We start from the raw sequence: 56,971 nt of genomic DNA on the forward strand, positions 1-56,971 counted from the left end.
ACCGCAGCTTTCACCAGGTTTTCCCCTTTGCGGTAATTCTCCTCAGCAAATTCGACGATCAGAATGGCGTTCTTCGCCGACAGGCCGATGATGGTGAGCAGCGCCACCTGGAAATAGACATCGTTTTCCAGTCCACGCAGCGTAACCCCCAGCAGCGCACCAAAGACCCCGAGCGGCACCACCATCATTACCGAGAACGGTACTGACCAGCTTTCATACAACGCCGCCAGACACAGGAACACCACAATCAGCGAAATGGCGTACAGCGACATCGCCTGGTTGCCGGACAGGCGTTCCTGGTAGGACAGCCCGCTCCAGGCATAGGTGGTGCCTGCTGGCAGTTTACTTGCCAGTTTTTCCATCGCCGTCATGGCATCCCCCGAACTTTTACCCGAGGCGGATGAACCCTGGATCTCATAGGACGACAGACCGTTGTAGCGCGACAGGACATCCGGGCCATAGGTCCAGTGCGAAGAGGAGAACGACGAGAATGGCACCATCGTGGTGTCACCGTCGTTGTCGGTGCCGGCCACAAACCATTTATTGATATCTTCCGGTTTGCTGCGGAAATCCTCGTCACCCTGCATGTAGACCTTTTTCACCCTGCCACGATCGGTGAAGTCATTGACATAAGTCCCGCCAATCGCCGCACTGAGGGTACTGTTGATATTGCTGACCGACAGACCCAGCGACTGGGCTTTTTCATCGTCGATATCCACCTGCAACTGCGGCAGATCCGGCAAGGTATTGGCACGCACGCTACTCAGCACCGGATCCTGATTGGCGGAGGCGATTAACTGGTTACGCAGCTTGAGTAACTCGTCGCGACTGGTGTTGCCGCGCGCCTGTAACTCGAAGGTAAAGCCGTTCGACTGGCCCAGACCGGAAATCGACGGTGGTGACAGCACAAACACCTGCGCATCGCGGATGCCGGACAGATTCATCATGGCGCGACCGGCAATCGCGTCAGCGGTGTTTTCCGTCCCTTTACGATCGCTCCAGTTTTTCAATGAGATAAAGCCAATCCCCGCATTCTGCCCGCTACCGGCAAAGCTGAAGCCGTTCACCAGCATGCTGACGTTGACGTTATCCTTCTCTTTGGTGGCGAAGTATTGCTGGATCTGGCGGCGTACTTCGCTGGTGCGGTTTTCAGTGGCACCCGGTGCCAGCGTGTACTGCACCATGATGTAACCCTGGTCTTCGGTCGGCAGGAAGCCGGTGGGCAGACGCAGATACATAAAGGCACAGCCAATCAGTAGCACCGCATACAGCAGCAAATAACGCACCGAGCTGTGGATCACATGCCCGACTTTCTCGTGATAACGCGCCTGAATTTTTTCGTAGCTGCGGTTGAACCAGCCAAAGAAACCTTTCTGGCCGCTTTCATGATCGTGCGGTTTCAGTAAGGTGGCGCACAGCGCTGGCGTCAGCGTCAATGCCACCACCACCGACAGCACCATTGAGGAGACGATGGTGATGGAGAACTGACGGTAAATCACCCCGGTGGAACCGCTGAAGAAGGTCATCGGCAGGAAGACCGCTGACAGCACCAGTGCGATACCAATCAGCGCCCCGGTGATTTCCTTCATCGATTTCTCGGTGGCTTCACGCGGCGGCAGTCGTTCTTCGCGCATCACACGCTCAACGTTTTCCACCACCACGATGGCGTCATCCACCAAGAGTCCGATGGCGAGCACCACACCAAACATCGTCAGGGTGTTGATCGAGTAGTTAAATACCGCCAGCACCCCAAAGGTACCCAGCAGCACCACCGGCACGGCAATTGCCGGGATCAAGGTAGTGCGGATGTTTTGCAGGAACACAAACATCACGATCACCACGAGGATGATGGCTTCCACCAGCGTTTTGACCACTTCCTCGATGGAGATTTTAACGAAGTCGGTACTGTCGAGCGGATAGGCGATGTCATAACCACTCGGCAGGCTGGAGCGGAACTCATTCACGGTATTTTTCACGTTCTCCGCCGTGGAGAGCGCATTGGCTCCCGACGCCAGTTGAATCGCGATACCCGATGCCGGATGGCCGTTAGCCAGCACGTTGGCGCTGTAGTCGTCATCGCCCATTTCCACGCGCGCGACATCACTAAGATGCACCACTGAACCGTCGGTCTGGCTTTTTAACACGATATTGCGGAACTGTTCCGGCGTTTGCAGACGGGAACGGGAACGCACGGTGGCGACCAGTTGTTGCTCTTTGCTCGCCGGTTGTGCGCCGATCTGCCCCGAAGACACCTGGGTGTTTTGCGCTTCCAGCGCGGTTTCCACATCCGAAGGCATCAGTGAATAGGACGCCAGTTTGGCCGGATCGAGCCAGATACGCATCGCGTATTCTGCACCGAACACCTGCACGCTCCCCACGCCCGGCAGACGCGCCAGCGTATCTTCCATGTTACTGACGAGGTAGTCGGCAACGTCCGAAGAGGTGGCTTTGTTGTTTTTGTCGTACAACGCCATGATCAACAGGAAGTCACTCTGTGCCTTCTCGACCGTCACACCCTGTTGGGTCACGGCGTCCGGCAAACGGCTTTCCGCCTGCTGCACTTTATTCTGCACCTGGACCTGGGCGATATCAGGATCGGTGCCCTGCTCAAAGGTAACGGTGATTTTGACCTGGCCGGTTGAAGCGGTACTGGTGGAGGAGAAGTAGAGCAAACCATCCAGACCGGTCAACTGCTGCTCAATCACCTGAGTCACGCTACTTTCCAGCGTTTCTGCGGATGCACCGGTGTAGGTGGCCTGGATACTGATTTGCGGCGGTGCCACATCAGGATATTGCGCAATCGGCAGGTTTTTGATGCTGAGGATACCGAACATCATGATGCAGATGGCGATCACCCAGGCAAAAACAGGCCGTCGGATAAAGAACTGAGCCAACATAATCAGTTCCCTCCGCTGGTGTTCGCGCTGGCATCAGTCGGGGTGGTGGTGCCCGTTTCGACCGCTTTCACGGTCTGCCCCGGTTGTACTTTACCGGTGCCTTCAACGATCAATTTGTCGCCGCTTTGCAAACCGCTGTCGATCAGCCATTTGTTGCCAATCACGCGATCGGTCACCACTTCACGGCTGGCAACTTTGTTGTCTTTATCCACCACCAGCGCGGTGGCGTTGCCTTTCGCATCACGGGTGATGCCCTGCTGCGGCGCCAGCAGCGCATCATTTTTCACCCCGTTGCTGACGGTGGCGCGTACGTACATGCCAGGCAACAACTGGTGGTCCGGGTTAGGGAAAATGGCGCGCAACGTGACGGTACCGGTTGATTCATCCACCGAAACTTCCGTCAGCTCCAGTTTACCGGTGTGATCATAGGTTGAACCGTCTTCCAGTTGCACGCTCACCGGGACTTCATCACTGTTCTGATGCAAAGACGCCTGCTGGCGTTTCAACTTCAGCAACTGCACGCTGGACTGGGTGAGATCGACATAGATCGGATCCAACGCACGAATGGTCGCCAGCGCCGTGGTTTGCTCGGACGTCACCAGCGCGCCCGGCGTGACGGATGAAATACCAATGCGGCCACTGATGGGCGCTTTGATTTGCGTGTAATTGAGATTGATGCGTGCACTCTCAACCGCCGCTTTGTATTGCGTTACCGAGGCGAGATTTTGCTGGTAGGTGGCCTCGGCATCGTCAGCATCCTGACGGGAAACGCCGTTTTCCTTGACCAGTGCCGCATAGCGTTCAGCTTTCAGTTTGCTGCTTTTGACCACGGCGACGGCGTTTTTCAATTGTCCGACCGCTTCATCATAACTGGCCTGATAACTGGCGGGGTCGATCTGATAGAGAACCTGACCGGCTTTAACCTCATCACCTTCCGTAAACAGACGCTTCTGGATAATGCCGCCCACCTGGGGACGCACATCCGATGTCATCGTACCGGTAACCCGTCCAGTCAGTTGACTGGTTAAGGTAACCGGTTCTGTTTGCAACGTTTTCACGCCAACTTCCGTGACCATTGTCCCGGGTTTGTTCTCTGCACTCTGGTCACAGGCGACAATCAAAAATGCCAGACCTGCAATAACATACCGCTGAAAAACCATCATGGTAATCCTATAGTGAACGTTCATTCTCGGCGGGGAGTTTAACAAACAGGCAGCGGGGCGTATGTAAGCAAAGCGAAAAAGCGGGAATTTTATAACCACACGAGCTGTGCAGGATTTATGCGGTTGGGGTTGTTGAATAGTTATCATGCTCTACATTGATATACATCATCGAAAATAGTTCGCCCTCCCCTCAATGATTAATGGTCCAGTTTATTGTGAATAATACGCGCTTATTGGCGAGCGCTATTTTATGACCTGATGACAAATGAGAGAAAATTATGCTGGTAATAGCCATTATTCAACACACGCCAGTTTGGGTGTGGATTCTGTTTATTTATCTTCTGTCACGCGGTATCAAAGCCCTTAAAACGCGTGAGGTTCCGGTGGGTAAATTATTCCTGATTCCCGTGTTGTTCCTGCTGTGGGCGATTCATGGCGTGTTTACAGAAACCCACTGGACGCTGGCTGCACTGGGGGCGATGCTCGCGGGCCTGTTATCAGGTGGCCTGCTGGGGGCAATGCTCGGACGCCGGAATCGACCCACCACGCAAAGTAGTCAGCCAGGGACGATAATTCGTCCCGGCTCGGTGCTACCACTTATTTTTATGGTGGTGACATTTATTGCCAAATACGTGCTTTCGGTATCCGTGATTTTACAACCGGCGCTGATTGATTCGTTAACCTTTAATTTAGCGCATGGTTTAATTAGCGGATTAACAGCCGGCGTATTCTGGGGAAATATGCTGGTCGCGTTTATTCCGTGGTATCGATCACGCATAAAGCCGGCTTAGCATGTTCCGTAGCGGCGCGATTGATCGCGCGACTTTGATTTTGACGTTGCGGTTAAAATGCGCGATAAATCGCGCCGCTACAGGGATATTTATTACGCGAAACGCTGCAACGCCAGCAACGGGCTGGTCAACGGGCGTTGTTCCTCCGTGAAGTCCTGCGCCGCCACCGCCATCGAAACCTGGGCCAGCGCCACATGGTCAGCGCCTTGCTGACGGGCCTGATTGACGGCGTCTTTAATCAATCGACGATAGCCCTGTTGATCCCCTGCTTTGAAGGTCGCCCAGGCATTGGGGATCAGGCGCACTTCCGGTGGCAATCCTGCCAGCGTTGATGGACAGAACAGCGCGGTGGTTGCCGCCAGCGTGGATTCTGCGGCACAGAGCACCAGCGATTTACCGCCGCGACGATGGACTTCATCAGCCAGCATGCGATCGGTACGATAAACCTGACAGTCATTTGCTGCATTGTGAAAACCATCCGCGACCGGCCCCAACGTCGAACAGGTGATCAGAATGGCATCAAACCACGGCGTCAGGCTGTCCAGCAGCGCCGTGATCTGCGCCTGTTGCTGGCTGGTCATGCCGCCACTCAATTCAGCTTCCGCCAACAGATGTGGCATCACCAGATGGCTTATGGTGGTCGGTGCGATACCCAGGCTGGCGGCAGCCTGATCAAAGATGGCGATATTACTGGCGGCGGTGTGTAAGCAGGCAATGGTCATAGGAAATCCTTTTGGCGTAATCAGCGATGTCGCTCACTATCCTGCTTAGCTGCGTTGCATTAGTCACGAAATTTCATCAGAATTATTTCACATTGCCATCAGTAGGTTATCGCTGACACGCGTAGCATCATGGACCTGAACCTTATTGCCTTTATTATCGCCATCCTGCCGGTCGCTTTGTCACCGGGGGCCAGTTTCACCCTGGCGATCAACAACACCCTGTCGGCAGGCAGTCGTGGTCTGGCGGCAATCATTGTTGGTACTGCGTTAGGCATTTATACCCACGCGCTGCTGATTGGTTCCGGTATCAGCGCCCTGCTACTGCATTCTCCCCGCGTTTTTACCCTGCTGAGTTTCGCCGGTAGCCTTTATCTGTTCTGGCTGGGGGTACAATTGATCAAACGAGGCCGCAATGTCGCCTCACCCTACCTATCCGCACGCCCGCGCCAGACGACGATGAAAGAAGCCTGGCTGGCAAATGTGCTGAATCCCAAAGCGGTGATGCTCTACCTCACCGTGGTGTCACAGTTTGCCGGTAAACAAAGCGCATTCGCGCATTTTTTGCTGCTGGCGACCGTGCATATCCTGATTATGAGCCTGTGGCTGGTGCTGGTGTGCTTCGCCCTGCTGACCTCGGCCAAACTGATCAACATTCAGAAAATGGGTTTCTTTATTAACGTCATCGGCGGCGCGGTGCTGGTGATTTTCGCCATGCACAACTTTGCGCAGTTGCTGCTAAAACTGATGGGAATTTCGTAGCGGCGCGATTTATCGCGCATTTTGACCGCAATATCAAAATCAAAGGCGCGCGATAAATCGCGTCGCTACGGGTAAAAATGCCCCGTCCGTGTTGCGACAAGGCATATTTTTCAGCTTACTTCAGGCGGAATGCCACCACGCTGTCACCTTGTTTGGTGCCAAGTGAACCGTGACCGCCCGCCGCAATCACCACATACTGCTTACCATCTTTACCCATAAAGGTGGAGGGTGTGGCTTGTGCGCCAGCACTCAACTCGGTCTGCCACAGCAGTTCGCCGGTGGTGCTGTCGTACGCACGGAAGAAGTTATCTGCCGTAGCGCCGTGGAACACCAGATCGCCCGCCGTCACCAGCGGACCACCATGTGCCACCATCCCCATCGGGAAACCAAGCGGGAAACGCCCCGGCAGGAAGCTGGTGTTAAGGTTTTTGGTGGTACCGACGCGACGTAACCATTCGGTTTTGCCGGTCTTCAGATCCACACCCACCATCCGGCCCCACGGTGGCGCGATGCACGGAATGCCGAGATCGGAAGCCAACTGCTGGATATGGATAGCGTAATCACCGTGGAAGTTTTCATTCCAGTATGGCTGACCATCTTTGGTGAACATGCGTTCGGTGGCCGTCTGCGGGGTACGCTTAATCAGGGTATATTTGTAAGCCAGACGCACCGGTGCCGCAATCAGTAGCTGACGCTGTGGATCGACCGCCACCGAACCCCAGTTGAACACTCCAATATTGCCAGGGAAGATCAGCGAGCCCTTCTCCGTCGCCGGAGTCCACGGATTGCCATCGTAACGCAGGGTGCGGAAGTCGATACGGCATGACATCTGGTCAAACGGCGTAATGCCCCACATCGATTTTTCCGTCAACGGCTGCGGAATAAAGTTCAGGCTGGAGACCGGTTGTGTGGCGGCAAATTTCTCACCCGCTACGCCACCCTCGGTGGAGACCTTCACCTGATTCACCGGATAGACCGGCTGGCCGGTGAGGCGGTTCAGCACAAACAGGTTGCCGGTTTTGGTCGGCAGAATGACGACCGGCTGACGATTCCCCTGATAATCGATATCCACCAGCGACGGCTGTGACGGATTATCACGGTCCCACAAGTCGTGGTTAGAACTCTGATAACGCCATTTGAAGGCACCGGTGTGCAGATCCAGCGCCACCAGCGCATCGCGGAACTTCTCCGTGTTGCTGTTCGCATCACGTTCGATACCCACTTCATCCGGCGAGGCGTTGCCAAACGGCACATAGACCAGGCCATTTTTCAGATCGGCGCTCAGCGTGCCCCAGGCAACCGGAGTATCCTGCGGATAGGTTTTATCCGCCGCGACCGGCTGGGTGTTATCCGGGTTAGCCGGGTCGAAGTTCCACACCAGACGGCCAGTCAGCACATCATAGGCACGGATCACACCCGACGGGTTGCCGCTGTTGAAGCCGTTGTCCATCACCGAACCGCCAACAATCACCAGATTGCCTGCCACCAGTGGTGCGGCGGTTTGCATCAGCGCATGTGGACGGACTTCGCCCATGTTGCTGTGCAGATCCACCACACCGTTGTTGCCAAAGTCAGCGCAGAGTTTGCCGGTGTCCGCATCCAGCGCAATCAGCTGCGCATCGGTGGTGGCATTGAAAATGCGCTTACGGCAGATAGCCGGATTGGCAGCTGAGCTCTCCGTCGCCACTGGCGTCTGCTGGTAATAACTGACGCCACGGCAGGTCTGATGCTGCTGCAAATACGAGCGATCTTTGGCTGGCGTATATTTCCACTTCACCGCACCGGTTTCCGGGTCGAGCGCATGGACTTCATTGTGCGGCGTACAGAAATAAAACATGCCGTTGGCTTTCAGCGGCGTTGCTTCAAAGGTGTATTCACTGGCGTCATCACCCTGACGCAGATCGCCAGTGTGATAAGTCCAGGCCACTTCAAGGTTTTTGACGTTATCTTTGGTGATCTGATTCAGTCCCGAGAAACGCAGACCATCCGGTGTGCCACCGTAGGCGGTCCAGTCGTCTTTCGCGCCCTGCTCGCCAGCCTGCACGCGTTCATTACTGATGGTGCCTGCCTGCGGCAGGGGATCGTAGAAGCACAGCCCGATCACCAGCACAATCATTACGCTCACCGTACCACCCAGCAGCGGATGAAAACGGCGTTGCCCCTGATACAGCGGTTTCACCACCCACGGCATTGCCAGCCACAGGCCGATAACCCCAAATACATCACCACGGGGAATCCATTGCCACTTATCAAAGCCCACTTCCCAGATAATCCACACCAGCGTAATCCACATCAGCACCGCATACAGCGCCAGGGCACTACGTTGTTGTTTAAACAATAAAATGGCGGTAATCAGTAACCCAACCGCCATCAGTGCATAGAATGCACTTCCTCCCAGCATCAACAACTTACCGCCCATGTAGAGCAGCGCGATGCCCAGTATCGCCAGTACGATACTGGTGAGTTTGTTAACCATGCTTATCCCTCAAGCTTTGCAAAAGCACTTAAATTTTCTTAAAAGAAACCTACAGATGTTCAACATAATTTTAACTAACGTTAAGAAAATGCTAAACCGCATGTCCAAACGTATCATAAGGAATGTTTATCAATTTAGCGCAGCTGATTTGAGACTGCCGTAGAGCACATCAATCCGTGATTGAAATCACGTTTCATTATTGATGGGGAGAATTAATCATTAGTGAGGATAAATAGCATCTTTTGTTCATGAGATGAGCAGTAAATCACCATAACAGGTTAACCGTATGATTAATCGCCTAACCAAAATCGTAGCGGCGCGATTTATCGCGCAGTTTTCAGGATTATTTAAACACGCGCGATAAATCGCGCCGCTACGGGACCGTACATAATTGTGCATTAAATGAATTACTTTAATTGGTTAGTTTTTCTCTGGTGCGATTATTCCCATAACGACTTCCCTCGCTCATATCTATCTCGACAATTTCATTCAGTTTTTAATTAATTCGGCATTTTCACATTATTTAATAATGATAAGTCATTGCACAGGGTGGTTATTTTGAGAGTTTTCTCAGCCTAAAAATATCAGGGGGGTGTGATATAAGTCACGCGACCGTTCTGGAGTAAGTCTGCTTATAACAAGAAGGTTAACGATGATCAGTGCCAATTCACTTTATCGCAAATTACGTTTCCCCTTTAAGCTCACCCATGCTGCGTTAAAATATCCCCGAGCCAGTGCCCGCGTCAGACAATATAAAGTGTTGTCACCGGAGCAGACCATTGACTTGCTACTGAACAACGATCACCTCTCAATCAGCCGCTACGGTGACGGTGAACTGGAGATGACCTTGTTTAAAAACATTGGTTTTCAGGCATTTGATGAGCGGCTTTCAATCCGTTTAAAAGAGATTTTGCGCCGGGGTGTGAATCATAATCCCAGTTGTTTATTGTGTTTGCCGGACGCCTTTCGCAGCACGCGACATATGCGTTTTGGCTCTGCCTTGTTCTGGTTTTTCCATAAAGCGTTTTGTTTTTTACGCTATGAGCCATTATTAAGTAAGAAATATTGTTACGGTAATACTTCGGTGACGCGGCCTTATCACGATTATAAAGACAAGACATCATCTGCGGTGATCTTTGCCAAGTTCCAGCAATTATTCAAAGACAAAAAGATTTTAATTGTGGAAGGCAGTGGCACACGTTTGGGAATGGGTAATGATTTGTTAGCTGGCGCGGGTGAAATCAAGCGTATAACCACCCTTAACCGTAACGCCTTTTCGGTTTACAACGAGTTATATAGTGCCGTACTGGCTCATGGTCGCTATTTTGACATGGTCCTGATTTCACTTGGCCCCACCGCCACGGTGCTGGCGTACGATCTCAGCCAGCAGGGTATTCGTTGCATCGACAGTGGACATATTGATATCGAATACGAGTGGATGCGCAGCGCCGCACGCGACAAAGTGCAAGTGGCCGGCAAGAACGTTAATGAAGTCGGCGTATTATTAAGTGATGAGGTGATCGATCCCGATGAACACTATCGCAGCCAGATTCTGCAACATGTCGGAATGACACCGGAAGCGGTGCCAACCGCTGCATCGCTACGTCAGCCGATAGTGTAAACGCCCCTCAGCCTGGACGTTGCGACGAATATCGCCGGGACAACGTCTGTTTATCTCAAGCAATCTCAAAAAATGGTTTTTTTGAGATTGCTTGAGATAACGCCTGATGTACATGCCGTAGCGGCGCGATTTATCGCGCATCTCTATAACCGCGCGATAAATCGCGCCGCTACGACATACTGTGGATATCAGATACGCTACCGGTGCTGATGACGCTGGCAAAATGCCACGATATCACCGGACTGAAAATCACCGAGATGTGCCATCAGTTTCTCCAGCGGCCAGTGCCACCAGGCAATCGCCTGCAACTGTGCGGCGATCGCCGGGGTAAAGCGCATACGGATCGGTCTGGCCGGGACGCCACCGACAATGGTGTAAGGCGCGACATCTTTGCTCACCACCGCCCCGGCGGCCAGCACCGCGCCATCGCCTACCGTCACACCTGGCAGTACGATCACCCCATGACCGATCCACACGTCGTGCCCAATGATCACCCGGTCAGCACGGCGTTCGGCAAAAAACGTGCTGTCACGCTGCGCATGGCTGTCGTAGTACTCAGGACAATAGGTAAATCGATGCTGCGAAGCACGATCCATTGGATGATTCGGCGCACCAATGCGCACCTGATTAGCGATAGCGGTAAAGCGACCTATCTGGCTGTCTGCGATGCAGCAGTGCTCACCGACATAAGAAAAGTCGCCTAATTCGCTGTATTCGAGATAGCTGTGGGCGAGGATTTCACACTGCTGACCAATGTGAGTCTCGCGCATACGCACGCTGGGATCGATGACGGTGTGTTGCAGTTTAGCCGGTTGCACAGCAGCGAGTGCCATAGCGAAAACTCCGTGGTGGTCAGATGTCTGGATAACTGAGCTGCGCCAGGGCAGCGACGAGACATCAACCTAACCGGGCAAGATGACAGCCAGATGGCAACAGTACCATCCGGCGTAACCTTTATGGCCGGGCGGCAGTGCCGTCCGGTAAACGTGCATTGGTCCACTCCGGCAGACCACCGGAAACCGGGTATTTCGCCGCCAGTTTCTCGTCAATATCCACCCCTAATCCCGGACGTTCACTCAGGTAGGCGTAACCACGGTCAATTTCCGGGCAACCGGGGAACACCGCCTGAAGCGCTTCATTGACCGGCGTATATTCCTGAATCCCCAGGTTGGTAATGCTCATATCGATATGCAGGTTGGCCGCCACACCAACCGGTGAGATATCACCCGGACCATGCCAGGCGGTACGTACGCCGTACAATTCCGCCAGCGTGGCCAGTTTCTTCGCCGGGGTGATGCCACCAATGGTGCTGACATGGCAGCGGATATAATCGATCAACTGCTGCTGGATCAGCGGTTTCCATTCGTTGATCTGGGTAAAGAGTTCCCCCATCGCTATCGGGGTGCTGCTCTGCGCACGCAGTTTGTTTAACCAGTCGATGTTCTCTGGCGCAACCGGGTCTTCAAGGAAAAACAGTTGATACGGCTCCAGTGATTTTGCCATCTGAATCGCGGCGATTGGCGTGATGCGCTCGTGCACGTCGTGGATAAATTCCACCCCAAATCCCAGCTTGTTACGCAGGTGATCGAACAAGCGCGGCACGGCTCGCGCATAGGCGTCAGGGTCAAAATAGATGCCGTGGGTCTGGCTGCGCGGCGATACTTTAGGCTGGATATTTTTCGCCCGCGCCAGCTTTCCGGCAATCAGACGCAAATCATCGGTGCCAGCGCCGCCATACATCCCCACCTGACAACGGACATACTGGTAGCCTTCCTCCATCCGTGCCCGGATATTGTCCTCGACTTCAACTTCATCCGCCCCATCGCAGTGCCGGTAAAGCGCAATGCCATCCCGGCATTTGCCGCCTAACAGTTGATACACCGGCAGATTGGCGAGTTTGCCTTTGATATCCCACAACGCCATGTCCATACCGGAGAGCGCATTGTTCATTACCGGGCCATTGCGCCAGTAGCCGCTGACAGCGGCCGACTGCCACAGGTCTTCGATACGCGCCGGATCTTTGCCGATTAAAAAGGGTTTGATGTAATTTTCAATCGCGGCCGCTACCGCATAAATACGCTGGGTAAAGGTGGCGCAGCCCAGGCCGTACAGTCCCGGTTCGCTGGTTTCGATCTTTACCACCACCAGATCAATCCCCCCAGGGGCGGTAAGGATGGTTTTGACGTCGGTAATTTTCAGTTCACTCATGAAATCCTCGCTTATCCTGTATGATGTCCTACATGTTATGCGTCAAAAAAAGCCCCTGATCTGATACCCGACGTAGCGGCGCGATAAATCGCGCCGCTACGGAGCATAGGGGCTTTTCGTTAACAATTGTGGCGCACGTCCTCGATGGCATGGACGTTGTGGGTCATGGCGCTGTTCAGCGTCTCGGTTGCCAGGGCCGCATCGCGATTTTTCAGCGCCATAAACACCTTGATATGCGCTTCCACGCTTTCAAGGGTGATGCCCAATACCCGGTTCAACTCCTCAAGGTAATGCACGTAGATCCCTTTCAGGGATTCCATAACGTGAATAAACACCTTGTTGTGCGAGGCTTTGACGATTGCCAGATGAAAATCATAATCCGCCAGCGAATACTTTTTGTAGTCGTCACGACTCACCAGCATGCGGTTCAGCGCCTTTTCCAGCGCCTGAACATCTTCATCCGTGGCGTTTTGCACCGCCAGCTCCATGCAACGGAATTCGACCGTCTGGCGAAACACCCGCATATCATCGAACTCTTCCTGCGACAGATGCAGGATTGGCGCGTTGTCACTAAAGGCGTCGTAGCGGGCCAGGTCGCGGGTGACATAGGTCCCCTTTCCCTGGTGTGTCACCACCACGCCCAGATCACGCAGCTTCTGCACCGCACTGCGCACGCTGACGCGGCTCACCTGGAAGGTGGCGGTTAACTCCGCCTCCGAAGGCAGCTTGCAACCTGATTCCCAGACGCCGTTCTGAATGTTTTGTTTCATCTGTTCGTAGATAACATCGACGACATTATGCTTTTGGACGCTTTCCAGGCTCACCGGTTATTCTCACTTGTCCTACATGTCTGAGGTTTTAACGCTTCACACTCCGCCTGACAAGGGAAAAATGATCACCCTGTCCGACAACTGCCATCAGAATAGAATGATTACTCTATTAAATTCATTGATTTAAGACAGAAACCTTCAATGTACCCCGCGCAGAGCGCTGCGCAAAACTGTGAGCTGACCGGCAATTACTGCGCCTGGTAATTGCTGTCAATATCGGCTTCACGTACAACGTCCCCATGCAACTTGTTAGTCATGTTACATCGAGGGATAAATTGCTATGCAAAACTTATTTAACCTTAGCGGCAAAACCGCGCTGATTACCGGTTCAACGCGGGGACTTGGTCTGGCTTATGCGCAGGGACTGGCTCAGGCTGGCGCTCGCGTGATCCTGAACGGCACCCGTGAAGAACATATGCAGCAGGCACTGGCAAGCCTCAAAGCCCAGGGCTGCGATGCACACGGGTTCCTGTTCAATGTGGCGGATGAAGCCGAAATCGAAGCGGTGTTCGCCCGGCTGGACGCCGAGCAGATCGCGGTAGATATCGTGATCAATAACGCTGGGATCCAGTTTCGCAAACCGATGCTGGAACTGGCGCTGGCTGACTGGCAGCGCGTGCTGGACGTCAATCTGACCAGCGCCTTTCTGGTGGCACGCGCGGCGGCCCGTCGTATGGTGGCACGTAACAGCGGCGGCAAAATCATCAATATCGGCTCGCTGACCAGTGAGGCTGCCCGCGCCACGGTGGCCCCCTACACCGCCGCCAAAGGCGGCATCAAACTGCTGACCAAATCGATGGCGGCCGAATGGGCGCCGTTTAATATCCAGACCAATGGCATCGGGCCGGGCTACATCCTGACCGATATGAACGCAGCGTTAGTCGATAAAGCAGAGTTCAATCAATGGGTGTGCAACAGCAACCCCTCCGGCCGCTGGGGTAAACCTGAAGAACTGATTGGCACCGCAGTTTATCTGGCTTCTGACGCCTCAAATTACGTCAACGGTCAGATGATCTATGTCGATGGCGGCTGGCTGGCCACCTTATAAATCCCTCGTCACTTCACCGATAAAAAACCATTCACGGTAAAGGCTGAATATGAAACCGACTCGTACCCGACTTTCTGTTCTGGCGATGCTGTTTGTTGTCACGGCAATTAACTATATGGACCGGGCCAACCTGTCCGTTGCTGGCTCTCACATCCAGGGAGAGTTCTTCCTCTCGGCAACCCAACTGGGGCTGCTGTTTTCGATGTTTACCTGGTTCTACGCCATGAGCCAGATCCCGGTCGGCTATCTGCTTGACCGTATTGGTTCACGCTGGCTGTACGGCAGCGCCATTGTACTGTGGAGCTTCTTTACCCTGTTGATGGGGCTGGCATCGCATCACTTTTTCACTACCGCCACCGCCTCATTTATGATGCTGCTGGTGTGTCGTGCGCTGATCGGCGTGGCGGAAGCGCCCTCCTTCCCCTCCAACACCAAGATCATCGCCACCTGGTTTCCCGACCATGAACGCGCTCGCGCCACGGCCACCTACTCCAGTGCGCAATATATTGGCCTGGCTCTGCTGACACCGGCGCTGTCATTTATTGTCAGCCAGTGGGGATGGGAGATGTCGTTTTACATCTCCGGCTTGATTGGCATCGTGTTCGGCGTCTACTGGTTGATTGCCTATCGCGACCCGCAGCACAGTTCCCGCGTCAACAGCGCGGAACTGGCGGTGATTCGCCAGGGGGGTGGCTACGGCTCCAGCAACCAGCAGAATCAAAACCCCGGTGTCAACTGGCCGTCCGTGCGTTACATCCTGCGCCAGCGTATTACCTGGGGGCTGTTTATTGCGCAGTTCGCGGCCTCCTCAACCCTCTACTTTTTCCTGACGTGGTTTATCGTCTACCTCGAGAAGGGATTGCATCTGTCGATTGATAAAGCCGGAATTGGTGCGATGTTCCCCTATCTGATGGCGATGGCGGGCGTACTGTGCGGCGGCACCCTGAGCGATATGCTGCTGAAACGCGGTCATAGCCGCACCTTCGCCCGTAAGCTGCCAGTCATGACGGGGATGTTGCTGACCTGCTCGATTGCGCTGGTGAATTTTTTCCAGGATAGCCCGGTGATTGCCATCGCCATCTTATCCATCGCCTTCTTTGCCAACGCCTTCTCCAACCTCGGCTGGGTGGTGTGCAGTGACGTGATCCCGCGCCATCTGATCGGCACCATAGGTGGCTTCCTGAATATTTTCGGCAATCTGTCCGGCATCGTCAGCCCGATCATTATCGGGGTGATTTTGCAGCGTACACAGAATTTCCAGTACGCGATGTGGTACATCGCCGCCGTCGCGCTGTGCGGATTCCTCGCTTATTTGTTACTGGTCGGAAAAATTGAGGTGCTGACGCCACCCAGCGAGGAACAGCCGGAAAATGCCAACTCACGTTTTGATACGCCCACTGATTTACAGAGAGAAGCATAATGCAAAAGAAAACCGTTAACGCCGTGGTGGTGAGCGCCGCCCATGATGTGCGCTGTGAATCCCGCGAGATTGAGTGGCAAGAACATCAGGTGCTGGTGCGCGTTGAGCGTGGAGGCATTTGCGGCTCCGATATTCATTATTACCAGCATGGCCGCGCAGGGATGTCGGTATTGAAAGCGCCGATGGTGTTGGGCCATGAGTTTGTCGGCATCGTCGATCAAGCTCCGGCACAGAGTGGTTTACAGCCAGGGCAACGGGTGGCAATCAATCCGTCGCAACCGTGCCAGCAATGCGCGTTTTGTCTGGAGGGCAAACAAAATCTCTGCCGTTCCATGCGCTTTATGGGAAGCGCCCAGTTTTATCCCCACGTTAACGGCGGCTTTGCCGAGTACGTTGCCGTTAACCCGGTGCAGTGCGTGCCTTTTGCCGCCACATCTGATCCGAAGATCATCGCCTTTGCCGAGCCGCTGGCGGTGTGTATCCATGCAGTGCGTCAGGCAGGCGATTTAACCGGTAAACGCGTGCTGGTGACCGGAGCCGGGCCGATTGGTTGTCTGGTGATTGCCGCCGCGCTGGCCTCGGGTGCCACCGAAGTGATGGCGACTGATATCAGCGAACGTTGCCGTGATCTGGCGCAGCAAATGGGTGCCAGTCTGACGGCTGACCCACGCGACGGAGATGTCACGCAAGGCTGGTCGGAAAATGGCGGTGCGTTTGATGTCTGCTTTGAAGCCTCCGGCGCATCCGCTGCCGTGGCCTCTGCCGTCAGTTTCACCCGCCCCGGCGGCATTATCGTGCAGTTGGGGATGGGGGCGCCCGAAGTGAACTATCCCGTTGGCCCGCTGCTGGTCAAAGAAGTGCAGCTGCGCGGCTCTTTCCGCTTTACCAGTGAGTTCACTACCGCGGTGCGCTGGCTGGAATCCGGCAAGATCAACCCCCTGCCGCTGCTTTCCGCTGAGATTGCGATGACCGAGGCGGTCAGTGCGCTGGAACTGGCCGCCGATAAAGAACGCGCAGCCAAAGTGCAACTGGTGTTCTAACCTGACGTAGCGGCGCGATTTATCGCGCAGGTTTTTCCAGAATCGTGCACAGAACTGCGCGATAAATCGCGCCGCTACGGATCAACCGTTTCTTTGTTTCAGCAGTTGCTGTCCGGCGTTCTTCTCCAGTCGCCAGACATTGACCAGTGAACAGGCTACCAGCAGCGATATGCCGATAAAGGCCACATTCACATCCATCTGGCCCGGAACGTTGCTGTCGCGCCATCCCATTGATATCCGCATCAGCAGCGCCGAAATCGCGATACCCGCACTCATGCTGAACTGGAAAAAGATACTGAAGATCACCGAGGCATCCGCCATCTTCTCCTGCGGCACGTCGGCAAAGCCGAGGCTGTTGTAGCAACTGAATTGCAGCGAACGCGTCAACCCACCAATAAACAGGATGGTAGCGATAGCAAAATAACTCAGGGATGGACTGAGTAGCACACAGCTCAGCACCGCCAGCAGACTGATCAAGCCATTCCACAGCAAAATGCGGCGAAAACCGAAGCGGTTCATCAGCCAGGTGGTGGCCGGTTTCATCGCCAGATTACCGGCAAAAACCCATAACACCATCGAACCGGCCTGCACCGCGCTCCAGCCGAAACTGAGCTGAAACAGCAGCGGCAACAGGAAGGGAATGGCGTTAATCGACGCCCTGAAATACGACCCGGCAATTGCCGTACTGCGGAAAGTGGGAATGGCAAGCGTCCCAAACGGCAACAGCGGAGCCGGATGACGCAGGCTATGGCGATAGCTCAGTACCGCGCTGGCGATCCCCACCACCAGCAACAACAATCCGCTGGTCAGTTCGCTGTGTCCCAGCAGTTCCAGCCCGCTGACCAGCGTCACACAGGCCAGGGCGGTATAGACAAACCCCAGACCATCGAATGGCCGCAGCGCGTGGTTGCGGCTTTGCGGCACCAGCCACCAGGTGGCAACCAGCGCCAGGATACCTAACGGAATATTCAACCAGAAGATCCACGACCAGTGTCCGTAAGTCACGATCAAACCGCCCAGCGGCGGCCCCAGCACCGGCGCAATCAGTCCCGGCCAGGTGATTACCGCGATGGTTTTCACCATCTGCTTTTTCGCCGTCACCCCCAGCACCACCATGCGTCCAACCGGCACCATCAGCGCACCGCCGATGCCCTGCAACACCCGGCTAAAGGTGAACAGTGGCAGGTTGTCGCTGACGCCACACAACACCGATGCGAGGGTAAACAACAGAATCGCGGCGGCGAACAGGTTGCGCGCGCCAAAGCGTCCGGCCAGCCAACCGCTGATTGGGATAAAGATCGCCACCGCTAATAAATAGGCACTGATACCGACATTCAGCGCCACTGGCCCGACGGCAAACTCACGCGCCATTTGTGGGATGGCGGTGACGATCACCGTGGCATCAAGGTTTTCCATAAAGAAAGTCAGCGCCACCAGCAGCGCCAACCAGAGCGTGCTGCCAGCCGGGGCGGTGGGTTGTGACGAAGGATGAGGCATTCCTTTGGCGTCCTGTTCAGGTGAGAAAAAACGGGCAGAATTCCACACCTTAACATGTTGCGGCGCGATTTATCGCGCCCCGGCTTAAAACACACGCGATAAATCGCGCCGTTACGAGCCCAACCACCGCAGTGCGACATCCAACAGCACCTGCGCACCGGCGCTGACGTGCTCCGGTTCCGCCCACTCCTCTGGCGCATGGCTGATGCCCGCGCGGCAGGGAATAAAAATCATCGCCGACGGGCAGATCGTCGCCAGATAACGCGCATCATGCCCGGCCGCAGAGAGCAGCGAAAGCGCCGAGTAGCCGTGTGCAGCCGCCGCCTCGCTGATCATCTGCTGCAAACGCGCATCAAAGCGATTGGGTGCCGCCTCGCTCAGTCGTTCCATCGCGACCTCGCAAGGCGCGGCCAACTCACTCATCAGTCGTTCCGTCAGCATCCTGAGTTGCGTTAACCGCTGGTCGTCCGGGTGACGCAGATCGATGCGAAACGTCAGCCTGTCCGGGATGACGGAAGGTGCATTGGGCTGCATCTCCAGCCGACCAATGGTAAACATCACCTGCGGGTCGGCCTCACCCACGTCTTGATAGAACTGCTGCGCCATGTGGGTAAAACAGCGCAACACGTCACGTCGCGCCGTCATCGGCACCGTCCCGGCATGACCTCGCTCGCCCCGCAGCGTAACCTGCCAGGTCACTTTCCCCTGAATCCCTGTCACCACGCCGAGAGTCGCGCGCGCCTGCTCCAGTTGCGTCGCCTGCTCAATATGCGCTTCGAGATAGGCCGCGGGAGGATGCACGCAAGAATAACGCGGCAGCGGCACGGCCTGACGCAGGTGATCCAGCGCCTGCCCTACGGCGATCCCCTGAGCATCGGTGACCGCACGGATGGCGGCCAGCTCGCGCGCACCCGCAAAAAAGGCGGACCCCATCATGCCTGGCGCAAACCGGGAACCTTCTTCATTCATCCAGGATACCGCTACCACATCACAAACGGGCTGGATGCCGCCTGCGCGCAGCACCGTCAATACCTCCAGCGCCGCCAGCACCCCGTACACGCCGTCGAATCGCCCGCCGGTGGGTTGGCTATCGAGATGACTCCCCAGCAACAACGGCGCAGCCTGCCGATCGCTACCGGGTAAAATGACAAACAGATTGCCAGCCTCATCACTGCACATCTCCAGATCGCTGGATTGCGCCCAATGCCGCATCAACCGCCAGCTGTCTGCTTCCTGCTCGCTCAACGCCTGGCGGTTAACGCCATCGCCAGGAATGGCACCGATTTGTGCCATCGCCATCAGCCGCTGCCACAGCCGTTCCGCATTAATCTGCATACATGCTCCTTGTCAGTCGGTACGCATAATCTGCGCCGGATTGGCGCGCGGATCGCGTACTCCCCAGTTACCGCTCTCCACCTGAGCAAAGAATTCCGCCAGCAGTTGATTAAACAACTGTGGCTCCTCCAGGTTCAGCGTATGGCCGGTTTTCGGCAGGATCGCCAGTCCGGCGGCAGGCAGGTGTTTTTTCAGGTACAACCCGGGTTGCAGGCAGTGATCGTCTTCATCCCCCACCATGATCAATACCGGCAGATGCAGCGCTTCAATCTGCGCCTCCAGCTGATAAAACGCCGGTCGCCGCGCCTGCACGCCGCGCATGGTGAGTGAGGCACCCAACGAGTCATGCTCTGCCAGGCGATCAGCAAAACGTTGCCAGCCCAGGGGGTCTTTGTTCTGGAACTGAACCCGGCTGGCCCCCAGGGCATAGGTTGGCGCGAACGCTTTCGCCCCCTGACGGGCAAAGTTCTCACCAACCTGCAATGAAACCTGGCGAAAATAGGCTTCGGTTTCCGGTTCACAACCGTAGCCCGCGCCAGCGATGGTCAGCGACAGCGCGCGCTCAGGCGCATTCAGACCAAAATGCAGCGCGGCGAACCCGCCCATCGACAGGCCAACGATATGCGCCTGCGCGATGCCGAGGCCATCCAGCACCGCCAGCGCATCGTCCACCGCGCGCTGTTGTGAATAGGCCTCCAGCGCCTGCGGCACCGATGAGGGTGGATAACCGCGTGCAGCGTAGGTGATGCATTGGTAGCGGCGGCTAAAAGCGTGGATCTGCGGCTGCCAGCTATCGTAATTGCCACCAAATTCGTGAATAAACAGAATCGGTGTCCCCGTGCCGTGGCATTCGACCCACAGCTGAACCTCATCATTGGTGGTGATATACATGGTGCGTTCCTCAGAATGGTTGCCGAAATTCATGCTGTTGCGCCGCCTGCGCCACCATTTCCGGCAATAACGCAGCAAATTTTTCCGCCCAGGCGGCAGGGACGGTGGTGCTAACCTTGATAAAACGATCGCCAAAGGTGGCGGTGTGATAACCGCCGTGGCGGATCTGAATCCCCTGTTGCAGGTAGCACTCCACCAGCGCTTCCGGGCGAATATCAGCCCCGGTCACATCAATCACCAGGAAATTGCCGCCAGAGGGATAGACCGGCAGCGACAACCCCGGCACGCTGGCTACCGCCTCGGCGATGCGCGCTTTGTTGCGTTGATCTTCCGCCAGTAGCGTCGCCATCCACTCGGCTTTCACCGTTAACCCGGCTTCAGCGGCACGCTGTGCCGGAACACTGGCCCCCAGCACGCCGCCGTTATAAGGTGCCAGCTCAGCCAGCAACGCCGGGGCAGCAATCAGCGCGCCAACGCGCAGTCCCGCCAGCCCCAGCCATTTGGAAAAACTCACCGACATCACCACCTGCTCGCTATCCAGCCCCAGCGCGGCGACATGTTCCGGTGCGAAATCGCGGTAGGTGCAGTCATGGATCAGCAACGCATTGTGGCGACGAGCGATGGCAATAAACGCCTGCAACTCTTCACGGCTGTAATGGATACCCAACGGGTTATTCGGATCGACGAGATAAATCAACGCGGTGTTGTCATCCACTGCGGCTGCCAGTGCTTCTGGTGTCAGGCGATAGTGACAATCGGCATTCCAGATGGGGATCTGAATCACCTGCGATCCCATCTGCTCGGCAAACTGGCATGGCCATTTCCAGCTCGGATCGGTGGTGACAAAGGTGGTGCCGGGGCGGCAGCGGGCGCGGCAGAGGGTCGCCAGCGCATTCACCCCACCATCGGTCACCATCGCCTCCACACCGCTGATGCCAATATCGTTCACAATGGCACGGCGCAGTGACTCAAACCCCAGGGGGGGCGCGTAGGCGTTAAATTCCGCCGCCGCCACCGAGTCATGCAGTGCCGCCTGCACCGCCGGATGCGCTGGCAAATGGTTGGTGTTCTGCCCCATCCAAATCAACCCTTCAGTGGCAAACAGGCGATCGAACCAGGCGTTACGCGTATAAATGTCAGACATGCTGCGCTCCCGGTTAGATGACCGATCCACGCGCAGCAATGCCGCCGTCGATAGTGATGTTGGTGCCGCTGATATAACCGGCGCGATCGGAAGACATAAACGCCACCAAATCGGCGACCTCTTCCGAGGTCGCCGGACGCTTGCCCGGATAGAGCGCGAACAGCTCCTCCCAACGCGCTTCGTCACCCAGCATATCAATCGCTTTGCGTTTCATGATTTTCAGCATGCGATCGGTCGCTACCGGGCCAGGGTTGATGCCAATCACGCGGATGCCGTCATCAAGGCTGCGGCCACCCAGCGCCTTAGTAAATGACATCAGCGCCGCGTTGCCGGTACTGCCCGCGATATAGCTGGCGTCCCAGTTTTCCCCGGAGTTGCCGATGACATTGATGATCACGCCACTTTTCGCGGCTTTCATTTGCGGGTAGTAAAGGCGGCACAGCGAAATGTAGCCGAAGACTTTCAGATCAAAGCCAGCGCGCCACGCCTGATCATCGACGATATCCAGCGATCCCGCCGGGATGTCTCCGGCGTTGTTGACCAGAATATCAATCGCGCCCACTTCCGCCGCCAGCGACTCCATCGCCGCCGTGGAGCTGAGATCTTTTTCGTACACCGAAACGCTGACGCCATATTCGGCGATCAACGCCTGTTGCAGGTCACGCATTGCGGCGCCATTCCGCGCCGCCAGATGCAGGGTACAACCTTCCGCTGCCAGCACGCGCGCCGTCGCTTCACCAATGCCTTTTGATGCGCCAGTGATCAGCGCGCTTTTGCCGTTCAGATTCAATTTCATGTTGTGCTCTCCTGGTTAGGTATACAAGACAAAGCAATTTGCATACCAGGAAAGCCAAATCGTTTTCAGGAAAAACCGGCGATAAAGTCCACGAGGTCATCACCTAACAAGGTCAGATGCTTGCGCATCGCGTCGTGTGCGCCATCCGCATCATTACGCGCAATCGCGTCCAGAATCGCGCCATGTTCTTCCAGCGTTTTATTCACCCGCCCCGGATGAAAGGTGACGCGACGGCGGTAGACACCCACGCGATTGCGCAAGGCGCGCGTCTCTTCAGCTAAAAACTCGTTGCGCGCAAAGGTATAGATCGCTTCATGGAAATTGAGGTTCATATCATAAAAAGCCGCCGGTGAGATCGAGGTGCCTTGATCCGCCATCTGCTGCTGGATCTGGCGCAATTGCGCCAGTTGATCCGGGGAAATACGCCGTGCGGCAAGACGGGCGCACAGCCCTTCCAGCTCGGCCATCACCTGGAACATTTCCAGCAGCGTATTCATGCCCAACGCACGCACCATCACGCCCTGGCGGCCATTCAGATCCACCAGCCCGTCGGCTGCCAGTAGCCGAAAGGCTTCACGCACCGGGGTGCGCGATACCTCAAAACGTGCGGCAATTTCCTTTTCATCCAGCCGTTTACCCGGCTCCAGTGTGCCACTGGCGATCTCTTTTTCCAGCGTCTGTTTCAGACCATCCGCCAGCGAAGTTCCCGTCAGGCGGGAGAGGATTTTTTGCTCACTCATGGTGCTTTTTGCTCGTCAGGTTGCACTGATATGATCCGTTTTGCATACCTAAACTACAAACAGGTATACATCTATTACTTCACTTGATAACGCGTATTGTCGCTGATTTCTGGCGCGGGTCAATGCCCTTTACGGAAGCTGGCACACATCCTGCAAGTCATGAATCGTAGCAAAGCCATTAAAAGTGCGATGCGATGTATACATAGAAGGATTATCACGACATCACCAGGCTATTTGACACCCGAGACCAGAGGATAAACCGATGCCAAGACTCACCTCGCAGTTCGTTCGCCGTTGTCTGACCGGATTGCTGTGCACCGCCTTGCTCAGCAGCGCCGCGCAGGCTGCTCAGGAGAAAGTTTCCGTGCGCCTGAAATGGTTGGCGCAGGCGCAGTTTGCCGGCTTTTATGTCGCCAAAGCCAAAGGGTTTTATGAACAACAGGGGCTGGACGTCACCATTAATCCGGGCGGCCCGAATATTAACGTCGAGACGTTAGTGGCATCCGGTGCCGATACCTTCGGTCTGGCGGGCGGTATGGAGAGTGTGCTGGCTGCACGCGAAAAAGGGTTGCCGATTGTCGCGCTGGCAATGTCGCAGCAGCGCACCCCGTTTGTCTTCGTCACCTATGCCGATTCCGGTATCAACAGCTTTAAAGATTTTAAAGGTAAGAAGGTGTCAGTGTGGTTTACCGGCGTGCAATATCCGCTGCTGGCCTCGCTTGGCGCAGCCGGTTTGAAGAAAGAAGATATCACCCTGCTGCCGCAGTCGGTTTCGCTTAACCCGTTTATTGATAAGCAGGTCGATGTCGCCACCGTCACCCTCTACAACGAGTACAACACCCTGAAAGAGAAAGGCGTTACCAATCTCAAACTGATTTCCCCCGATGATGTCGGCGTCACCACCCAACAGGATGCGCTGATCACCTCAAAAGAGATGGTGGAAAAACATCCGCAACAGGTGCAGGCGTTTGTCAATGCCACGCTGGAAGGCTGGCAATACGCGCTGACTCACCGCGCAGAAACCATCGATATTTTGATGAAAACCAACCCAAGCCTCAACCGTCAACACCAGGTCGCCATGCTCGACAGCGTCGCCAAACTGATGTACCCGCAAGGATCGCCAGGGCTGGGCAATGTCGACATGCCGAAAGCCGAGAAGATGATGAAGCTGCTGGTGCAGTACGGCGCGCTAAAGCAGCCGGTGGATGTGAATCAGACCTTTGATCTCAGCTTCTGGCAAAAGGTCCCGACGCAATACAAAACCCTTAACTGATCTCTGCGCGGAGAAGCCTGATGACCGTGGCACCGAAAAAACATCTGCCGTTGTTGCAGCTGGATAATTTATGGAAACGCTTTGGCGATGCGCAGCAACCGGTGATCGCCGTCTCCGGCGTCAACCTGACGGTGAATGAAGGCGAGTTTGTCACCCTGGTTGGCCCATCCGGCTGTGGTAAATCAACGTTATTTAACATGATTGCTGGCCTGCTTGATCCCGACAACGACGGCGCGATCCTGTTTAAAGGCCAGTCACAGCGGGATGGTGAGTTGCTGGGTAAAGTGTCGTTTATGCCGCAGCGCGATCTGCTGCTGCCGTGGCGCACCATCATGGATAACGCAATTCTGGCACTGGAGTGTGAAGGCGTACCGCGCAAGGAGGCGCGCAAACGTGCTGAAGCGCTGTTTCCCAGCTTTGGCCTGAGTGGTTTTGAGCAAAGCTATCCCCACCAGCTTTCCGGCGGGATGCGTCAGCGCGTGGCGCTGATGCGTACCTTCCTGTTTCAACGCGACCTGATGCTGCTGGATGAGCCCTTTGGCGCGCTGGATGCCCTGACCCGCACCCTGATGCAGCGCTGGCTGCTTCAGCTGTGGGAGCAGAACCGCCGCACCATTCTGTTTATCACTCACGATATTGATGAAGCGATTTTCCTGGGCAGTAAAGTGGTGGTCATGAGCGCCCGTCCCGGCACCATTAAATGCGTCGAGCCTATTGATCTGCCGCGCCCGCGAACCCCGGATATCGTCACCTCCGCCGAGTTTATCGCCATCAAAAAACGGCTGCTGGACGCGATCGAGGAGGAGAGCATGAAGTCGTTTCGCTTTACCCAACACGAGGGGCAATCATGACGAAACGGCTGCTGACTCACCCGCTGGTGGTGACGGTGTTGCTGGTGCTGCTGTGCTGGCAGGGCAGCGTCACGCTGTATTCCATCAGCCCACGCTACCTGCCATCGCTGATGATGGTGGCGCAGGATATGCGGGCTAACGCCGATCAACTGTTGGCCAGCACCGGACGTACCGCGCTGGAAACCCTGCTTGGTTTTGCCCTCGGCTCTGCTTTTGGCGTGGCGTGCGGCATCCTGTTCTTTTACGTTAGCTGGATCGATCGCGCCTGGTTTCCGTTGTTTGTGGTGTCACAGACCGTGCCGGTGATCGCTTTTGGCGCGCTGGTGGTGATTTGGTTCGGCAACACCTTGTTTGCCAAAGTGATGATCGCCTTTTACCTGACGTTTTTGCCGGTCACGTTAAATACCAAACGCGGGCTGCAAATGGTCGATCCACTGCATATCAGCTTGCTGCGTAGCTTTGGTGCCAGCGGCCTGAAACGTTTTCTGGTGTTGCACTTCCCCGCCGCCGCTCCTGCCATTTTTGTCGCGCTGAAACTGGGGATTTCCCTGAGTCTGGTCGGTGCGATTGTCGGTGAATGGTTCGGCGATACCGTGGGCCTCGGCGTGCTGCTGATCCAGTCGATGTACAACGAAGACGTGGTGCGCATGTGGACGCTGATCGTCATCTGTGGGCTGACTGGCGCGCTGCTGTACAGCGTGGTGGAACGCTGCGAGCGCAAACTGGCCTGGTGGGGGAAATAATCGTGATGCGTAAATTCCTGCCACCGCTGTTTGGCGTGTTCAGCCTGATCCTGCTGTGGGAAGGCAGCATCTGGCTGTTTCACATTCCCCCCTTTGTCCTGCCTTCGTTGCACAGCATCGTGCTGGCGGTGGTGAGCAACGGTAGCAGCCTGTGGATTTCGATGGGCTGGACACTGGTTGAGGCCTTGAGCGGCTTTGCCCTTGGCCTGCTGGTCGGTCTGTCACTCGCGATGTTAATGACCGTGTTCCGTCCGCTGGAGGCGATTCTGATGCCGCTGGCGGTGGCGATTAACTCGGTGCCAACCGTGGCCTGGATCCCCCTGGCGCTGATCTGGTTTGGTATGGGCGCACTGTCAAAAGTCGTGCTGGTGATCCTGGCGGTGAGCTTTGTGATTCTGGTCAACAGCCTGCACGGGCTGAAACAGGCCGACCCGCAGATCATCAATCTGATGCGCAGCTTTGGTGCCAGCCGCCTGACCATCATGCGCAAACTGCAACTCCCCGCTGCGTTACCCAATATTGTCAGCGGCCTGCGCGTAGGCCTGGTACGCAGCATTATCGTCGCGATTGTCGCGGAAATGCTCGGCGCGTACCAGGGCATCGGCTGGACGATTTTTCAATCCACGCAGCAGGTGGATCTGCTTACCGTCTGGGCCGCCGTGGTCGTCTCTTCACTGGTCAGCATCGCGCTTTATGGCCTGCTGGCCTGGCTCGACACAACCTTTATCTGGTGGAAATAATCATGACGCAAACCGAACAGCAACTCCGCATTCAGCTTGCCGCCTGTTATCGGCTGGTGGCGCATTTCGGCATGGATGACCTGATTTATAACCATATCTCGGTACGTCTGCCGGGGCCGGAACACCATTTTCTGATTAACCCATACGGGCTGTTTTTCTCTGAGATCACCGCTTCCAGCCTGATCAAAATCGACCTGCAAGGTCATGCGCTGGAACCGAGTGATTACGAGGTGAACCGCGCGGGCTTTGTGATCCATAGCGCCATCCACGCGGCGCGTGAAGATGCCATCTGCGTGTTACATACCCACTCGGATGCGGCAACAGCGGTGTCGGCGCTGGAGGAAGGCTTACAGCCGGTGAGCCAGTTTGCCATGCACTTCTGGAATCGCCTCGGTTACCACGCCTATGAAGGTGTGGCGCTGGATACCGACGAGCAGGCACGACTGGTGCGCGATCTCGGCCCACATCAGGTGATGGTGCTGCGCAATCACGGCATTCTTGCCGCCGCTCGAACCATCCCGGAAGCCTTTATGCTGGCGTACTACTTCGAACGAGCTGCCCGCATTCAACTGATGGCTCAGGGCAGCGGCAGCAAGCTGTTGTTGCCGCCGGAAGCGGTCTCCGAGAAAGCCGCCCGCCAGTTTAACCAATGTGAGGGGGATATTCGCCTGCGCGGTGAGCGCGAGTGGCCCGCCTTTATCCGTCTGCTGGACAAACTTGATCCCAGCTACCGTCAGTAAACATTCAGGAGGTTACCGATGTTAGAGTTACGCCCGTTAACAGACCATATCGGCATGGAAGTGCTGAACGTCGATGCCACACAACCGATTGATCCCGCCACCTTTGCCGCGTTGCGCGACGCACTGAATACTCATTCTGTCCTGCTGCTACGTAACCAGTCGGTCAGTGAAGCGCAGCATGTGGCGTTTGCGCGTGAATTTGGCGAGCTTCAGGTTCATGTGCTGAGTCAGTACCTCACCACACCCTATCCGGAACTGTACGTGTTATCGAATGTGAAGCAGGACGGTAAACCGATTGGCAACCATAAAGAGGGCTGGAACTGGCACTCTGACTGGTCTTATTACGAAGTGCCTTGCTTTGGCTCGGTGCTGCACGCGGTGGAAGTGCCACCGGTCGGCGCGGATACGCTGTTTTCCTCAATGTTTGCTGCTTATGATGCGCTGGATGAGGACACCAAGCGTCTGATCCAACCGCTGAGCGCGGTACACTCCTACTCCACGTATTACGCCAAAGCCTTCGCCGACCGGGAGCCGCTGAGCGCGGAGCAAAAAGCCGCTACGCCGGATGTGGTGCACCCTCTGGTGCGCCGCCATCAGGAAACCGGACGTCCTTCGTTGTTTGTCGGACAGGACATTGTCAAAGAGATCGTCGGTCTGCCGCCGGAAGAGAGCGCAGCCTTGCTGGCACGCCTCAACGCGCACGCCATCAGCGAAGCCTTTACCTACCGCCATAAGTGGCAGGCGCATGATCTGCTGATCTGGGATAACCGCTGCACCATGCACCAGGCCACGCCGTATGACGATGTGGCCTACCGCCGCGTGATGCATCGCGCCACGGTGAAAGGCAGCGAACGCCCGCAGGCGATGGTGTAAAGCATGGCGCAATCCGGCGAACGACTGCATCGGGCGTTGCTCCAGGCGTATAAGCAACGCCATCTGAATAGCCTGAGCTGGCTGGCTGCTGAATCCGCGCTGGCAGCCGCCACCGTTGACAGCGCCGCACCGCTCGCCGGTTTGCCGCTGGTGGTAAAAGATAATATTGATGTCGCAGGCATGCCGACCAGCATCGGCACGGCGCTTTTGGCAGAAGAACGGGTTAGCCACAGCGCTGAACTGGTTACCCGTCTGCAACAGGCCGGCGCGATTATTATCGGCAAAGCTAGCATGCATGAGCTGGCTTCCGGCACCAGCGGGTTAAATGCGGCACGCGGTGATGTGTTACACCCCTTTTTACCTGGCCGCGTGGTGGGCGGCTCCTCCAGCGGCAGCGCGGCAGCGGTGGCTGCTGGCATCGTGCCGGCCAGCATTGGCACCGATACCGGCGCATCGGTCCGGCTTCCCGCCTCTTTTTGTGGATTGATCGGCTTTCGTCCTTCGCTGCTGCGCTATCCACAACAGGGCATCGCACCGATCTCGATCAGTCGCGACACCGCCGGTATCCTGGCGCAACATATTGACGATGTGATGGCACTGGATAGCGCCATCAGCGGTGAATTCGAACACCCCGCGGTGGCGCTGGCGGATTTACGCCTTGGCGTACCGCGCGCGCATTTCTGGCACGGTTGTGAGCCTGCGGTGGCCTCAGCTGCGGAGAAGGTGTTGCAGCAACTGCGCGATCGTGGCGTGACCTTGATTGAGGTGGAAATCACCCAGGTAGCCCAACTGGCGGTGCAGGCCGGTTATCCAATGGCCTCGTTTGAGATGTTGCGCGATCTGCCACGTTATCTGCAACAACGTGGTAGCCAGTATCGTTTTCCTCAGTTGCAACAGGCGGTGAAAAGCCCCGATGTACAGGCGTTGTTGGCAGATGCCGCGACCGTCAGCGAAGCGCAATATCATGCGGCAATGACGCAGTGGAAACCGCAGCTCACCGCGCGCTATCAGGCAGTTTTTCAGCAACATCAACTTGATGGTCTGATTTTCCCCACCGTGCCGCTGCTGCCACCCACGATAGCAACAGCCAACGCGCTGTTTCGGCAACTGATTGCCAATTGTGAACCCGCCACCGTGGTGGGGCTGCCCTGTATCAGCCTGCCGCTGGCGCAGACGCCAGAGGGCATTCCGGTGGGGATCGAGTTGCAATTCGCGGCGGGAGAGGATCGGCGACTGCTGGCAGTGGCAAGCGCCCTGATGGCCCGGTAGCGGCGCGATTTATCGCGCGCCGTTCCGCTGGTACACGAAAACCCGCGCGATAAATCGCGCCGCTACGAACAAAAGATGAATCAAGCCGTGACCAACGAAAAAAGGCGGAGTGGTTAGCTCCGCCTTGATTCAAGTTCCGGTCAGTGGGCCTGACCGGTTAGTTGCAAAAGGGCAACGATGATCTGGTAGCGGCGCGATTTATCGCGCGCCCTTCCGCTGGTGCACGTAAACCCGCGCGATAAATCGCGCCGCTACGAACGAAAGATGAATCAGGCCGTGTCGAACGAAAAAAGGCGGAGTGGTTAGCTCCGCCTTGATTCAAGTTCCGGTCAGTGGGCCTGACCGGTCAGTTGCAAAAGGGCAACGATGATCTGCAAGATAACCCGGACCAGGTCCAACAGTAATCTAATCAGTTCCATCACTTTCCTTCTCCCGTGACAGGAGCGCGCCTTGCGACATTCGGGACTTTGACTCCACCCGCCGAACGCCTTAGCACATCTGTGATGAGTGCTGAGCGGCGCTCATTGTGAAAGCCACAGGCCAGCACCACCTGGTACCTGCCGGGATTTTGACAATCCGCGCCCCTGGGAGTCATCAGTAAGCAATGAGATCACGCCCGGCACTCAACACCTGTATAACCATACAGTAATTTTCCTGAACTTGAAATCTTTCTCTGCACAATTTATGATTCGTTTTGTGATGAGTGCTGAGCACCCCGTTCACCACCCGGTTACCAGCCGTTACGTGAACAAAAATAAAGGATTTGGCGTTGCTGCCAAATCCTTTTTTATTGCCCGTCATTTGAGTCCTGTATCAGGACTTGTCAGCCGGTAATGTCACCCAATAACCCGGCTGATACGGCAACGGCAGGAATTTTTCGTGGAATTCACGGAAGGTCGCATCCGGGTCGAGATCGGCAAACAACTCGGGATGCAGCCACTTCGCCAGCGCCTGAATAGCGACAAACTGATAAGGGCTGTCGTAGAACTGATGCCAGATCGCATGGGCATTGCCGTTATGTGCCACCGGCAAGGTTTTAAACGCATCGCGCATCATCAATGTGCGCAGACGCGCTTCCGCTTCTTTCGTGTCAGCTCCCGGCCCCACACCCACCCATTTACCCACGGTGTTGTAGTTCTTCCAGTTGGCACCGGTCACCACCACCACATCCGGCTGACTGGCGATAATCTGTTCAGGATTCAGGGTGCCAAAGGTGCCAGGAATCAGGTCTTTCGCGATATTGCTGCCGCCCGCCAGTTCCACCATCTGACCGAAGTTCTCGTTGCCAAATGACATACAGCATTCGTCGGTATAACCACCGGCACGGTCAATCATCACTTTCGGGCGTTTGCCGTCAAAGTTCTTCAGGCGATCGGTCACTTTGGCAATCGCTGCACGACGGAACGCGATAATTTCTTCCGCGCGCTGCGGTTTGTTGACCAGTTCACCCATGATGCGGATGCTCTGCTCGGCGTGCTCCATCGGTTTCTCACGGAAATCGATAAACACCACCGGAATGCCCACCGCCTGCAACTTCTCGATCAGTTTGCCTTCGTCGGTCGCCGCTTTGGATTCGAGGTTCATCAACACCAAATCAGGTTTCAGCGTCAGCGCCTGTTCGACGTTGAAGGTGCCATCTTTTGCCCCACCGAAAGTCGGTAACGTCTTGATTTGCGGATAACGTTTCTCATACGCCATGTAGCCATCGTAATCCGCCTTGTGGAAATCATCGCGCCAGCCTACCACGCGCTGAAAAGGGGTCGCCGTATCGAAGGCCGCCAGCAGGTACATCTGTCGCCCTTCCCCCAGAATGATACGTTTTGACTCCTGCGCCACCTCAACCTGGCGTCCGGCCACATCGGTAATAACTTTGGCAGACGAACTTAAGGAAAACGTCAGTAACCCCAGCGCTAACATCCAATTCTTCATGTGATCTACCCATACAGATGATAATGATTATTATTAATGCATTTCGCGGCGTCACTATTACCTGGCGGAAAGAAAATGAAAAGCCTTCACGACACATTTTTTTACATCCCGCTGGCTGTGTCGCCGCTCACAAAACGTGCGTCTTTCGTGAAAACCCTCACAACACCCCATGCAATTGCCCAATTTATCGCCGCGATTTACCGCATTTTGGCTAATGCGTAAACAAAAGGTGAACGCTAGATTAAAAAATGAAACAACGTTTTAATTTTTCATTAACACCCAGGTATGGGTATGTATTCCCGGAGGAGTTGCCGTGAAGATCAGCGCCATTGATGTCACCCTGTTCAGTTACCCCACCCGCCGTGTATCGGATAGCGCCGGGCATTCGCATCCCGGTCCGGAAAGCGATGCACAACTGGCCATGCTTACCCTGACCAGCGAAGACGGCCACTGCGGCTATGCCTTCGCGCCGGCGGAAGTGATTCGCCCGCATGTGGTCAACGCCTTCTTCCGCAAAGTGTTGCTGGGGCAAAACGCTTTTGATCGTGAACGGCTATGGCAGGATTTGGTGCACTGGCAACGCGGCAGCGCCCATCAGTTAACGGAGCGCGCGCTGTCGGCGGTGGAACAGGCGTTGTGGGACCTGATTGGCCGAAAATTACAACTGCCGGTGCATAAACTGCTCGGCGGCTACCGCGACACCATCCCCGCCTATGGCAGCACCATGTGTGGCGATCAACTGGAAGGTGGCTTATCGACCCCCGATGAATACGCACAGTTTGCCGAGCAACTGGTGGCGCGCGGTTATCGCGCGATTAAGCTGCATACCTGGATGCCGCCGGTGTCGTTTGCGCCCAGCCCGATCATGGACATCAAAGCCTGTGCGGCGGTGCGGGAAGCGGTTGGACCGGATATCGCCCTGATGCTGGACGGCTACCACTGGTACAGCCGCAGCGATGCCCTCACCATTGGTAAGGCGCTGGAAAAACTCAACTTCACCTGGTTTGAAGAACCGATGGAAGAAGAGAGCATGGCCTCTTATGCCTGGCTGGCAGATAACCTGAGCATTGATGTGCTTGGCCCGGAAAGCCTCGGCGGCAAACATCACAGCCGCGCTGACTGGGTGCGTGCCGGAGCCTGCGACATTCTGCGTGCCGGGGCCAACGGCGTCGGTGGGATCTCGGCCACCCTGAAAGTCGCCAGTCTGGCCGAAGCCTTTGGCATGGATTGTGAAGTCCACGGCAACGGTGCCGCCAGCCTGGCGGTGGTGGGCGCCATCCGCAACTGCCGCTGGTACGAACGAGGCTTACTGCATCCGTTCCTCGATTACGAGCAACCGCCTGCGTATCTCAACAGCCTGGTTGACCCGATGGATGACCAGGGTTTTGTGCATCTGCCAACCCGCCCCGGTCTGGGCGAGGATATCAACTTTAGCTGGATTGAAACCCATACCCTGAATCGCTGGTAACCCCGACACAAGCAGTACGGCAAACAACAATAAACCTCTGACCTGCTGGACTTTGCTTATGAATCTTTTGCTCCGTTGCACAGCGTGCTGTATGGCGCTGCTGCTGATGGCGGCCAGCCCCGGTTTGCGGGCCGCCACGCCGGATGATCAGCTGATCGTCGGCATGAATATGAACAACCTGTTAACCCTCGATCCCGCCGCCATGACCGGTAATGAAGTGGTGGGCATCGTGGTGAATCTGTATGACGGGCTGGTGGAGCTGGACCCACGCCAGCTCACCCATGTCCGTCCGGCGCTGGCGGAACGCTGGGAGATTAGCCCGGACAACCGCCAGCTCACCTTCCACCTACGTGACAATGTCACCTTTCATTCCGGTAATCCGCTCTCCAGTGAGGATGTGGTGTGGTCGATGCGCCGGGTGTTGCACCTGAATCTGGCCCAGGCGTCGGTGTGGAAATCCTATGGTTTCAGCAAAGACAATGTCGACCAGATGATAACCGCACCGGACGCACGCACCGTCGTCCTGCGTCTGCCAAAAGCCAACGACCCGCTGCTGGTACTGTATTCACTGGCTGCGCTCGGCAGCATGGTGGTATTGGACAGCAAAACCGTGCAGGCGCATGCCAGCAACGGGGACTGGGGCAACCGCTGGCTGACCACCCATGAAGCCGGTTCCGGCCCGTTTCGCCTCGATGTCTGGCAGGCGAAAGACGTGCTGCGTATGAATCGCGATCCTGACTACTGGCGGGGCGCACCGAAGCTGTCGCGCGTGGTGTTCCGCCATTTGCAGGAGTCGCAGACGCTGCGCCTGATGATGGAAAAAGGTGATATCGATATTGCCAGCAATATGGCGATCCCGGACGTCAAAGCGCTGCGCCACGACCCGGATCTCACCGTCGATGCGGTGCCAAAAGGCACAATTTACTATCTGGCGATGAGCATGAAGGATAAGCATTTCGCCAGTGCCAAAGTGCGCGAGGCGGTACGCTATCTGGTGGATTATCAGGGCATCAACAAAAGCCTGATGGCGGGTTATGGCGAACTACATCAACGTCCGATTCAGGCCGGGATGCCCGCCACCCTTCCCGACCCTGGCTACAAACTGGATATCCCCCGCGCCAAAGCGTTGCTGGCGGAAGCCGGTTATCCCAATGGGTTTGACACCACCCTGCGCGTGCTGGCAGACCAACCGTTTCTGAATATCGCCATCGCCATTCAGTCCACGCTGATGCAGGGCGGCATTCGCGCCAAAATCGTCACCGGCACCGGTAACCAGATCTATGGCGCGATGCGTGAACGTCAGTTCAATCTGTTGGTCGGACGTGGCGGCAGCGGCGTGGAACCGCATCCCCACTCCAGCCTGCGTTCGCTGGTCTACAACCCGAACAACGCCGATAGCGCCAGACTGACCAATTTCCAGGGATGGCGTACCGGTTTCTACGATGCGCAACTCAACCAGATGATCGACCAGGCGCTGCTGGAACGCGACAGCGTCCGTCAACAGCAGGATTACTTCGCCATTCAACGTCGCTACGACCAGTTGATACCGGCGTTGATGCCCATCTCGCAAATGGTCGATTCCGTGGTGGTGAATAACCGGGTACAGGATTATATCCCGCATCCTTCGGCCACCACCTTTTTGCGCGACGTATGGAAAACCCCGGATAGCCTGGCAGGAGGTACGCCATGAAACTGACGCGAAGCCACTGGCGGCGCATCCGCAGCCGTGGATGGCAGGTGCTGATCACCCTGATGGGCCTGCTGCTGTTGACCTTCTTTATCGGTCGCGTGATGCCGCTCGATCCGGTGCTGGCGATTGTCGGACCGGATGCCGATCACGCCACTTATCAGCAGGTTTATCATCAACTCGGCTTTGATAAACCCTTGTGGGTGCAGTTTGTCATCTACCTCAATGGCCTGCTGCACGGCAATCTTGGCATGGCGCTGCTGACCGGCCAGCCGGTGATCAACGATATCCTGCGCGTCTTCCCGGCCACGGTGGAACTGGCGACGCTGGCGATTGTGATCGGCACCGGGCTGGGTGTACCACTCGGCGTCTGGGCGGCGGCACGACGCAATGGCGTGGTGGATTATGTGGTGCGCATCATCAGCCTGGCGGGTTACTCGACACCAATTTTTTGGGTCGGGATGGTGGGCCTGCTGCTGTTCTACGCCCATCTCGGCTGGGTCGGTGGTGCCGGACGGGTGGATTTCAGCCTGGACGGTCTGGTGCCGCGCCGCACCGGGTTGCTGTTGGTCGATGCGTTGCTGGCCGGAAATGGCAGCGTGTTCGCCAGCGCGCTCAATCATCTGATCCTGCCCGCTTCTCTGCTCGGCTTTCACTCGCTGGCGTATATCAGCCGCATGACGCGCAGTTTTATGCTGGCGCAACTGACGCAGGAGTTCATTCTGACGGCGCGCGTGAAGGGGCTGACCGAGTGGCAGGTGATCTGGCAACACGCCTTTCGCAATATCCTGGTCCAGCTGTTGACGGTGGTGGCGCTGGCTTACGGCTCGTTGCTGGAAGGCGCGGTGCTGATCGAAACGGTGTTTTCCTGGCCGGGATTTGGTTCCTATCTCACCGGCAGCCTGATGCTGGGCGATATGAATGCGGTGATGGGCTGCGTACTGGTGGTCGGCCTGATTTTTGTCCTGCTTAACCTGATTTCTGACCTGCTTTATCAGGTATTCGACCCGAGGACTAAAGTATGACGATTTCGCTGGATACCCCTTACACCAGCGCGGCGCAGGAGCGTCTGGCACGCTTCCGCCGTTTTGCGTCCCGTAGCGGCCAGTTTATCTGGCGTATGGCCTGCAATCCGCTGACCGCCATTGGCGGTGCGATCATTCTGCTGTTGCTGGTAACGGCGCTGTTTGCGCCGTGGATCGCGCCATACCATCCGCTGATTCAGGATCTCAATAACGCCCTGAGTCCCCCCAGCGCGCAGCACTGGTTTGGCACCGACGAATTCGGTCGCGACATTTTCAGCCGCCTGGTATGGGGGGCGCGCATCACGCTGTATATCGTGCTGCTGGTATCGGTCACGGTCGGCCCGCTTGGCCTGCTGCTGGGCGTAACCGCCGGGTATTTTGGCGGCAAGGTGGATAGCGTGCTGATGCGCGTCACCGATATCTTTATCTCCTTCCCCAGTCTGGTGCTGGCACTGGCCTTTGTCGCCGCGCTTGGTCCTGGTCTGGAACATGTGGTGATCGCCATTACCCTTACCGCCTGGCCGCCCATCGCCCGTCTGGCGCGTGCCGAAGCGTTGTCGCTGCGGCAGGCGGATTTTATCTCTGCGGTGCGTTTACAGGGTGCCTCGCCGCTGCGCGTGCTGTGGAAACATATTGTCCCGCTGTGCCTGCCGTCAGTGATTATCCGTATCACCATGAATATGGCGGGCATCATTCTTACCGCTGCCGGGCTGGGCTTTCTCGGCCTCGGCGCACAGCCGCCGGATCCGGAATGGGGTGCGATGATCGCCAGCGGTCGCAGCTATATGCTGGAGTGCTGGTGGGTGGTGACGGTGCCAGGTCTGGCGATTCTGGTGAACAGTCTGGCGTTTAATTTCTTAGGAGATGGCTTACGTGACATCCTCGATCCCCGTAGCGAGTAACGCCCCGCCGTTACTCGACGTAGCAGATTTACAGGTCAGTTTCGCGCAGGGACGCCAGCTTACCCCGGCGGTGCGTGGCGTCTCCTTCCAGCTTGGGAAGGAGAAACTGGCGATTGTCGGTGAATCCGGTTCAGGTAAATCCACCGTTGGCCGCGCCCTGTTGCAGTTACATCCGCGAAGCGCGCAGATCAGCGCACAACGTATGCAATTTGGTGAGGTGGATCTGCTGCGTGCCACCCCGGCGGAGATGCGTGCTATCCGGGGGAAACGTATCTCAATGATTATGCAGGACCCGAAATACTCCCTCAATCCGGTAGTGCGAATCGGTGAACAGATCGCCGAAGCCTGGCGCAGCCATCACCCCGGCCAGCGCAATGAAGCCCGTCAGCGTGCGCTGGCGATGCTGGATGTGGTGCGCATCCGCGATCCTGAACGGGTGTATCAACTCTATCCACACGAAATCTCCGGTGGACAAGGGCAACGCGTGATGATCGCCATGATGCTGATCACCGACCCGGAGCTGGTGATCGCTGATGAACCCACCTCAGCGCTGGATATTTCCGTGCGCTTGCAGGTGCTGGGCCTGCTGGATGATCTGGTGAAGCAACGCGGGCTGGGGCTGATTTTTATCAGTCACGACATCAATCTGGTGCGCCATTTTTGCGACCGGGTGTTGGTGATGTATGCCGGGCGGGTGGTGGAGTCGTTAGCCGCCGCCGACCTCGATCGGGCGCAGCATCCCTACACCCAGGGGTTACTGGCGGCGCTGCCCGATATCGACCAACGTCGCCCACGGCTGCCGGTGCTACAACGTCAGGCCAGCTGGCTGCAACCTTAAGGAGAACGCATGAAACCGATGATCGGGGTACAGAATCTTAACCTCAGTTTTGGCGAGGATGAACAGCGTCACCAGGTGCTGTTTGACGTTAACCTCGCAGTGCGGGAAGGTGAAATCTTCGGCCTGGTGGGCGAATCCGGTTCCGGCAAAACCACGGTGCTCAAATGCCTCGCCGGATTGTTTAACCACTGGCACGGGGAGTTGACGATTGACGATCAACCGCTGGCGCACCGCATCACGCGCCCGCTGTGCCGCAAAGTACAAATGGTGTTTCAGGATCCTTACGGTTCGCTGCATCCACGTCATACCCTTGGCGATATTCTTGAGGAGCCGCTGCATATTCATGGCATCAGTCAGCGGCAACTGCGCGTGACGACCATGCTGGAAAAGGTCGGGTTAAACCGCGCCTGGCAAACGCGTTACCCCCACCAGCTTTCCGGTGGTCAACGTCAGCGTGTGGCGATAGCCCGCGCCCTGATTCTGGAACCGCGCGTGTTGCTGCTGGATGAACCGACTTCCGCGTTGGATGTCTCGGTGCAGGCGGAGATTCTTAATTTGCTGAGTGACTTGCAGCAACAGGAAAATCTGACATACCTGATGGTCACTCACGATCTCGGCGTGGTGGCGCATCTGTGTCACCGCGTTGCGGTGATGCAGCACGGCAAAGTGCTTGAAACGCTGGATGTGGAGTCGCTGGTGGCGGGACAGGCGGCGGTGCCGTATACGCAGATGCTGGTAGAGGCGAGCAGGTGCCCTCAATTGGCTTAACTCCCGTAGCGGCGCGATTTATCGCGCGGATTTTCCGCCATCGTGCACGGAACCGCGCGATAAATCGCGCCGCTACGTTGAGGTGATAGCTTAAGCCACCACCTCACGCACAAAACGCACAATCTCGTCATTCTGCCCATGCTCGAACAGGCAATGCTGAAGACGCGGGCCGCTCAGCGCGGTTTTCACCAGTTCAGGATCGATCGCACGCAAGGTATCGAGATAATGTTCTTTGACCACCGCCGCTTTCACCTGGTTAAGGATTCCAGCGTTGCGCACCTGTGGTTCTTTGCGTTCCGGCGGATAACCCAGCCCTTTCTCTCCGGTGAAAGCTTTCTCGAAGATAAAGCGCAGGTTGAGTTCTGCCCCCCAACCAAAACCTTTGGCAAAGGGCAGCGACAAGGCATTACCGTTATTGATCTGGGCAAACAGATAAGCGTCAGCCGGATCGATACAGTAGCCACACACCACGCCGGGATGGATATTCAGCGACATCAATGCGCCCTGTCCGGTGCCGCATCCGGCGACCACGAAATCCACCGCTTTGCTGTTGAGCAGCACGCTGGCCATGATGCCGAGGTGAATATAAGTCAGATGATGATCCTGCTCGTCGCTCATGCCGACGTTAAACACCTGATGACCCAGCGGTTGTGCCACCGTCTCCAGTTGGGTTAATACGGTGGCGTTTTTTGCCGCCTGGCTGTTTTCCATCATTAACGCGATTTTCATGATCCATCCTTCATATTAAATTGAAACACCGTTTCATTTTAATCAAAGATCAGTAAAATGCAGCAGAGAAATGCCCTTTTGCTTGTGAGTTATGTCACACAACTGCGAGGAATGACGATGTTTATCTACCGCAATGCCACACAGGTTGAGGATTTGGGAAATGGCGTGACCCGCCGGGTGCTGGCGCACGGTGGCCGCATGATGGCGGTTGAGGTCAGCTTTGAAAAAGAGGCGATAGGTCCACTGCATCACCACCCGCATGAACAACTGACCTATGTGCTTTCCGGGCGCTTCGCGTTCACCATCAACGGTGTGACCAAAGAAGTGAGCGCCGGCGACACCTTGTATAAAGCACCAAATGTGGTGCACGGCTGTGTCTGTCTCGAAGCGGGCACGCTGCTGGATACTTTTACCCCGCAGCGTGAGGATTTTCTCGCGCGATAAATCGCGTACAGATTTGCGCGATTTATCGCGCCGCTACGGACCGCACATAATCGCGCTTTTTCTGCCTGGTTAAACAATATCATCCACCACGCCGCCATCGACGCGCAGCGCAGCACCGGAGGTGGCCGACGCCTGAGTGGAGCAGACGTACACCACCATATTCGCCACTTCATCGACGGTGGCGGCCCGCTGGATCACCGAACTCGGACGCTGGCTCATAACAAACTCTTTCCCCAGCGTCTCCAGCGATTTACCGGTGCGTTTCACTTCGTCGGCCATCATGGTGGCAAAACCATCCGAAATTGTTGGGCCGGGTAACACGCTATTCACCGTGACGCCAGAACCGGCTACCACTTTCGCCAGACCGCGTGCCAGAGAAAGCTGCGCGGTTTTACTCACGCCGTAATGCACCATATCGACCGGGATATTGCGCGCAGACTCGGAAGAGATAAACACCACGCGGCCCCAACCTTTCTTCACCATATCCGGCAGTAAGGCGCGTGATAGCCGCACGCCGGACATCACGTTAGTCTGCCAGTAGGCTTCCCAGGTCTCATCGTCGGTGGCAAAGAAATCTTTCGGACCAAAGATCCCGGCGTTATTCACCAGAATGTCGATGGCAGGCAATCCCTTCAGCAGCGTCTCAACGCCCTGTGCGCTGCTGAGATCGGCGATATGGGTATGGATTTTCGCCCCCACCACCGCAGCATTGAGTTTGTCTCGCGCCCGACTGACCGACGCCTCACTGCGCCCGTTCAACACCACTTCGGCCCCGCTCTCGGCCAGCCCCTGCGCAATGGCGAAACCAATGCCGCCGGTGGACGCGGTGATTAACGCTGTTTTGCCGTGTAGATCGATTTTCATCACATTCTCCATGTTGGTTACGATACCTGCACACGATCGAAAAGCCTGGTAGATACTGCACGCACCGCATTAACGAAACATGCTTTGTAACCAAAGAGTTTGCCAATTGCGGACAAAACGCAGCCACACTCAATGCTTTCACTCCCGTGGGACCACATCATGAAAACCCTTGCCTTTGCCGCACCGGGTGCGATGGGCGCGGCAGTTGCGGCGGTGCTGAGCCAGCACGGCGCGCGCGTCATCAGCCCGTTAAGCCAACGCTCTGCCGACTCACAACAACGCGCGCACGCCGCGCACATTATCGATGCCCCTGAAGCTGCGCTGTGTGACGCCGACATTATTTTTTCCATTGTGCCGCCCGAATTCGCTCTGAGTTGGGCGCAGCAGATGGCTCCGCATTTACAGGCGGCGGCGCGCAAACCGCTGTACGTCGATTGCAACGCCATCAGCCCGGAAACGCTACAACAGGTGGCCGCGGTGATTGAAGCCACCGGCACACCTTTTGTCGATGGCGCGATTATCGGGCTGCCGCCGGGCGAGCAGAATCCTGACGGGCCACGCTTTTGGTTTTCCGGCCCCCACGCCAGCCAGTTAGCGGAGTTGAGCGACCTGGGCCTGCGCGTGCGCATTATGTCGGCGGAAAACGGCGCGGCATCCGCGCTAAAAATGTCCTACGCCGGGATCAATAAAGGCATCACCTTGTTGGTGTCAGCGATGCTGATTAACGCCAGTCGGGTTGGCGCGGCGGAGGCGTTGCATGAGGAGATGACGGAGAGCCAGCCGCAGATCCTGAAAAGAATGAAAAAAGCCGCCCCGGATATGCTGCCAAAAGCCTGGCGCTGGGCGGCGGAGATGGATGAAATCGCGACGCTGAATCAGGGCGAGCTGGCAACCGATCGCCTGTATCAGGCGCTGGGCGAGGTGTGCCGCCAGCTGGCAGCCGACCGCAGAGGCGATCAACAACTCAGCGACCTGCTGGCGGCCTTCTTTCAACCCGATGCCGAAAGCGCCCGCGCTGACTGACGCTGAAGTTGCCGCTGCAACCACGCTTGTGCAGCGGCTACGTCCGGCGCACGGGCATCCAGTTGCAACACCGGACCGAGCGCCATCGGCTGCGCCCGCTCCGCCAGTTGCCGCAGTTCGGGCAGATACTCCGCCCCCGGATGCCCCGGCATACGCTGTTCCAGCCTTGCCTGATAGCGCGCCACCACCTCATCCGGGGTGATCGCCATCCATAGCTCCAGCACCCGCGTCACGCCTGCGTGTTGTAATCCCTCTTCCAGTACCGCTTTGGGTTGAAAACCAAACCAGGCATCAATCAGGTAAACGCAACTGGCCGGTGCCTGGCCGACGATCTTCCATATCGCCTGATAGGCGGCACAGCCGAGCTGACGATTGCGCAGGCGATCCACCGGCGCAAAGCTGGCCATAAACGGCTCTTTCAGGCTATCCAGCGTCAAAACCGGCAGATCAAATTGCTGCGCCAGCGCGCGCGCCAGTGTGCTTTTACCCGAGGCGGGAATGCCGTTGACCAGCACCACGCATTTTTCTTCAGTGGGGGTTGTCATAGGATGTCCATTACCTCCGCCACACTGCTGGCTTTACGCAGTCGCACCAGCGTCTCCTCATCCTCCAGCATCGTGACAATCGCGCGGATGCCCTCCTCGATATGCGCATTGCTGTCACGCGCGCCAAACATGATGACGATATCCGCCTTGTCGCTGCCGTCGAACGACACCGGTTCCTCCAGCACAATCAGGCTGAAGCAATCCTTCAGTACTCCGGTTTCCGGTCGGGCATGAGGGATGGCAATCCCCTCTTCAAACACGTAATACGCACCGTGCGTCAGGGTGTTGGCGATCACCGCTTCGGGATAGGAGGCGTTGACATAGCCGCCCTGCACCAGTGGCCGGGCGGCAAGGCTGATCACTTCCCGCCAGTCACGGCTGGTAATCCCCACCTGAATCGCATTCGCTTCCTGCAACAGTTGTTTGATGCTCATACCGCCTCCTTAAATCGATTTGCGGATGGTATTACGCAGCTCATCGATTTTGACGAACAGCGGATCAATCTCCTGACGAAAACGGCGGCTTTTGGCAAATAAACTTAATGCACGATTATATTCCAGCATTAATTGTTTTTGCGTGTCCCCCGCCCGTGGGTTATTTGCCAGCTGCTGCTCCAGCGCGTTTATTTTCTCGCTGATACTTTCAGCCTGACGATCTATTTCCTGCTGATCCTGCCCGTTATTTTCCGGGACCTTTTTCCTGAATCCGAACATAGCGTCTCCTGCCCCGAATGGCGCCAGGGCACCTCAGGTTAATACGTCATGAAAGATGCGGTTTAGCGGAATAACTGAATTTTTTCGACTAACACATCGGTAACGGCATCATTCGCCGGTACCAGGAAATTGCGCACGCTGTCGTTTACTTTGCCCTTTTCGAACGTCTGTTTACAGCGCGCCACCCATTGCACGTTCATTTCTGTGCCGACGTTCACTTTTTCGATACCGCTGCGCACTGCCAGACGCATATCTTCATCGCTGACGCCAGTGCCGCCGTGCAGTACCAATGGCGTGTGCGTCGCTTCGGTAATATCCGCCAGTCGCTGATGCTGGATATGTGCTTTGCCGGTGTATAACCCATGTACCGTACCAATCGAGATCGCCAGCATATCGACACCGGTTTCATCCACGAAACGCTTCGCATCGTCCACGGTGGTGAAGGATGTTTCGTTCATTTCCACCGACTTACCATCTTCTGAACCGCCGATCGCCCCCAGTTCCGCTTCAACCGAAACATGCAGCGGGCGTGCCATATCAATGACTTTACGCGTGTTGGAGATGTTCTCGTCAATCGGCAGATGTGAACCGTCATACATCACCGAACTGAAACCGGCATCCAGCGCCGTTTGAATGGCATCCAGGTCGGAGCAATGGTCCAGATGCAAACAGGTCGGTACATTGCGGCTTTCCGCCAGCGAACGAATCGCATCGACCAACAATTTATGACCGAGATATTTCGCCGTACCGGTAGAGATCTGAATCATTAATGGACTATTGGTTTTTTCCGCCGCTTTAAAATAAGCCGGTAACATCTCCAGACAGTGTAAATTAAAGGAACCAAGCGCTTTAAATTCACGTTGTTTGGCCACCTGTAACAGATCGGTAAAGTTATAAAGTTTCATGAATATTTTCCTCGTGAGGCTTAGTGGATTTTCCGTTAACAAACCAGGCGATCAGGGTAATGAAGACAATAAACAGGGCGACGAACAGCCAGTTATTCTGGAAGGCATGGCCGAGTACCAGGCCAGTGCTGATAACGTCTGAATCACTGAAGGTCACGCCGGTGAAACCGTAGCTTTCCAGCATCGGTACCAGAATGGCGGGCAGCAGCGTAATGAACAGACCGTGGACAAAGCCGCCGATCATCGCGCCGCGACGACCGCCGAGCGCGTTACCAAACACCCCAGCGGTGCCTCCGGCAAAGAAGTTGGTCAGCAGGCCCGGTAAAATCATCGCCAGACCGAACATCGGGAACACCAACATGCCAACGACCGACCCAAGGGTGGTGGCGAGGAAGCCCACGATCACCGCATTCGGCGCATAGGGGAACATCACCGGGCAGTCGAGTGCCGGTTTAGCATCCGGTACGATGCGCATCGCGATACCGCGGAAGGCAGGTACCAACTCATTCAGCAGCAGACGCACGCCGCTATACAGTACAAATACCCCGCACACGAACTGAATCGATTGCATAAAGGCGTACATCAGGTAGTTCATACCGCTGCTGTACTGAGCGATAAACGCCGGGCCTGCCGCCAGCGCCGGGATCAGGTACATCGGCACCATCACCACCGCCATCGACAGATAGGTGTCTTGCAGGAATTTGAAGTTATCCGGCAGCTTCAGGTCTTCAGTGGAACGCGAGCCTTTGCCAACCACCTTCGCCACTGCCGCCGTCACCAGGTAGCCAATGGTGCAGAAGTGGCCGAGCGCAACATCATCCGAGTCGGTAATGCGGCGCACCACCGGTTGTGCCAGTGCCGGCATCACCACCGCCATCACACCACCAAAAATGCCGCCGGTAAGGATCAGAGGTAAGCCTGTCAGCCCCGCTTTGTAGCCGATCACCGCACCGATAGTCGCCATCCACAGCAGCGCCTGTCCGGTCAGGAAGATGTATTTGAACGGTGTCAGACGGGCAATGATGATGTTGACAATAAAGATCACCAACAGCGTCAACGCCACCTCTGAACCCAGCTCGCGGTTCGCTAACCCGGCGATGGCAGCAACATCGGTGATATAACCCTGCATGCCAAAGCCGTGGGTAAAGATGGTATTCAGGAAGGTCAGCGTACCGACAATGATGTTGATACCCGCCATCATAATTAAGAAACCGAGCAGGGTTTTAAAGGTGCCTTCCACCACCTTGCCTGCGGATTTTTTTTGCAACAGCAGACCCACCAGGGCAATAAAGGCGATCAAAATCGATGCCTGCCCTAACAGATCTTTGACCAGGAAGTTAATAACACTATTCATGGCTGGCAACCTTCATGTTGTGTTCTTTCATAAACGCCACGATCTTTTGCTCAATTTCCGCCTTATCGGTCAGCTTGTTGAGAATAATCACGCGTTTCATTTGTTCCGGACTGGCATCGGCATTTAATACGTCGGCAAATGCCTTCTGCGTTAAAATCATGTCGGATTTAAACGCATTGGCTTCAGAAATGGTGGTGTGATCGATATCTGCATCAATTTCTAACTTTTTTAATACCGCTTTGGCGCTCATTTCGATGGCGAAACTGGATCCCAGACCACATCCGCACACACATAATATTTTCAGCATGGCTATCTCCTCACAGAATATGCAGTTGTTTAGCGAGTTTGTAATGATGCCCTTCGGTGTCAACCAGGCGTTTTTTCATGCTTATTAAATCAATGGGTATCGGTTTATTGCTGCCATTAATAATGACGGCTTTATTGCGCATTCCCGACTGAATACAACGCGCCACTTCGCTGGCCATAATGGTGCCCTGATAAATTTCTTCACAGGTGGGTTCGCCATTACGCAGGCCGTAACCGATGATGGTTTTACGGATACGCACACCAATCAAAGGTTCAAGTTGTTTAATTAAGGTATCGATCGCCCCCTGGAACCCCGGCGAATATTCGCGGGTATAGGCTTCAGAGCACAGAATAATCACGCTGTTTTGCTGCGCCAGACGTGCCGTGACCCGTTCCGCCAGCTCATGCGGCGGAATCTGGCACTCGGGGATCAAGGCAAAATCCGCATTGGATTTAATCGCTGATTGCAGGGTTAATTCACCACAATAACCACCCAGCAGCTCCACCATAAATACGCGCCCCGGCAATCCACGCCCGGTGTTACGTAATTTCGCCACTTCCTTCAGCACCTGTTCACAGGCGGTGGAAAAGCCAATGGTATAATCGCTGCCGAATACATCGTTATCGATGGTCATACCAACGCCAAAGCAATTGACACCAAATTCACTCAGAATATGAAGGAATTGCAGCGACCCATCGCCTCCGGCCATAATTAATACGTCAATGCGTAGCGATTTAAGTTGTTTCGCTATGGCTTCATATTCCGGTCGAATTAATTTTCGCGTTGGCCGTCCTGATTGCATTACCGGGATCGCCGCGATGGCATAATCCACCAGATCACGCTGCGATATTTCTTGATGTTTATTTTCCAGCAAACCCGGAATGCCGCCGTTAAATAACACCATATCCGCCTGGGTTAAGCGAGAAATCTGAAAGATAAAGTTATTTATGCCGGTAACATCACCACCGCTGATCACCATGCCAATTCTCATTATCCTGCTCCTTACGCTGCGCTTCTGACAGTCATTCTTCCGGTGAAGAGGATTTGTATTTGCTATGGAGATCACATTATTGCTACGAATTTAGCCGGCCAGGTCATTGACAAAGATATTTAAAGACCTAAATTTGTGATGTTAATCACATGGTAAATTTTTCCAAAGACATGGAATTATTATAAAATTCATCACGTTATATATTTTTCATGCTTCTACCTGTCTGGCCCGATTTAACAATTTATTTGTCTTTTTGCTTTGCCTCTATTTTGTGATAACCCGCGCATTTTTATTGGTACGCTGCGGTTTTTCCGCGCGAGATAAAGGGATAATGCTTCAGTGCGTTATTTTAACTTTAGTGCCGATGAATGATTGACATAGCGCCGTATCCGCCTGTCCAATAACCCGGCAGACACATGACACAGAAGAGAAAACATGACATCCCCGCAGGAAATGTTGCGTCAACTGAGTGACGTGGTAGGTGAAAAACAGCTGTTAACCCATTCTGATGATAAGGCCTGGTACACCAAAGGATTTCGCGTTGGGCGCGGTGAGGCACTGGCCGTGGTGCTCCCCCAGACGTTATTACAACTGTGGCAAACCCTTCAGGTATGCGTGGCGCACGACGCCATTATTCTGATGCAGGCATCAAACACCGGCGTAACCGGCGGCTCGACGCCGGACGGCAACGATTACGATCGTGAGGTGGTGATTGTCAGCACCCGCCAGTTACAGGGCGTGCAGGTCATTGATGAGGCGCGTCAGGTGATTGCCTTCCCCGGCACCACCCTGACGGAGCTGGAACAAACATTGCAACCGCTGGGGCGTGAGCCGCACTCGGTCATTGGTTCGTCCTGTATTGGTGCGTCGGTGGTCGGCGGCATCTGCAACAACTCCGGTGGCTCGCTGATTCGCCGTGGTCCGGCGTTTACCGAAAAATCGTTATTTGCCCGCATTCATGATGATGGTCGACTGGAGATGGTCAACCATCTCGGCATTGCGCTGGGTGACACGCCGGAAGCGATGCTGGAAAATCTCACCCGTCAGCAGTACCAAACCGGTGACCAACCCGACTGGCAGGGAAAGATCTGGGCGGATGACTACGCTGACCGTCTGCGCGACGTCAGCGCCGACAGCCCCGCGCGCTTTAATGGCGATCTGCGTTATCTGCATGACAGTTCGGGTAGCGCAGGTAAAGTGGTGGTGTTTGCGGTGCGTCTTCCTACCTTCGAAGCCAGTGCTGGCAGCGACACCTTCTATATCGGCACCAACGATGAGCTGGTGCTGGTGGAACTGCGCCGCTATCTGCTGACGCGGATGAGTGAATTGCCGGTGCAGGCGGAGTATATCCACCGTAACGCCTTTGACCTCACCGTGCGTTACGCCAAACATATGTATCTGGCAATTCGCAAACTCGGCCCGCAGGCGATACCGCGCCTGATGGCCGGCAAAGCCAGGTGGGATGTGCGCGTAAGCCACCTGAAATTTTTGCCACGCAATTTTGTTGATCGGGTGCTGCAATTCTTTAATCAGATCACTCCGCGCTTTGTCGCGCCACGCATCATGGATTACCGCAGCGCGTATGAACATCATCTGATGATTAAGGTGGAGTCAGCGCAAACCGCTGAATTGCAGGGGTTACTGGCAGATTTTTTTGCCAACCACAGCGGTGATTTCTTCCACTGCGATGCACGCGAAGCAGCAGATGCCTTCCTGGTGCGCTTTGGCGTGGGCGGCTGCACCATCTCCTACTGTGATGCGCTGGGCTACAACCCGAATGAGCGCCTGGTGGCGTTTGACGTGGCGTTGCGTCGTAATGATGATGCCTGGCGTTTAACGCTGCCAGATCACCTGGCAGCGCAGGTGCAGGTCGATTCCTGCTGCGGGCATTTCTTCTGCTACGTTAATCATCAGGATTATGTGCTGAAGGCGGGCGTGGATGCGAAGGCGTTTAAAGAGGCGGTGAAAGTCGTACTGGAGCAGCGTGGGGCGAAGTATCCGGCAGAACATAACGTCGGACATCTGTATCACGCATCCTGCGATCATGTGGCGCACTGGAAACAACTCGATCCGACCAACAGTTGCAATCCGGGGATTGGCAAAACCAGTAAGAAGAAATTCTGGGCGGAGTAATTCATGCCCGTGGCGGCGCAATATCCTGCGCCGCCACGCAAAAAGATTATGATTTAATTCTGATTAATTTCAGTAAGAAAACATCAAATCGGTACAGTAACCTGAAATTATTATAAATATAAATACATAGTGAAGGAAATGCAGCATAGTGGACAGTCAAGTATTGGTTATTGATTCCACCTGGGGGCTAAATGAACTTAATTACAGCAAATTTCACGTCAAGCACGCCTTACACGGAAAGCCATGATTACACTAAGGAAGAAACGGAAAAAATATATCCTCTTATCTACCAGAATATATCTGATATTGCTAACTCGCCCAACAGCGCTGTCTCCTTTGCTCATTCCGTTGATGCCACAAATCCTCCTCTGATAGCAAATAACATACTTCCCCATTGGTCTTTTACGCCCGGACGTATGTGGTTCCCGAATAACTGGCTATTGCAGAGTTCCGACGCTTCGGTGATTCAACGAACTCAAGAAAAATTAATTTTCCAGCATAATAACGGCATACGAACACAACTGGATACAACAGACGAATTAAAGATTGACATGGGTAATAAGGATTATTTCTTTTATCATCCGAAGAGAAATTCAACCCTGAATGGTGTTCAGATAGAACATAACGAAATGTGTGTAATCTGCACAACCAAAGGGGCTTCAGCTATCTATTCTCCCGACAGAGTCGCCGTGTTACGGGATTTCTTTTTTAGCTATGACATGTTTCTGCTGCTGCATGGGGATCTTAGTCAGAAAACGGTGACAGAAATAGCCAACAGACTGATTCCCGGTCAGATCGATTCCAGCAACCCGCTCTATACCATGATTATGGATTTGCGTGGCATCTGGCATGAGATCGACAAGAATGCTCCGGTCTATCAAGCACCTAAATCTATCAATGAGAAATCACATCCTGGTGAACTGCTTAAAATGGAAGGGGATAATAAAATCTTTATCCGGGGTCGCGACCAACAATGGCATCAACTCAAAGTTGAGCTACCTGAGCTTGCGCCGTTTGGATTTATTGCTTAATCCATAATGGCGCGATAAATCGCGCCATTATGGACCTTAATTACTTCGCGTACGCTTCGGTCGAAATGGTGAGCGTCACATCGTCGCTCACCGCCGGAACATATTTATCCAGCTTGAAGTCAGAACGCTTGATGGTGCCGGTGGCATCAAAACCAATCGCCTGCTTCTTCACCATCGGATGCTCACCCTGCTGGTTCAGCGTGGCGTGCAGAGTAATCGGTTTGGTGATGCCTTTCAGGGTCAGATTCCCTTCTACATCAAACTTGTTATCGCCCTTCGCGACCACTTTGGTGCTGTGGAACACCGCCGACGGATATTTCGCGGTGTCAAAATACTCTTTGCCGAGAAACTCTTTGGTCAGCGCCGGGACATGGCTATCGATCTGGGTGATCGGCAGCGTGACGTCAACGCGTGACTGCTCCGGGTGGTCCTTATCAAACACCAGCGTACCTTTGCTGTTCGGGATATCGGCGGTGGGATGGGAGAAACCGAAGTGGGTCCAGGTGACAATCACCGAGGTGTGTTCCGGGTTGAGATCGTAGTGCATGGCAGCCGCCTGTGACAGCGGAGCGTACAGGGTAGCGGCGGCCAGCAACGGCAGTGCGAAGCGAGTAACGTTTTTCACGGGTGTTCCTTTTTGCTCAGAATATGCCTTGAGTGTCGGGCATTATGCCGCGCAGGAACAGTGAAGAGTTTTGGCTGAATTTTTCAAAAAAATTCAGCAATATCAATATGAAACAGTTACTTTCAGGGACAATTCAGCGTCTGACTTAACGCCACCAGAACTCGCCAGTGACGACGACCGCGCAGCAAACGCTGATGGAGTTGTTGCAGCTGTGTCAGGCAAAGAGCATCAATGGCGTCGGACGATAATTCCGCCAGTCCCTGTTGCTGCCGCAATGCCCGTAACGCCGCCGTCGCGTTATCCACGCTGGAAAGCGGGTTGCGCAATGTTGGCTGCAAGGCCGCGAGATCGACCTCAGCAACATCGAGGGCACGCAGGAAGCGTTTGCAATGACCGAGAAGCGTAGGCCAGGGGATATCAGGTGATTGCAACGCCAGCAGGATGCCATCCACATCCGCCACCCGCTGGTAGCGCGCCGACACCACATAACCAATTTGCTGTTCGACCCGCAGGCGCTGGAAAAAGCGTGGTTCATAAATCAGCGCCAGCATGCGCAACGCGGCCAGCGAGGCATCATCGGCGGCGATCAATGGCATAAACAGCAGCAGCGCCTGGTCACGACCTGAGCACGGAATGGCGGTCACGCCTGCGGTTAATGATGGCTCAGCCGCCGCTGCGGCCAACGGCAGGTCACTCAGCACCCGCGCGATGTCCTCAGCCAACGCCATGTCGCTACCACTCCAGGCCGCCTGCCAGCCTGGCGCCGCTGATGTTGTCAGCAATTGGTGCGGCAACGCTGCTAACAACTGACGAATCACGATGCCATCAGCAGCATTCACCGGTTGAGGTTCAACCCCAATATGCAGCGCCTGCACCGTCTGTTGCACCGCAGCCAACGCCGCGTCCCGCTCTTTCGGCAGATGCAGCGTCAGTTGCCAGCTCCCCTGCACCTGCTGCCAACTCCCACGCCCGCCGCTATGGCGTAACGCAGCGAGAATGGGACGCAGCAATTGCTGGCGCGCCCCGGCAAGCTCATCACTTAACGGCTGGTAAAATGCCGGACGCAACAGCAAGGTCTGCTGTGGCTGAACCGGCGTTACCCGCAGCATGGGGAATCTCTGGTCAGGCAACGCCCGCAGACTCGGCGGCTGCGCCAGTGGATAAAACCAACATGGCAGTGTCGAGGCCGACACCTTCGCCGGTGCGGGCCAGTCGGCAAGCGCGAGGTCGAATCCCTGGGTGTGGCGGGTTATCGCGTCAACCTGGACCTGGGTCAGCAATCGGCGTGGCTGGCATTGTTGCAGGAGCCGGAGCCAGTCACCAAAGTCGGCAGCAGTGCCCGGCGCAAAGCCGGTAGCACGGCCACGCAGTTGCTCCAGCGGTGTCAGTTGCCTGAAGTCTTCCTGCGCCAGCCGCTGATAATGGTGACGTTGTGAGGTTCCGGTGTGCATCAGGTCGCTGAGGTGTTGCCGGAACTGCGCTTCGATGCACAGAGCCTGGCGCGTGCTAAGGGTGCGCGCCGTAAATTTCAGCGCCAGCCAACTGTGTTGGCTATCACGCCATAACCATTGCAGGCTGATATTTTCGCACAACCCGGCGGCCCGCAGTTGTGCCAGCAAACTGCCGGAAGCCTCATCGAGCCAGAACTGACGGCATAAGGTGACATTGTCACGTAGCGTATCGGCGCTGTCCGGCAAGATAAAAGTCAGCCAGAAGGCTTCTTCGCCCGCCAGTTGGATCTGCCGGTGCGAGATGCCGCCTGATGGGGACGGCAACGCGATGACCGGTGCGGTGCCCGGCCTGAGTTGCTGACCATAGCGTTGCGCCAGTTGTTCCAGCTCCGCCAGGGATTGTGGGCCTTGCAGCCACAACGTCATGCTCTCCGCCACATAATGCTGCTGATGAAACGCGCGTAACGCCTGCTGCAAGTCTGTGACGTTGTCACCGAAAACCACCTGACTGCCGACACGAAAACGCCGTAACCGCGCAGGGGCATCAGGCATATCCAGCAACGCCGCCTCGCTCAATGTGGCCGCGTGGCGTTGCAGCAAACGATACTCCGCGTCAATGACGGCACTTTCCTGGCGGATGGCCTCCTCAGTCAGACGCGGAGCCGCGAGCATATCCAGCAGACGCGCGACGCCTGCCTCCAACGCCCTGGCCGGAACCTGAAAGAAAAATGCGCTGTCGCTGAGTTGGGTAGTCGCGTTGACCTGGCCGCCCTGTTGCTGCACCCACGGCATCAGGCGCTGGTCATCAGCGATGCCTGTGCTACCGCAAAACACCAGATGTTCCAGCAAATGCGCCAGCCCTGGCCAGCGATCCGGCTCATGCAGGCTGCCCGCCGTCACCTGCACCAACGCGGCAGCATCGTGCGCATCAGGTTGCTGGTGGAGGTGACAGCGCAGGCCATTCGCCAGTGTCAGGCTGCGCGTAGTCATCAGAGAATGCGCTGCTTGTAGATCAGCTGCGAGTTGGCGCGATTACGGAATTGCAGTTGTGCGATTTTGATATCGCTACAGCTGGCTTCACGCCGGGCTTCGAGGATTTTGTCGTGGTGTGGCGATTTGCTGCATACCGGGTCGGTGTTGTCAGCATTGCCGGTCAGCATATAGGCCTGGCAACGACAGCCGCCGAAGTCCTTCTCTTTTTCGTCACAGGAACGGCACGGCTCCGGCATCCAGTCATAACCCCGGTAACGGTTAAAACCGAATGAGTTATACCAGATGTCGTCCAGACTCTGCTCCAGCACCGACGGGAACTCAACCGGTAACTGGCGGGCGCTGTGGCACGGCAATGCCGTACCTTCCGGCGTGACGCTGAGGAAGATCGATCCCCAGCCGCCCATGCAGGGCTTCGGACGTTCTTCGTAATAATCCGGCGTGACGAACAACAGGTTGGTCAGGTTGCCGCTGGCTTCCATGCGCTGGCGATACTCGGCCACCACTGCTTCGGCACGGGCGATTTGCTCGCGCGTCGGTAACAATCCCTGACGATTGATATGCGCCCAGCCGTAAAACTGGCAGGTTGCCAGTTCGACATCATCGGCTTCCAGCTCGATACACAGGTCGATAATTTTGTCGATCTGGTCGATGTTATGGCGATGCAACACGAAGTTCAGCACCATCGGATAACCGTGTGCTTTCACCGCTTTCGCCATCTCCAGCTTCTGCTGGAAGGCTTTTTTCGATCCGGCCAGCGCGGCGTTCAGCGTTTCGTCACTCGCCTGAAAGCTGATCTGAATATGGTCCAGTCCGGCATCGGCAAACGCATCCAGTTTGTTTTGCGTCAGGCCAATGCCTGAAGTGATCAGGTTGGTGTAGAAACCGAGATCGCGCGCCGCCTTGATCAGTTCCGGTAAATCTTTACGCGTCAGCGGTTCACCGCCGGAAAAACCGAGCTGCACGCTACCCATCGCGCGTGCCTGACGGAACACCTCAATCCACTGTTCGGTGGTCAGCTCTTTTTCCTGCTGGGCAAAATCGAGCGGGTTCGAGCAGTACGGACACTGCAACGGGCAGCGGTAAGTCAGCTCGGCCAGCAGCCACAGCGGCGGCGTCACGCCGTTTTTATTCGGGTTCACGACACTGGATCCATTTCTGTTCAATAGCGGACTGCAAAAATGCTTTTACGTCTTCATCCACACCACCCGCATCCGGGAAGCGCGCATTCAGCGTCGCGATAATCGCGGCGACATCCTGTTTGCCGGTCACCAGTTCGAGGATGGCGGTAGCGGTTTCATTCAGCTTCGCCATGCCTTCCGGGTAGAGCACAACGTGGCTCTCCTGCGCCGGTTCCCATTGCAGTCGATAGCCACGGCGGAACGCGGGGATCAGGTTATCTTTCATCTGTTTATACCAGTCGGGTGGTGTGCCAGGCCGCCTTGTCGGTGACCGTGTGGTAAGGGGGACGTTCTAATGCGTAAGCCATCGTCATGGCATCAAGCATGGTCCACAGGATGTCGAGCTTGAATTGCAGGATTTCCAGCATACGGTTCTGCTGTTCCGCCGTGGTGAAGATCTCCAGCGCCAGCGCCAGCCCGTGCTCAACATCGCGGTTCGCCTGGCTCAGACGGCTGCGGAAGTAGAAATAACCTTCCTCTTTGATCCACGGATAGTGCTGCGGCCAGCTATCGAGACGTGACTGATGGATCTGCGGCGCGAACAATTCGGTCAGCGAGCTACAGGCCGCCTCCTGCCAGTTGGCGCGACGGGCAAAGTTCACGTAGGCGTCAACCGCAAAGCGCACGCCCGGCAGCACATGCTGCTCAGACAGCAGTTCTTCACGCGTCAGCCCTACCGCTTCACCCAGCTGCAACCAGGCCTCGATACCGCCCTCGTGTCCGTTGCTACCATCGTGGTCGAGAATACGCTGTACCCATTTGCGGCGCGTTGCCGGATCCGGGCAGTTCGCCATGATCGCCGCATCTTTCAACGGGATGTTGGTCTGGTAGTAGAAACGGTTGGCAACCCAGCCCTTGATCTGCTCCGGTGTCGCCGCGCCATTATGCATGGCGATGTGGTACGGGTGATGGATATGGTAGTAGGCACCTTTGGCGCGCAGTGCCTGTTCAAAGGCGGCTGGCGTCAGGGCTTCAGTAATGATCACGATGAAGACTCCTGCAAATGGATCGCCATCCCATCCCAGCTCACTTCAATGCCCTGCTGCGTCAGGTACTGACGCTGTGGTGATTGCTCGTTGAGGATCGGATTGGTGTTATTAATATGAATCAAAATTTTGCGTTTCGCCGGTAAGGACGCCAGCAACGCCATCAGACCTTGTTCTTCAGCCAGCGCTAAATGGCCCATCGCTTTGCCGGTATTTTTACCAACGCCGGTGGTCAGCAGCTCATCATCCTGCCAGACGGTACCGTCTATCAGCAGGCAATCGGCCTTTTGCAGCCACGGCATGATCACCGCATCCGGCTCACCCAGGCCTGGCGCATACAGCAAGGTTTGGCCATTGGCGCGGTTTGTAATAAACAACGCCACGTTATGTCCGGGCAGTGGACGATCGCGGAACGGCGAGTACGGCGGCGCGTTGCTGAGAATCGGGATGGCGGTGAACTCAAGATTGCGACAAACATCGACACTGAAAGGCTCCAGCGGCGTCAACACATGATGCTGCAAACCGCCATTCCAGTGTTGCAACATGGTGAAAATCGGGAAGCCGCTGGTCAGGTCAGCATGGACTTCCGGGGTGCACCAGACCTGATGCGGGCAGCCTTCGCGCAGGCTTAATAAGCCGGTGGTGTGGTCGATCTGGCTGTCGGTAAGAATGATGCTGCCAATCGCGGTACCGCGCAGCACGCCCTTTTTATTGAGTTCTGGCGTGTGGGCAATTTGCTGGCTGATATCAGGTGAGGCATTACACAGCACCCAATCTTCACCGTTATCGCTGACAATAATCGAAGATTGCGTCCGTGCCTGCGCCTGGATGGTGCCGTTACGCAAGCCGCTACAATTGGCGCAGTTACAGTTCCACTGCGGAAAACCACCGCCCGCCGCTGAACCGAGAACTTTAATAAACATGAGAAATGACCGGAGAAAGAAAACAAAATGCCCGCGCGATTGGCGGGCAGAAGTCTTAGCGGTTGGAGATGTACAGAGTCACTTCCAGGCCCAGACGCAGGTCAACAAATTCAGGTTTTTTCCACATAATATTCTTCCTCTAAAGTCTCTTTACGCAGAGCATTCTCTGCATGGAATGTTTGCACCGAGAAACGTGATCCCGATCGCAATACACATCGCGGGCTGATGTTGCGCCAATGTGACGAACAGATCAACCCTGTTTCGGTAAGGGAATTGTGTTATTCCCGCCAAATCTGTTTCAGCACCCGCTGCCAGTTACCCCAGGCAAGCTGCTCCAGTAACGGCTGATCATAGCCAATCTCGCGCAATAGCGTGAAGATCCGGGGTAGCCCTGACACATCTTTTAAGGCGTCCGGCGTGCTGATGCCGTCAAAATCGGAGCCAAAGCCCACATGATCACTCCCCATTATCTCAATTAAGTGATCAATATGTTTACCAATTTCGATCAGCGGCGTATCACTGTCGCGTTTGCCATCGGGGCGTAAGAAGGCGTTACCAAAATTCACACCCACGATACCGCCGCTGTCGCGGATAGCCCGTAATTGCGCATCGGTGAGGTTACGCGGCTGTGGGCACAGGGCATGCGCGTTGGAATGGGTGGCGACCAGCGGCGCGGTGGATAAGCGTGCGGTATCCCAGAATGCCTTTTCGTTCATGTGTGAAACATCAATCAGCATACGATGCCGATTGGCGGCGACAATCAGCGCCTCCCCGGCGAAGGTTAAACCGGGGCCGCTGTCCGGGGAACCGGGAAAATTACCGGTGACGCCCGCGCCGAAACGATTGGGCAGATTCCAGAACGGTCCGATACTGCGTACCCCCGCCTGATAAAACGCTGTCAACGCGTCCCCCTCACCATCAAAACCATCCGCGCCCTCGATATGCGCCACCATCGCCAGCACACCCTCAGCCCGACAGGCCGCGATATCCGCCGTGTTCAGACACAGGCGGGCACGCCCCTGTGATTCGGCCACCAGGGTTTTCAGGATGGCGAGTTGCTGCCACAGAATCTCCAGTGGCGCCACGCGCTCCTGTGCACGCTGCGGGGCAACCTGCTCGATATAACGTTGCGGTGGCACAAATAACGCAAACAGGCCACCCGCAAAACCGCCCTGCTGCATCCGCGGGTAATCAAGGTGACCGTTTGCAATGCCGGAGAAAAACACTTCAGCGGGATTATCACGATGATGCAGCCACAGGTTCAGCAGCAGATCGTTATGACCATCAAATGT

The 56,971-nt window shown here is 55.8% G+C and carries 56 protein-coding genes (2 of these 56 cut by a window edge); 24 read left to right on the top strand and 32 right to left on the bottom strand.

The window, feature by feature from the left end:
- Positions 1-2,897, bottom strand: partial view of an efflux RND transporter permease subunit gene (locus L579_RS05700; RefSeq protein WP_021183325.1) — the 5' portion only. 265 nt of this gene lie to the left of the window's left edge; 2,897 of the gene's 3,162 nt are visible here — the first part of the coding sequence; its start codon is at positions 2,895-2,897; the stop codon falls past the left edge of the window.
- Between the two features lie 2 nt (positions 2,898-2,899).
- Positions 2,900-4,060 carry an efflux RND transporter periplasmic adaptor subunit gene (locus L579_RS05705; protein ID WP_021183326.1) on the bottom strand — a complete coding sequence of 387 codons (1,161 nt, stop codon included), beginning with the start codon at positions 4,058-4,060 and terminating at the stop codon, positions 2,900-2,902.
- Between the two features lie 278 nt (positions 4,061-4,338).
- Here L579_RS05705 and L579_RS05710 point away from each other — a divergent pair, with 278 nt between their 5' ends.
- Positions 4,339-4,851, top strand: coding sequence for a DUF6622 family protein (locus tag L579_RS05710; RefSeq protein WP_021183327.1), 513 nt, complete (start codon positions 4,339-4,341; stop codon positions 4,849-4,851).
- Positions 4,852-4,943: 92 nt separating this feature from the next.
- On the opposite strand, the gene L579_RS05715 is transcribed toward L579_RS05710, so the two are convergent.
- Positions 4,944-5,573 (bottom strand): aspartate/glutamate racemase family protein, encoded by a 630-nt coding sequence (locus tag L579_RS05715; RefSeq protein WP_021183328.1) that lies wholly within the window; start codon positions 5,571-5,573, stop codon positions 4,944-4,946.
- A gap of 129 nt (positions 5,574-5,702) precedes the next feature.
- Here L579_RS05715 and L579_RS05720 point away from each other — a divergent pair, with 129 nt between their 5' ends.
- A complete protein-coding gene (locus L579_RS05720; protein ID WP_021183329.1) occupies positions 5,703-6,332 on the top strand; it encodes a LysE family translocator in 630 nt (209 codons plus the stop codon).
- Between the two features lie 115 nt (positions 6,333-6,447).
- On the opposite strand, the gene L579_RS05725 is transcribed toward L579_RS05720, so the two are convergent.
- Positions 6,448-8,808 carry a membrane-bound PQQ-dependent dehydrogenase, glucose/quinate/shikimate family gene (locus L579_RS05725; RefSeq protein WP_021183330.1) on the bottom strand — a complete coding sequence of 787 codons (2,361 nt, stop codon included), beginning with the start codon at positions 8,806-8,808 and terminating at the stop codon, positions 6,448-6,450.
- Between the two features lie 652 nt (positions 8,809-9,460).
- Here L579_RS05725 and L579_RS05730 point away from each other — a divergent pair.
- Positions 9,461-10,429: a GT-D fold domain-containing glycosyltransferase gene (locus L579_RS05730; RefSeq protein WP_021183331.1), complete on the top strand. Its 969-nt coding sequence runs from the start codon at positions 9,461-9,463 to the stop codon at positions 10,427-10,429.
- A gap of 197 nt (positions 10,430-10,626) precedes the next feature.
- Here the strand turns inward: L579_RS05730 and L579_RS05735 are convergent, their stop codons facing one another.
- The 3 genes from L579_RS05735 to L579_RS05745 form a co-directional block, all read right to left on the bottom strand.
- Entirely contained in the window at positions 10,627-11,262 is a 636-nt protein-coding gene (locus L579_RS05735; protein WP_021183332.1) for a DapH/DapD/GlmU-related protein, read from the bottom strand.
- Positions 11,263-11,383: 121 nt separating this feature from the next.
- Positions 11,384-12,637 (bottom strand): enolase C-terminal domain-like protein, encoded by a 1,254-nt coding sequence (locus tag L579_RS05740; protein WP_021183333.1) that lies wholly within the window; start codon positions 12,635-12,637, stop codon positions 11,384-11,386.
- Between the two features lie 119 nt (positions 12,638-12,756).
- Positions 12,757-13,461 (bottom strand): FadR/GntR family transcriptional regulator, encoded by a 705-nt coding sequence (locus L579_RS05745; RefSeq protein WP_021183334.1) that lies wholly within the window; start codon positions 13,459-13,461, stop codon positions 12,757-12,759.
- A gap of 286 nt (positions 13,462-13,747) precedes the next feature.
- On the opposite strand from L579_RS05745, the gene L579_RS05750 reads away from it, so the two are divergent.
- The 3 genes from L579_RS05750 to idnD are packed head-to-tail and all read left to right on the top strand — an operon-like array spanning position 13,748 to position 16,975.
- Positions 13,748-14,515, top strand: a complete 768-nt coding sequence (locus L579_RS05750) for an SDR family oxidoreductase (RefSeq protein WP_021183335.1) — start codon at positions 13,748-13,750, stop codon at positions 14,513-14,515.
- Between the two features lie 49 nt (positions 14,516-14,564).
- Positions 14,565-15,935, top strand: a complete 1,371-nt coding sequence (locus L579_RS05755) for an MFS transporter (RefSeq protein ID WP_021183336.1) — start codon at positions 14,565-14,567, stop codon at positions 15,933-15,935.
- Entirely contained in the window at positions 15,935-16,975 is a 1,041-nt protein-coding gene (idnD, locus tag L579_RS05760) for an L-idonate 5-dehydrogenase (RefSeq protein WP_021183337.1), read from the top strand. The genes L579_RS05755 and idnD overlap by 1 nt, the downstream gene beginning before the upstream one ends.
- Positions 16,976-17,056: 81 nt before the next feature.
- Here the strand turns inward: idnD and L579_RS05765 are convergent, their stop codons facing one another.
- The 6 genes from L579_RS05765 to L579_RS05790 all read right to left on the bottom strand — a co-directional run bounded on the left by L579_RS05765 (position 17,057) and on the right by L579_RS05790 (position 23,378).
- The gene (locus L579_RS05765) at positions 17,057-18,472 is read right to left on the bottom strand and encodes an MFS transporter (RefSeq protein WP_021183338.1); all 1,416 of its coding nucleotides are present in this window, start codon (positions 18,470-18,472) and stop codon (positions 17,057-17,059) included.
- Positions 18,473-18,583: 111 nt separating this feature from the next.
- The gene (locus L579_RS05770) at positions 18,584-19,807 is read right to left on the bottom strand and encodes a hydantoinase/carbamoylase family amidase (RefSeq protein ID WP_021183339.1); all 1,224 of its coding nucleotides are present in this window, start codon (positions 19,805-19,807) and stop codon (positions 18,584-18,586) included.
- A 12-nt stretch (positions 19,808-19,819) separates the two neighbouring features.
- Positions 19,820-20,731: an alpha/beta fold hydrolase gene (locus tag L579_RS05775; RefSeq protein WP_235056567.1), complete on the bottom strand. Its 912-nt coding sequence runs from the start codon at positions 20,729-20,731 to the stop codon at positions 19,820-19,822.
- Positions 20,709-21,842 (bottom strand): pyridoxal phosphate-dependent aminotransferase, encoded by a 1,134-nt coding sequence (locus L579_RS05780; protein ID WP_021183341.1) that lies wholly within the window; start codon positions 21,840-21,842, stop codon positions 20,709-20,711. The genes L579_RS05775 and L579_RS05780 overlap by 23 nt, the downstream gene beginning before the upstream one ends.
- A gap of 13 nt (positions 21,843-21,855) precedes the next feature.
- Positions 21,856-22,638, bottom strand: coding sequence for an SDR family oxidoreductase (locus L579_RS05785; protein ID WP_021183342.1), 783 nt, complete (start codon positions 22,636-22,638; stop codon positions 21,856-21,858).
- Positions 22,639-22,703: 65 nt separating this feature from the next.
- A complete protein-coding gene (locus L579_RS05790; RefSeq protein WP_021183343.1) occupies positions 22,704-23,378 on the bottom strand; it encodes a GntR family transcriptional regulator in 675 nt (224 codons plus the stop codon).
- A 262-nt stretch (positions 23,379-23,640) separates the two neighbouring features.
- Between L579_RS05790 and L579_RS05795 the strand changes: the two genes are divergently transcribed.
- The 7 genes from L579_RS05795 to L579_RS05825 are packed head-to-tail and all read left to right on the top strand — an operon-like array spanning position 23,641 to position 29,867.
- On the top strand, positions 23,641-24,651 hold the full coding sequence (locus tag L579_RS05795; protein WP_021183344.1) for an ABC transporter substrate-binding protein: 1,011 nt from the start codon (positions 23,641-23,643) through the stop codon (positions 24,649-24,651).
- 20 nt (positions 24,652-24,671) lie between these two features.
- Positions 24,672-25,502: an ABC transporter ATP-binding protein gene (locus L579_RS05800; RefSeq protein WP_021183345.1), complete on the top strand. Its 831-nt coding sequence runs from the start codon at positions 24,672-24,674 to the stop codon at positions 25,500-25,502.
- Positions 25,499-26,245 carry an ABC transporter permease gene (locus L579_RS05805; RefSeq protein ID WP_021183346.1) on the top strand — a complete coding sequence of 249 codons (747 nt, stop codon included), beginning with the start codon at positions 25,499-25,501 and terminating at the stop codon, positions 26,243-26,245. The genes L579_RS05800 and L579_RS05805 overlap by 4 nt, the downstream gene beginning before the upstream one ends.
- A 5-nt stretch (positions 26,246-26,250) precedes the next feature.
- Positions 26,251-26,985 carry an ABC transporter permease gene (locus L579_RS05810; protein ID WP_021183347.1) on the top strand — a complete coding sequence of 245 codons (735 nt, stop codon included), beginning with the start codon at positions 26,251-26,253 and terminating at the stop codon, positions 26,983-26,985.
- A gap of 2 nt (positions 26,986-26,987) precedes the next feature.
- Positions 26,988-27,725, top strand: a complete 738-nt coding sequence (locus tag L579_RS05815) for a class II aldolase/adducin family protein (RefSeq protein WP_021183348.1) — start codon at positions 26,988-26,990, stop codon at positions 27,723-27,725.
- Positions 27,726-27,743: 18 nt separating this feature from the next.
- Positions 27,744-28,598: a TauD/TfdA dioxygenase family protein gene (locus L579_RS05820; protein WP_021183349.1), complete on the top strand. Its 855-nt coding sequence runs from the start codon at positions 27,744-27,746 to the stop codon at positions 28,596-28,598.
- Between the two features lie 3 nt (positions 28,599-28,601).
- Positions 28,602-29,867: an amidase family protein gene (locus L579_RS05825; protein ID WP_021183350.1), complete on the top strand. Its 1,266-nt coding sequence runs from the start codon at positions 28,602-28,604 to the stop codon at positions 29,865-29,867.
- A gap of 594 nt (positions 29,868-30,461) precedes the next feature.
- On the opposite strand, the gene L579_RS23930 is transcribed toward L579_RS05825, so the two are convergent.
- Together L579_RS23930 and L579_RS05835 are read right to left on the bottom strand one after the other, a co-directional pair.
- Positions 30,462-30,668, bottom strand: a complete 207-nt coding sequence (locus L579_RS23930; RefSeq protein ID WP_036625280.1) for a hypothetical protein — start codon at positions 30,666-30,668, stop codon at positions 30,462-30,464.
- Between the two features lie 12 nt (positions 30,669-30,680).
- Complete coding sequence (locus L579_RS05835; RefSeq protein ID WP_036625282.1) at positions 30,681-31,796, bottom strand: ABC transporter substrate-binding protein; 1,116 nt, start codon at positions 31,794-31,796, stop codon at positions 30,681-30,683.
- Between the two features lie 75 nt (positions 31,797-31,871).
- On the opposite strand from L579_RS05835, the gene L579_RS23935 reads away from it, so the two are divergent.
- The 7 genes from L579_RS23935 to L579_RS05865 all read left to right on the top strand — a co-directional run bounded on the left by L579_RS23935 (position 31,872) and on the right by L579_RS05865 (position 38,484).
- On the top strand, positions 31,872-32,018 hold the full coding sequence (locus L579_RS23935; protein ID WP_021183353.1) for a hypothetical protein: 147 nt from the start codon (positions 31,872-31,874) through the stop codon (positions 32,016-32,018).
- Between the two features lie 91 nt (positions 32,019-32,109).
- Positions 32,110-33,264 carry a mandelate racemase family protein gene (locus L579_RS05840; RefSeq protein ID WP_021183354.1) on the top strand — a complete coding sequence of 385 codons (1,155 nt, stop codon included), beginning with the start codon at positions 32,110-32,112 and terminating at the stop codon, positions 33,262-33,264.
- 58 nt (positions 33,265-33,322) lie between these two features.
- Positions 33,323-34,954, top strand: a complete 1,632-nt coding sequence (locus L579_RS05845; RefSeq protein WP_036625285.1) for an ABC transporter substrate-binding protein — start codon at positions 33,323-33,325, stop codon at positions 34,952-34,954.
- The gene (locus L579_RS05850; protein WP_021183356.1) at positions 34,951-35,976 is read left to right on the top strand and encodes an ABC transporter permease; all 1,026 of its coding nucleotides are present in this window, start codon (positions 34,951-34,953) and stop codon (positions 35,974-35,976) included. The genes L579_RS05845 and L579_RS05850 overlap by 4 nt, the downstream gene beginning before the upstream one ends.
- Entirely contained in the window at positions 35,973-36,878 is a 906-nt protein-coding gene (locus L579_RS05855; RefSeq protein WP_021183357.1) for an ABC transporter permease, read from the top strand. The genes L579_RS05850 and L579_RS05855 overlap by 4 nt, the downstream gene beginning before the upstream one ends.
- Positions 36,850-37,716 carry an ABC transporter ATP-binding protein gene (locus tag L579_RS05860; RefSeq protein WP_021183358.1) on the top strand — a complete coding sequence of 289 codons (867 nt, stop codon included), beginning with the start codon at positions 36,850-36,852 and terminating at the stop codon, positions 37,714-37,716. The genes L579_RS05855 and L579_RS05860 overlap by 29 nt, the downstream gene beginning before the upstream one ends.
- Before the next feature lie 18 nt (positions 37,717-37,734).
- A complete protein-coding gene (locus tag L579_RS05865; RefSeq protein WP_036625408.1) occupies positions 37,735-38,484 on the top strand; it encodes an ABC transporter ATP-binding protein in 750 nt (249 codons plus the stop codon).
- A gap of 90 nt (positions 38,485-38,574) precedes the next feature.
- Here the strand turns inward: L579_RS05865 and L579_RS05870 are convergent, their stop codons facing one another.
- Entirely contained in the window at positions 38,575-39,213 is a 639-nt protein-coding gene (locus L579_RS05870) for an RpiB/LacA/LacB family sugar-phosphate isomerase (protein ID WP_021183360.1), read from the bottom strand.
- Between the two features lie 117 nt (positions 39,214-39,330).
- Between L579_RS05870 and L579_RS05875 the strand changes: the two genes are divergently transcribed.
- Positions 39,331-39,657 (top strand): cupin domain-containing protein, encoded by a 327-nt coding sequence (locus L579_RS05875; protein ID WP_021183361.1) that lies wholly within the window; start codon positions 39,331-39,333, stop codon positions 39,655-39,657.
- 69 nt (positions 39,658-39,726) lie between these two features.
- Here L579_RS05875 and L579_RS05880 read toward each other — a convergent pair whose 3' ends face one another.
- Positions 39,727-40,521, bottom strand: a complete 795-nt coding sequence (locus L579_RS05880) for an SDR family NAD(P)-dependent oxidoreductase (protein WP_036625300.1) — start codon at positions 40,519-40,521, stop codon at positions 39,727-39,729.
- Positions 40,522-40,680: 159 nt separating this feature from the next.
- On the opposite strand from L579_RS05880, the gene L579_RS05885 reads away from it, so the two are divergent.
- Positions 40,681-41,544: an NAD(P)-dependent oxidoreductase gene (locus tag L579_RS05885; RefSeq protein WP_021183363.1), complete on the top strand. Its 864-nt coding sequence runs from the start codon at positions 40,681-40,683 to the stop codon at positions 41,542-41,544.
- Here the strand turns inward: L579_RS05885 and L579_RS05890 are convergent.
- From L579_RS05890 to L579_RS05920, 7 genes are all read right to left on the bottom strand, one after another.
- Positions 41,511-42,089: an AAA family ATPase gene (locus L579_RS05890; protein WP_021183364.1), complete on the bottom strand. Its 579-nt coding sequence runs from the start codon at positions 42,087-42,089 to the stop codon at positions 41,511-41,513. The genes L579_RS05885 and L579_RS05890 overlap by 34 nt on opposite strands.
- Positions 42,086-42,523: a PTS sugar transporter subunit IIA gene (locus tag L579_RS05895; RefSeq protein ID WP_021183365.1), complete on the bottom strand. Its 438-nt coding sequence runs from the start codon at positions 42,521-42,523 to the stop codon at positions 42,086-42,088. The genes L579_RS05890 and L579_RS05895 overlap by 4 nt, the downstream gene beginning before the upstream one ends.
- 9 nt (positions 42,524-42,532) lie before the next feature.
- Positions 42,533-42,802, bottom strand: a complete 270-nt coding sequence (locus L579_RS05900) for a hypothetical protein (RefSeq protein WP_021183366.1) — start codon at positions 42,800-42,802, stop codon at positions 42,533-42,535.
- 62 nt (positions 42,803-42,864) lie between these two features.
- The gene (locus L579_RS05905; RefSeq protein WP_021183367.1) at positions 42,865-43,707 is read right to left on the bottom strand and encodes a class II fructose-bisphosphate aldolase; all 843 of its coding nucleotides are present in this window, start codon (positions 43,705-43,707) and stop codon (positions 42,865-42,867) included.
- Complete coding sequence (locus tag L579_RS05910; protein WP_021183368.1) at positions 43,694-45,061, bottom strand: PTS sugar transporter subunit IIC; 1,368 nt, start codon at positions 45,059-45,061, stop codon at positions 43,694-43,696. The genes L579_RS05905 and L579_RS05910 overlap by 14 nt, the downstream gene beginning before the upstream one ends.
- The gene (locus L579_RS05915) at positions 45,054-45,368 is read right to left on the bottom strand and encodes a PTS sugar transporter subunit IIB (protein ID WP_013508968.1); all 315 of its coding nucleotides are present in this window, start codon (positions 45,366-45,368) and stop codon (positions 45,054-45,056) included. Before L579_RS05915 ends, L579_RS05910 begins: the two co-directional genes overlap by 8 nt.
- A 10-nt stretch (positions 45,369-45,378) precedes the next feature.
- Positions 45,379-46,359: a 6-phosphofructokinase gene (locus tag L579_RS05920; RefSeq protein WP_021183369.1), complete on the bottom strand. Its 981-nt coding sequence runs from the start codon at positions 46,357-46,359 to the stop codon at positions 45,379-45,381.
- Between the two features lie 435 nt (positions 46,360-46,794).
- Between L579_RS05920 and dld the strand changes: the two genes are divergently transcribed.
- Positions 46,795-48,492 (top strand): D-lactate dehydrogenase, encoded by a 1,698-nt coding sequence (gene dld, locus L579_RS05925; protein WP_021183370.1) that lies wholly within the window; start codon positions 46,795-46,797, stop codon positions 48,490-48,492.
- Positions 48,493-48,683: 191 nt separating this feature from the next.
- Positions 48,684-49,523, top strand: coding sequence for a hypothetical protein (locus L579_RS05930; protein ID WP_021183371.1), 840 nt, complete (start codon positions 48,684-48,686; stop codon positions 49,521-49,523).
- Between the two features lie 40 nt (positions 49,524-49,563).
- On the opposite strand, the gene L579_RS05935 is transcribed toward L579_RS05930, so the two are convergent.
- The 8 genes from L579_RS05935 to L579_RS05965 all read right to left on the bottom strand — a co-directional run.
- Positions 49,564-50,148, bottom strand: coding sequence for a YceI family protein (locus tag L579_RS05935; protein WP_021183372.1), 585 nt, complete (start codon positions 50,146-50,148; stop codon positions 49,564-49,566).
- Between the two features lie 122 nt (positions 50,149-50,270).
- Positions 50,271-52,589, bottom strand: a complete 2,319-nt coding sequence (gene pqqF, locus L579_RS05940) for a pyrroloquinoline quinone biosynthesis protein PqqF (protein ID WP_021183374.1) — start codon at positions 52,587-52,589, stop codon at positions 50,271-50,273.
- Positions 52,589-53,731, bottom strand: a complete 1,143-nt coding sequence (pqqE, locus tag L579_RS05945; RefSeq protein WP_021183375.1) for a pyrroloquinoline quinone biosynthesis protein PqqE — start codon at positions 53,729-53,731, stop codon at positions 52,589-52,591. Before pqqE ends, pqqF begins: the two co-directional genes overlap by 1 nt.
- Complete coding sequence (gene pqqD / locus L579_RS05950; RefSeq protein ID WP_021183376.1) at positions 53,718-53,996, bottom strand: pyrroloquinoline quinone biosynthesis peptide chaperone PqqD; 279 nt, start codon at positions 53,994-53,996, stop codon at positions 53,718-53,720. Before pqqD ends, pqqE begins: the two co-directional genes overlap by 14 nt.
- Positions 53,997-54,000: 4 nt before the next feature.
- Positions 54,001-54,756, bottom strand: coding sequence for a pyrroloquinoline-quinone synthase PqqC (gene pqqC / locus L579_RS05955; RefSeq protein ID WP_021183377.1), 756 nt, complete (start codon positions 54,754-54,756; stop codon positions 54,001-54,003).
- Positions 54,753-55,679, bottom strand: coding sequence for a pyrroloquinoline quinone biosynthesis protein PqqB (gene pqqB, locus L579_RS05960; RefSeq protein WP_021183378.1), 927 nt, complete (start codon positions 55,677-55,679; stop codon positions 54,753-54,755). Before pqqB ends, pqqC begins: the two co-directional genes overlap by 4 nt.
- A gap of 55 nt (positions 55,680-55,734) precedes the next feature.
- On the bottom strand, positions 55,735-55,806 hold the full coding sequence (pqqA, locus tag L579_RS23200) for a pyrroloquinoline quinone precursor peptide PqqA (RefSeq protein ID WP_010617686.1): 72 nt from the start codon (positions 55,804-55,806) through the stop codon (positions 55,735-55,737).
- A gap of 151 nt (positions 55,807-55,957) precedes the next feature.
- A protein-coding gene (locus L579_RS05965; protein WP_036625411.1) for a dipeptidase crosses the window boundary here: on the bottom strand, positions 55,958-56,971 show its 3' portion. It continues 12 nt past the right edge of the window; only the last 1,014 of its 1,026 coding nucleotides appear in the window; its start codon lies beyond the right edge, outside the window — the gene reads right to left on this strand; it ends in the stop codon at positions 55,958-55,960.

It is taken from the genome of Pantoea sp. AS-PWVM4 (assembly GCF_000468095.1).
Taxonomy (GTDB): domain Bacteria; phylum Pseudomonadota; class Gammaproteobacteria; order Enterobacterales; family Enterobacteriaceae; genus Pantoea; species Pantoea phytobeneficialis.

Bases quoted from the DNA above. Each gene is read 5' to 3' on its own strand.
- L579_RS05705 (WP_021183326.1), bottom strand. From the start codon at position 4,060: ATGATGGTTTTTCAGCGGTATGTTATTGCAGGTCTGGCATTTTTGATT.
- L579_RS05710 (WP_021183327.1), top strand. From the start codon at position 4,339: ATGCTGGTAATAGCCATTATTCAACACACGCCAGTTTGGGTGTGGATT.
- L579_RS05715 (WP_021183328.1), bottom strand. From the start codon at position 5,573: ATGACCATTGCCTGCTTACACACCGCCGCCAGTAATATCGCCATCTTT.
- L579_RS05720 (WP_021183329.1), top strand. From the start codon at position 5,703: ATGGACCTGAACCTTATTGCCTTTATTATCGCCATCCTGCCGGTCGCT.
- L579_RS05725 (WP_021183330.1), bottom strand. From the start codon at position 8,808: ATGGTTAACAAACTCACCAGTATCGTACTGGCGATACTGGGCATCGCG.
- L579_RS05730 (WP_021183331.1), top strand. From the start codon at position 9,461: ATGATCAGTGCCAATTCACTTTATCGCAAATTACGTTTCCCCTTTAAG.
- L579_RS05735 (WP_021183332.1), bottom strand. From the start codon at position 11,262: ATGGCACTCGCTGCTGTGCAACCGGCTAAACTGCAACACACCGTCATC.
- L579_RS05740 (WP_021183333.1), bottom strand. From the start codon at position 12,637: ATGAGTGAACTGAAAATTACCGACGTCAAAACCATCCTTACCGCCCCT.
- L579_RS05750 (WP_021183335.1), top strand. From the start codon at position 13,748: ATGCAAAACTTATTTAACCTTAGCGGCAAAACCGCGCTGATTACCGGT.
- L579_RS05755 (WP_021183336.1), top strand. From the start codon at position 14,565: ATGAAACCGACTCGTACCCGACTTTCTGTTCTGGCGATGCTGTTTGTT.
- idnD (WP_021183337.1), top strand. From the start codon at position 15,935: ATGCAAAAGAAAACCGTTAACGCCGTGGTGGTGAGCGCCGCCCATGAT.
- L579_RS05765 (WP_021183338.1), bottom strand. From the start codon at position 18,472: ATGCCTCATCCTTCGTCACAACCCACCGCCCCGGCTGGCAGCACGCTC.
- L579_RS05770 (WP_021183339.1), bottom strand. From the start codon at position 19,807: ATGCAGATTAATGCGGAACGGCTGTGGCAGCGGCTGATGGCGATGGCA.
- L579_RS05775 (WP_235056567.1), bottom strand. From the start codon at position 20,731: ATGAATTTCGGCAACCATTCTGAGGAACGCACCATGTATATCACCACC.
- L579_RS05780 (WP_021183341.1), bottom strand. From the start codon at position 21,842: ATGTCTGACATTTATACGCGTAACGCCTGGTTCGATCGCCTGTTTGCC.
- L579_RS05785 (WP_021183342.1), bottom strand. From the start codon at position 22,638: ATGAAATTGAATCTGAACGGCAAAAGCGCGCTGATCACTGGCGCATCA.
- L579_RS05790 (WP_021183343.1), bottom strand. From the start codon at position 23,378: ATGAGTGAGCAAAAAATCCTCTCCCGCCTGACGGGAACTTCGCTGGCG.
- L579_RS05795 (WP_021183344.1), top strand. From the start codon at position 23,641: ATGCCAAGACTCACCTCGCAGTTCGTTCGCCGTTGTCTGACCGGATTG.
- L579_RS05800 (WP_021183345.1), top strand. From the start codon at position 24,672: ATGACCGTGGCACCGAAAAAACATCTGCCGTTGTTGCAGCTGGATAAT.
- L579_RS05805 (WP_021183346.1), top strand. From the start codon at position 25,499: ATGACGAAACGGCTGCTGACTCACCCGCTGGTGGTGACGGTGTTGCTG.
- L579_RS05810 (WP_021183347.1), top strand. From the start codon at position 26,251: ATGCGTAAATTCCTGCCACCGCTGTTTGGCGTGTTCAGCCTGATCCTG.
- L579_RS05815 (WP_021183348.1), top strand. From the start codon at position 26,988: ATGACGCAAACCGAACAGCAACTCCGCATTCAGCTTGCCGCCTGTTAT.
- L579_RS05820 (WP_021183349.1), top strand. From the start codon at position 27,744: ATGTTAGAGTTACGCCCGTTAACAGACCATATCGGCATGGAAGTGCTG.
- L579_RS05825 (WP_021183350.1), top strand. From the start codon at position 28,602: ATGGCGCAATCCGGCGAACGACTGCATCGGGCGTTGCTCCAGGCGTAT.
- L579_RS23930 (WP_036625280.1), bottom strand. From the start codon at position 30,668: ATGACGGGCAATAAAAAAGGATTTGGCAGCAACGCCAAATCCTTTATT.
- L579_RS05835 (WP_036625282.1), bottom strand. From the start codon at position 31,796: ATGAAGAATTGGATGTTAGCGCTGGGGTTACTGACGTTTTCCTTAAGT.
- L579_RS23935 (WP_021183353.1), top strand. From the start codon at position 31,872: ATGAAAAGCCTTCACGACACATTTTTTTACATCCCGCTGGCTGTGTCG.
- L579_RS05845 (WP_036625285.1), top strand. From the start codon at position 33,323: ATGAATCTTTTGCTCCGTTGCACAGCGTGCTGTATGGCGCTGCTGCTG.
- L579_RS05850 (WP_021183356.1), top strand. From the start codon at position 34,951: ATGAAACTGACGCGAAGCCACTGGCGGCGCATCCGCAGCCGTGGATGG.
- L579_RS05855 (WP_021183357.1), top strand. From the start codon at position 35,973: ATGACGATTTCGCTGGATACCCCTTACACCAGCGCGGCGCAGGAGCGT.
- L579_RS05865 (WP_036625408.1), top strand. From the start codon at position 37,735: ATGATCGGGGTACAGAATCTTAACCTCAGTTTTGGCGAGGATGAACAG.
- L579_RS05870 (WP_021183360.1), bottom strand. From the start codon at position 39,213: ATGAAAATCGCGTTAATGATGGAAAACAGCCAGGCGGCAAAAAACGCC.
- L579_RS05875 (WP_021183361.1), top strand. From the start codon at position 39,331: ATGTTTATCTACCGCAATGCCACACAGGTTGAGGATTTGGGAAATGGC.
- L579_RS05880 (WP_036625300.1), bottom strand. From the start codon at position 40,521: ATGAAAATCGATCTACACGGCAAAACAGCGTTAATCACCGCGTCCACC.
- L579_RS05885 (WP_021183363.1), top strand. From the start codon at position 40,681: ATGAAAACCCTTGCCTTTGCCGCACCGGGTGCGATGGGCGCGGCAGTT.
- L579_RS05890 (WP_021183364.1), bottom strand. From the start codon at position 42,089: ATGACAACCCCCACTGAAGAAAAATGCGTGGTGCTGGTCAACGGCATT.
- L579_RS05895 (WP_021183365.1), bottom strand. From the start codon at position 42,523: ATGAGCATCAAACAACTGTTGCAGGAAGCGAATGCGATTCAGGTGGGG.
- L579_RS05900 (WP_021183366.1), bottom strand. From the start codon at position 42,802: ATGTTCGGATTCAGGAAAAAGGTCCCGGAAAATAACGGGCAGGATCAG.
- L579_RS05905 (WP_021183367.1), bottom strand. From the start codon at position 43,707: ATGAAACTTTATAACTTTACCGATCTGTTACAGGTGGCCAAACAACGT.
- L579_RS05910 (WP_021183368.1), bottom strand. From the start codon at position 45,061: ATGAATAGTGTTATTAACTTCCTGGTCAAAGATCTGTTAGGGCAGGCA.
- L579_RS05915 (WP_013508968.1), bottom strand. From the start codon at position 45,368: ATGCTGAAAATATTATGTGTGTGCGGATGTGGTCTGGGATCCAGTTTC.
- L579_RS05920 (WP_021183369.1), bottom strand. From the start codon at position 46,359: ATGAGAATTGGCATGGTGATCAGCGGTGGTGATGTTACCGGCATAAAT.
- dld (WP_021183370.1), top strand. From the start codon at position 46,795: ATGACATCCCCGCAGGAAATGTTGCGTCAACTGAGTGACGTGGTAGGT.
- L579_RS05930 (WP_021183371.1), top strand. From the start codon at position 48,684: ATGAACTTAATTACAGCAAATTTCACGTCAAGCACGCCTTACACGGAA.
- pqqF (WP_021183374.1), bottom strand. From the start codon at position 52,589: ATGACTACGCGCAGCCTGACACTGGCGAATGGCCTGCGCTGTCACCTC.
- pqqD (WP_021183376.1), bottom strand. From the start codon at position 53,996: ATGAAAGATAACCTGATCCCCGCGTTCCGCCGTGGCTATCGACTGCAA.
- pqqB (WP_021183378.1), bottom strand. From the start codon at position 55,679: ATGTTTATTAAAGTTCTCGGTTCAGCGGCGGGCGGTGGTTTTCCGCAG.